This is a genomic window from Methanobrevibacter millerae, assembly GCF_900103415.1.
Classification (GTDB): Archaea; Methanobacteriota; Methanobacteria; order Methanobacteriales; family Methanobacteriaceae; genus Methanocatella; species Methanocatella millerae.
On record NZ_FMXB01000020.1, the window covers coordinates 1 to 57,671 of the forward strand.

At 37.7% G+C, this 57,671-nt stretch carries 50 protein-coding genes (1 of these 50 running past the window's edge); 35 read left to right on the top strand and 15 right to left on the bottom strand.

Features of this window, described 5'->3' with window-relative positions:
* The 5 genes from F3G70_RS09945 to F3G70_RS09965 all read left to right on the top strand — a co-directional run.
* Positions 1 to 2,370 (top strand): Ig-like domain-containing protein (locus tag F3G70_RS09945; protein ID WP_149732554.1); only part of this gene is annotated, 2,370 nt, incomplete at its 5' end.
* Positions 2,371 to 2,433: 63 nt separating this feature from the next.
* Complete coding sequence (locus F3G70_RS09950; protein WP_149732555.1) at positions 2,434 to 3,069, top strand: flavodoxin family protein; 636 nt, start codon at positions 2,434 to 2,436, stop codon at positions 3,067 to 3,069.
* Positions 3,070 to 3,074: 5 nt separating this feature from the next.
* Positions 3,075 to 3,590: a nitroreductase family protein gene (locus tag F3G70_RS09955; protein WP_149732556.1), complete on the top strand. Its 516-nt coding sequence runs from the start codon at positions 3,075 to 3,077 to the stop codon at positions 3,588 to 3,590.
* Positions 3,577 to 4,758 (top strand): MalY/PatB family protein, encoded by a 1,182-nt coding sequence (locus F3G70_RS09960; RefSeq protein ID WP_149732557.1) that lies wholly within the window; start codon positions 3,577 to 3,579, stop codon positions 4,756 to 4,758. Before F3G70_RS09955 ends, F3G70_RS09960 begins: the two co-directional genes overlap by 14 nt.
* Before the next feature lie 203 nt (positions 4,759 to 4,961).
* Positions 4,962 to 6,413 carry an ATP-binding protein gene (locus tag F3G70_RS09965; protein WP_188118154.1) on the top strand — a complete coding sequence of 484 codons (1,452 nt, stop codon included), beginning with the start codon at positions 4,962 to 4,964 and terminating at the stop codon, positions 6,411 to 6,413.
* A 71-nt stretch (positions 6,414 to 6,484) separates the two neighbouring features.
* On the opposite strand, the gene nudC is transcribed toward F3G70_RS09965, so the two are convergent.
* Positions 6,485 to 7,273, bottom strand: coding sequence for an NAD(+) diphosphatase (gene nudC / locus F3G70_RS09970; protein ID WP_188118155.1), 789 nt, complete (start codon positions 7,271 to 7,273; stop codon positions 6,485 to 6,487).
* Positions 7,274 to 7,354: 81 nt separating this feature from the next.
* Here nudC and F3G70_RS09975 point away from each other — a divergent pair, with 81 nt between their 5' ends.
* From F3G70_RS09975 to F3G70_RS09985, 3 genes are read left to right on the top strand one after another with little or no spacing between them, the layout of a single operon-like run.
* A complete protein-coding gene (locus tag F3G70_RS09975; protein WP_149732559.1) occupies positions 7,355 to 7,855 on the top strand; it encodes a ferritin in 501 nt (166 codons plus the stop codon).
* A gap of 36 nt (positions 7,856 to 7,891) precedes the next feature.
* Positions 7,892 to 8,539, top strand: coding sequence for an adhesin (locus F3G70_RS09980; RefSeq protein ID WP_149732560.1), 648 nt, complete (start codon positions 7,892 to 7,894; stop codon positions 8,537 to 8,539).
* A 12-nt stretch (positions 8,540 to 8,551) separates the two neighbouring features.
* The gene (locus tag F3G70_RS09985; protein ID WP_149732561.1) at positions 8,552 to 9,271 is read left to right on the top strand and encodes a potassium channel family protein; all 720 of its coding nucleotides are present in this window, start codon (positions 8,552 to 8,554) and stop codon (positions 9,269 to 9,271) included.
* A gap of 6 nt (positions 9,272 to 9,277) precedes the next feature.
* Here F3G70_RS09985 and F3G70_RS09990 read toward each other — a convergent pair whose 3' ends face one another.
* Both F3G70_RS09990 and F3G70_RS09995 read right to left on the bottom strand, forming a co-directional pair.
* Positions 9,278 to 9,709 carry an acetolactate synthase gene (locus F3G70_RS09990; protein ID WP_149732562.1) on the bottom strand — a complete coding sequence of 144 codons (432 nt, stop codon included), beginning with the start codon at positions 9,707 to 9,709 and terminating at the stop codon, positions 9,278 to 9,280.
* A 13-nt stretch (positions 9,710 to 9,722) separates the two neighbouring features.
* Positions 9,723 to 11,024 carry a phenylacetate--CoA ligase family protein gene (locus F3G70_RS09995; protein ID WP_149732563.1) on the bottom strand — a complete coding sequence of 434 codons (1,302 nt, stop codon included), beginning with the start codon at positions 11,022 to 11,024 and terminating at the stop codon, positions 9,723 to 9,725.
* A gap of 197 nt (positions 11,025 to 11,221) precedes the next feature.
* Here F3G70_RS09995 and F3G70_RS10000 point away from each other — a divergent pair, with 197 nt between their 5' ends.
* The 6 genes from F3G70_RS10000 (at position 11,222) to F3G70_RS10025 (ending at position 26,616) form a co-directional block, all read left to right on the top strand.
* On the top strand, positions 11,222 to 16,474 hold the full coding sequence (locus tag F3G70_RS10000) for a DUF3344 domain-containing protein (RefSeq protein WP_223166070.1): 5,253 nt from the start codon (positions 11,222 to 11,224) through the stop codon (positions 16,472 to 16,474).
* A 134-nt stretch (positions 16,475 to 16,608) separates the two neighbouring features.
* Positions 16,609 to 19,608, top strand: coding sequence for a DUF3344 domain-containing protein (locus F3G70_RS10005; protein ID WP_149732565.1), 3,000 nt, complete (start codon positions 16,609 to 16,611; stop codon positions 19,606 to 19,608).
* 219 nt (positions 19,609 to 19,827) lie between these two features.
* Positions 19,828 to 24,768, top strand: a complete 4,941-nt coding sequence (locus F3G70_RS10010) for a cobaltochelatase subunit CobN (protein ID WP_223166071.1) — start codon at positions 19,828 to 19,830, stop codon at positions 24,766 to 24,768.
* 125 nt (positions 24,769 to 24,893) lie between these two features.
* Positions 24,894 to 25,604, top strand: a complete 711-nt coding sequence (locus F3G70_RS10015; protein ID WP_149732566.1) for a DUF2162 domain-containing protein — start codon at positions 24,894 to 24,896, stop codon at positions 25,602 to 25,604.
* Positions 25,605 to 25,624: 20 nt separating this feature from the next.
* A complete protein-coding gene (locus tag F3G70_RS10020; RefSeq protein WP_149732567.1) occupies positions 25,625 to 26,272 on the top strand; it encodes a MotA/TolQ/ExbB proton channel family protein in 648 nt (215 codons plus the stop codon).
* 5 nt (positions 26,273 to 26,277) lie between these two features.
* Positions 26,278 to 26,616: a DUF2149 domain-containing protein gene (locus F3G70_RS10025; RefSeq protein WP_149732568.1), complete on the top strand. Its 339-nt coding sequence runs from the start codon at positions 26,278 to 26,280 to the stop codon at positions 26,614 to 26,616.
* A 220-nt stretch (positions 26,617 to 26,836) separates the two neighbouring features.
* Here F3G70_RS10025 and F3G70_RS10030 read toward each other — a convergent pair whose 3' ends face one another.
* Complete coding sequence (locus F3G70_RS10030) at positions 26,837 to 28,420, bottom strand: hypothetical protein (RefSeq protein WP_223166072.1); 1,584 nt, start codon at positions 28,418 to 28,420, stop codon at positions 26,837 to 26,839.
* A 105-nt stretch (positions 28,421 to 28,525) separates the two neighbouring features.
* Here F3G70_RS10030 and F3G70_RS10035 point away from each other — a divergent pair, with 105 nt between their 5' ends.
* From F3G70_RS10035 to F3G70_RS10050, 4 genes are all read left to right on the top strand, one after another.
* Positions 28,526 to 28,810, top strand: coding sequence for a hypothetical protein (locus F3G70_RS10035; protein ID WP_149732570.1), 285 nt, complete (start codon positions 28,526 to 28,528; stop codon positions 28,808 to 28,810).
* Between the two features lies 1 nt (position 28,811).
* Positions 28,812 to 29,084 carry a hypothetical protein gene (locus F3G70_RS10040; RefSeq protein WP_149732571.1) on the top strand — a complete coding sequence of 91 codons (273 nt, stop codon included), beginning with the start codon at positions 28,812 to 28,814 and terminating at the stop codon, positions 29,082 to 29,084.
* Positions 29,085 to 29,099: 15 nt separating this feature from the next.
* On the top strand, positions 29,100 to 30,953 hold the full coding sequence (locus tag F3G70_RS10045) for a YhgE/Pip domain-containing protein (RefSeq protein WP_149732572.1): 1,854 nt from the start codon (positions 29,100 to 29,102) through the stop codon (positions 30,951 to 30,953).
* Positions 30,954 to 31,054: 101 nt separating this feature from the next.
* The gene (locus F3G70_RS10050; protein ID WP_149732573.1) at positions 31,055 to 31,372 is read left to right on the top strand and encodes a transcription factor S; all 318 of its coding nucleotides are present in this window, start codon (positions 31,055 to 31,057) and stop codon (positions 31,370 to 31,372) included.
* 169 nt (positions 31,373 to 31,541) lie between these two features.
* Here F3G70_RS10050 and F3G70_RS10055 read toward each other — a convergent pair whose 3' ends face one another.
* Positions 31,542 to 32,573 (bottom strand): LytS/YhcK type 5TM receptor domain-containing protein, encoded by a 1,032-nt coding sequence (locus F3G70_RS10055; protein WP_149732574.1) that lies wholly within the window; start codon positions 32,571 to 32,573, stop codon positions 31,542 to 31,544.
* A 477-nt stretch (positions 32,574 to 33,050) separates the two neighbouring features.
* Here F3G70_RS10055 and F3G70_RS10060 point away from each other — a divergent pair, with 477 nt between their 5' ends.
* From F3G70_RS10060 to F3G70_RS10095, 7 genes are all read left to right on the top strand, one after another.
* The gene (locus F3G70_RS10060) at positions 33,051 to 33,878 is read left to right on the top strand and encodes a hypothetical protein (RefSeq protein WP_149732575.1); all 828 of its coding nucleotides are present in this window, start codon (positions 33,051 to 33,053) and stop codon (positions 33,876 to 33,878) included.
* Between the two features lie 158 nt (positions 33,879 to 34,036).
* Positions 34,037 to 34,360: a hypothetical protein gene (locus tag F3G70_RS10065; RefSeq protein ID WP_149732576.1), complete on the top strand. Its 324-nt coding sequence runs from the start codon at positions 34,037 to 34,039 to the stop codon at positions 34,358 to 34,360.
* 70 nt (positions 34,361 to 34,430) lie between these two features.
* Positions 34,431 to 35,135 carry an ABC transporter ATP-binding protein gene (locus F3G70_RS10070; protein WP_149732577.1) on the top strand — a complete coding sequence of 235 codons (705 nt, stop codon included), beginning with the start codon at positions 34,431 to 34,433 and terminating at the stop codon, positions 35,133 to 35,135.
* A gap of 4 nt (positions 35,136 to 35,139) precedes the next feature.
* Positions 35,140 to 37,410: an ABC transporter permease gene (locus tag F3G70_RS10075; RefSeq protein ID WP_149732578.1), complete on the top strand. Its 2,271-nt coding sequence runs from the start codon at positions 35,140 to 35,142 to the stop codon at positions 37,408 to 37,410.
* Positions 37,411 to 37,485: 75 nt separating this feature from the next.
* On the top strand, positions 37,486 to 38,031 hold the full coding sequence (gene rbr, locus F3G70_RS10080) for a rubrerythrin (RefSeq protein ID WP_149732579.1): 546 nt from the start codon (positions 37,486 to 37,488) through the stop codon (positions 38,029 to 38,031).
* Positions 38,032 to 38,754: 723 nt separating this feature from the next.
* A complete protein-coding gene (locus F3G70_RS10090) occupies positions 38,755 to 40,359 on the top strand; it encodes a DUF2142 domain-containing protein (protein ID WP_149732581.1) in 1,605 nt (534 codons plus the stop codon).
* Positions 40,360 to 40,409: 50 nt separating this feature from the next.
* Positions 40,410 to 41,972 carry a ClC family H(+)/Cl(-) exchange transporter gene (locus tag F3G70_RS10095; RefSeq protein WP_149732582.1) on the top strand — a complete coding sequence of 521 codons (1,563 nt, stop codon included), beginning with the start codon at positions 40,410 to 40,412 and terminating at the stop codon, positions 41,970 to 41,972.
* A gap of 7 nt (positions 41,973 to 41,979) precedes the next feature.
* Here the strand turns inward: F3G70_RS10095 and F3G70_RS12465 are convergent, their stop codons facing one another.
* The 4 genes from F3G70_RS12465 to F3G70_RS10110 form a co-directional block, all read right to left on the bottom strand.
* The gene (locus F3G70_RS12465) at positions 41,980 to 42,105 is read right to left on the bottom strand and encodes a hypothetical protein (RefSeq protein ID WP_262492229.1); all 126 of its coding nucleotides are present in this window, start codon (positions 42,103 to 42,105) and stop codon (positions 41,980 to 41,982) included.
* A gap of 261 nt (positions 42,106 to 42,366) precedes the next feature.
* A complete protein-coding gene (locus tag F3G70_RS10100) occupies positions 42,367 to 42,615 on the bottom strand; it encodes a hypothetical protein (RefSeq protein WP_188118158.1) in 249 nt (82 codons plus the stop codon).
* A 297-nt stretch (positions 42,616 to 42,912) separates the two neighbouring features.
* Positions 42,913 to 43,809, bottom strand: coding sequence for a hypothetical protein (locus F3G70_RS10105; protein ID WP_149732584.1), 897 nt, complete (start codon positions 43,807 to 43,809; stop codon positions 42,913 to 42,915).
* A gap of 14 nt (positions 43,810 to 43,823) precedes the next feature.
* Positions 43,824 to 45,176 carry an AAA family ATPase gene (locus tag F3G70_RS10110; protein WP_149732585.1) on the bottom strand — a complete coding sequence of 451 codons (1,353 nt, stop codon included), beginning with the start codon at positions 45,174 to 45,176 and terminating at the stop codon, positions 43,824 to 43,826.
* Positions 45,177 to 45,574: 398 nt separating this feature from the next.
* Here F3G70_RS10110 and F3G70_RS10115 point away from each other — a divergent pair, with 398 nt between their 5' ends.
* A complete protein-coding gene (locus F3G70_RS10115; RefSeq protein ID WP_149732586.1) occupies positions 45,575 to 46,075 on the top strand; it encodes a nitroreductase family protein in 501 nt (166 codons plus the stop codon).
* On the opposite strand, the gene F3G70_RS10120 is transcribed toward F3G70_RS10115, so the two are convergent.
* Together F3G70_RS10120 and F3G70_RS10125 are read right to left on the bottom strand one after the other, a co-directional pair.
* Positions 46,072 to 46,332, bottom strand: coding sequence for a MarR family transcriptional regulator (locus tag F3G70_RS10120; protein WP_149732587.1), 261 nt, complete (start codon positions 46,330 to 46,332; stop codon positions 46,072 to 46,074). The genes F3G70_RS10115 and F3G70_RS10120 overlap by 4 nt on opposite strands.
* Before the next feature lie 81 nt (positions 46,333 to 46,413).
* Positions 46,414 to 48,384 (bottom strand): phage holin family protein, encoded by a 1,971-nt coding sequence (locus F3G70_RS10125; protein ID WP_149732588.1) that lies wholly within the window; start codon positions 48,382 to 48,384, stop codon positions 46,414 to 46,416.
* Positions 48,385 to 48,510: 126 nt separating this feature from the next.
* On the opposite strand from F3G70_RS10125, the gene mch reads away from it, so the two are divergent.
* The 5 genes from mch (at position 48,511) to F3G70_RS10150 (ending at position 52,579) form a co-directional block, all read left to right on the top strand.
* Positions 48,511 to 49,482: a methenyltetrahydromethanopterin cyclohydrolase gene (gene mch, locus F3G70_RS10130; protein WP_149732606.1), complete on the top strand. Its 972-nt coding sequence runs from the start codon at positions 48,511 to 48,513 to the stop codon at positions 49,480 to 49,482.
* A 138-nt stretch (positions 49,483 to 49,620) separates the two neighbouring features.
* Complete coding sequence (locus F3G70_RS10135; protein WP_149732589.1) at positions 49,621 to 50,430, top strand: DUF4013 domain-containing protein; 810 nt, start codon at positions 49,621 to 49,623, stop codon at positions 50,428 to 50,430.
* 64 nt (positions 50,431 to 50,494) lie between these two features.
* Complete coding sequence (locus F3G70_RS10140) at positions 50,495 to 51,043, top strand: DUF2284 domain-containing protein (RefSeq protein ID WP_149732590.1); 549 nt, start codon at positions 50,495 to 50,497, stop codon at positions 51,041 to 51,043.
* Positions 51,044 to 51,380: 337 nt separating this feature from the next.
* A complete protein-coding gene (gene npdG, locus F3G70_RS10145; protein ID WP_149732591.1) occupies positions 51,381 to 52,061 on the top strand; it encodes an NADPH-dependent F420 reductase in 681 nt (226 codons plus the stop codon).
* 29 nt (positions 52,062 to 52,090) lie between these two features.
* On the top strand, positions 52,091 to 52,579 hold the full coding sequence (locus F3G70_RS10150) for a hypothetical protein (RefSeq protein WP_149732592.1): 489 nt from the start codon (positions 52,091 to 52,093) through the stop codon (positions 52,577 to 52,579).
* 29 nt (positions 52,580 to 52,608) lie between these two features.
* Here the strand turns inward: F3G70_RS10150 and F3G70_RS10155 are convergent, their stop codons facing one another.
* Both F3G70_RS10155 and F3G70_RS10160 read right to left on the bottom strand, forming a co-directional pair.
* Positions 52,609 to 53,127, bottom strand: coding sequence for a hypothetical protein (locus F3G70_RS10155; protein ID WP_149732593.1), 519 nt, complete (start codon positions 53,125 to 53,127; stop codon positions 52,609 to 52,611).
* Between the two features lie 65 nt (positions 53,128 to 53,192).
* Positions 53,193 to 53,819 carry a CatA-like O-acetyltransferase gene (locus tag F3G70_RS10160; RefSeq protein ID WP_149732594.1) on the bottom strand — a complete coding sequence of 209 codons (627 nt, stop codon included), beginning with the start codon at positions 53,817 to 53,819 and terminating at the stop codon, positions 53,193 to 53,195.
* A 76-nt stretch (positions 53,820 to 53,895) separates the two neighbouring features.
* Here F3G70_RS10160 and F3G70_RS10165 point away from each other — a divergent pair, with 76 nt between their 5' ends.
* Positions 53,896 to 55,227 carry an FAD-dependent oxidoreductase gene (locus F3G70_RS10165; RefSeq protein ID WP_149732595.1) on the top strand — a complete coding sequence of 444 codons (1,332 nt, stop codon included), beginning with the start codon at positions 53,896 to 53,898 and terminating at the stop codon, positions 55,225 to 55,227.
* A 23-nt stretch (positions 55,228 to 55,250) separates the two neighbouring features.
* Entirely contained in the window at positions 55,251 to 56,129 is an 879-nt protein-coding gene (locus F3G70_RS10170) for an Mrp/NBP35 family ATP-binding protein (RefSeq protein ID WP_149732596.1), read from the top strand.
* On the opposite strand, the gene F3G70_RS10175 is transcribed toward F3G70_RS10170, so the two are convergent.
* Positions 56,116 to 56,490 carry a hypothetical protein gene (locus F3G70_RS10175; RefSeq protein WP_149732597.1) on the bottom strand — a complete coding sequence of 125 codons (375 nt, stop codon included), beginning with the start codon at positions 56,488 to 56,490 and terminating at the stop codon, positions 56,116 to 56,118. The two genes, F3G70_RS10170 and F3G70_RS10175, sit on opposite strands and share 14 nt — an antisense overlap.
* Before the next feature lie 202 nt (positions 56,491 to 56,692).
* Here F3G70_RS10175 and F3G70_RS10180 point away from each other — a divergent pair, with 202 nt between their 5' ends.
* Both F3G70_RS10180 and F3G70_RS10185 read left to right on the top strand, forming a co-directional pair.
* Positions 56,693 to 57,394, top strand: a complete 702-nt coding sequence (locus tag F3G70_RS10180) for a hypothetical protein (RefSeq protein WP_149732598.1) — start codon at positions 56,693 to 56,695, stop codon at positions 57,392 to 57,394.
* 2 nt (positions 57,395 to 57,396) lie between these two features.
* Positions 57,397 to 57,666, top strand: coding sequence for a hypothetical protein (locus tag F3G70_RS10185; RefSeq protein ID WP_149732599.1), 270 nt, complete (start codon positions 57,397 to 57,399; stop codon positions 57,664 to 57,666).
* Here F3G70_RS10185 and msrA read toward each other — a convergent pair.
* Positions 57,663 to 57,671 carry the end of a peptide-methionine (S)-S-oxide reductase MsrA gene (gene msrA / locus F3G70_RS10190; RefSeq protein ID WP_149732600.1) on the bottom strand. It continues 897 nt past the right edge of the window, so 9 of the gene's 906 nt are visible here — the last part of the coding sequence; the start codon falls outside the window, past its right edge; its stop codon occupies positions 57,663 to 57,665. The genes F3G70_RS10185 and msrA overlap by 4 nt on opposite strands.

The window sequence follows — 57,671 nt, forward strand, 5'->3', positions numbered from 1 at the left end:
TTGACTGCTGGTGACAAGACTATTGTTGTTGAGTATTCTGGTGACGATAACTATGCTCCAACTCAAGTCATTTCAAACTTAACTGTCGATAAGACAAAAACAACTCCTGATTTGATTGTTGTGGATAAAGGAAACGGAACTGTCGTTGTCGTTGTAGGCGATAATGCAACAGGTAACGTAACGGTCACAGTTGACGGTGAAAACTACACTGCTGAAGTAATTGACGGCGTTGCAGTTGTAAACCTGGACAATTTAACTCCGGGAACCCATGATATACAAATCGCATACTCAGGCGATGACAACCATGCTCCAAGCACTGCAGCTTCATCAGTAAATGTTCCTAAGGCGGAAAGCCCAATAAGCGTATCTGTTGAAGACATTTACGTTGGAGATACCGCAGTCATTGAAGTTAAAGTTGCAGATAACGCAACGGGTAATGTCACGATTGAAATTGACGGTGTAAAATACTCATCTGAAATCAAAGGCGGTAAAGCAGTATTTGAAGTTCCTGATTTGGCTAAAGGAACCAAGACAATAGCTGTTGATTATGTTGGTGATGATAGCTACCTTGCAAATCACACGACTGGAACGATTACCGTATCCAAACGTCCTTCATTCGTAAACGCAACAATCACTGACATTGATGTCGGTGAAAACGTAACGATTACTGTAACTGTCCCTGAAGATGCAACCGGACAGGTATTGATTGACATTGACGGTGTCGGATATTATGTTAACGTAACCAACGGTGTTGGAGTCGCACAGATACCTCGCATGCCTAACGGAGTTTATGACGTAAACCTTACCTACACTGGTGATGACAAGTATGAATCAAGCTCAACCAAAGGCCTGTTCAATGTTTCAAAGGTTGAATCATTCGTAATTCCTGTGGCTCAAAACATTACTGTGGGCGATTTGGAAGTAATTACTTTAACTGTTCCTCAAGACGCAACGGGCATTGTAACCGTTGTAATTGATGGAGTTGAATATCACTTTGATTTGGATGAAGGAAAACTTCTTTCACCTGATGAAAGCGGAGATATCTATTCAGTTGCAATAAGTGGCGGAAATGGAATACTTGTAATATCTGGACTTCCTAAAGGCGAATATGTTGTAAGCGCAATGTATAACGGTGATGCAAAATACCTGCCGTGCACAAATACGACAATCTTTACCGTATCCGATAAGGATCCTTCAATTAAAATCATAGACCAAAACAACGGAACCGTTGTGGTTGTATTGCCTGAAGACGCAACTGGAAACGTAACAGTTACTGTTGACGGCAAGACTTTCCAGGCAGAAGTGATTAACGGTACGGCTGTTATTAATGTGGATGGTTTGGATCCTGGTGAGCATGAAATGACCATAACTTACTCCGGTGATGACCACTATGGCGAAAAGACACAGACAGGAACTGTTAATGTTCCTAAAGTCCCTGCTCCAATAAGCGTCAGCGTGGATGACATCGGCGTGGGCCAGGCTGCTGTTGTAACCGTAACTCTTCCTGATGACGCAACGGGAAATGTCACGATTGAAATAAATGCCAAAAAATACACAGCAGAAATCGTTGATGGAAAGGCAGTATTCAACGTTGACGGTTTGGCAGTCGGAAACAAGACTGTTGCCGTAACCTATCCTGGAGATGATAAATACCTTTCTAATTTCACGACAGGCCAGTTTGAAGTGTCCAAAGTCCCTGCAAATGTAACCGCAACTTCCCATGACATCATGGTTGGAGATGAGGAAACCATTAAGGCCACATTTCCACAAGACGCTACAGGCCGTGCACTATTGAGATTGGGTGGTGAGGAATACTATGCAGATATAGTTAACGGTGAAGCCATATTTAAAGTTCCTAATTTGGCCAGCGGAGAATATGAAGCCCTTTTAGGCTATCCTGGTGATGAAAACTACGAGCCAAGCAATACGACAACTAAATTCACTGTATCCAAATACAGCGAACCCGTATCTGCAAGCGGAGACAGCATTGAAATAGGTGAAAACGGAACTGTTGTTGTAAAGCTTCCGATTGACGCAACCGGAACCGTTACCATAACGGTTGACGGCAAAACCTATACTCAGGAAGTCGTTGACGGCCAGGCGGTATTTTCAATTCCTGGTTTGCAAAGCGGAGTTCATCCGGTAACTGTCTATTACTCAGGTGACGCCAAATACGAAGCCAACGTAACCACTACAGCAATCGTTGTAGCGGATAATGGCAATAATACTCCTGGAAACGGAAGCGATGTTCCTGAAAAGGCCAGTGAAGGCATAAGTCTCTCAAAATATCAAACGGGCAATCCTATATTTGTCCTCTTATTAATCCTATTGATTGGCGGAGCTGCCAGATTCAGAAAATCTGAAGAATAGCTCCCAACTTTTTTTCTATTTTTTGTAAAGCATTTATTAAACTGTTTTTATATAGATTGTATTATGAAAACGATTGTCATTAATGCAAGTCCGAGAAAGAAATGGAATACTGCCGAGGTAATGCAGGCCGCCCAGAAAGGTGCGGAATCTGTCGGAGCCGAAGTGGAATATGTCAATTTATACGATCTTGTTTTTAAAGGATGCAGAAGCTGCCTTGTCTGTAAAATGAAGGAAAAGCCAAAGTGCAAATGCTACTGGAAAGATGAGCTCTCCCCATTGATTGAAAGGATTCTGGAAGCAGATACCTTATTGATAGGTTCGCCGATTTACTTTGGAGAGCCTACAAGCGAATTCAGGGCGCTCATCGAAAGACTGATATTCTGCGTAATGTCTTATGACGACGGATCAAGCTATTACACAGGCAAGGTCAATGTAGGCATATTCTACACAATGAATGCGCCGATTGACTACTATAAGCAGTCCATGGAAGAGAGTTTATCAAGCATCGAGTTTCTCTTCTCCTTTTTAAACGGCGAGATAAGAACCTATCCGGTCTGTGATACACTTCAGGTTCATGACTATTCCAAATACAACATGGCAGGCTTTTCACAGGAAATGAAGGAAAAGCAGCTGATTTTGCAGTATCCGAAAGATATTGAAAACGCCTTTAAGATAGGAGCTGAACTCTCAAAGGAGTGATTTGAATGGCTGATTTTGAAGATGTAATCAACATGAGAAGAAGTATCCGTGAGTATACTGACGAAGAAGTAAGTGACGAGGATATATTAAGGATTTTAAAGGCAGGAATGCAGGCTCCGGGTTCCAGGTTGGGCGCCGAGCCATGGGAATTTGTCGTAATTAAAAACAGGGAAACCTTGGAAAAGCTTTCGCAAATCAAGCCAAGGGTAAAGACAGCTCCCGTTGCAATCCTTCTGGTTGCCAATATCGAAAGGGCATTCTATAAGCTCCATTGGCAGCAGGACATGTCCGCAGCGGCAGAAAACATGCTTCTTGAAGCCGTCAACTTGGGCCTGGGAGGCCTTTGGAACGGCGTTGCGCCTACCGAAGAGACGATGCAGAAAGTTGCAGATTTGTTTGGCCTTGACAATGAAAACCAGATTCCCTTCTGCATAATTACCTTAGGCTATCCTGCAGAGGGCTGGGAAAACAAATTCATGGACAAGTTCGACGAGGGAAGAATACACTATGAAAAATACTGAATACGATTTTGAAAGTGTCATTGACAGAAAGGACACCTATTGCTTGAAATGGGACTTATTCGGTGATGATTTGCCCATGTGGGTGGCTGATATGGATTTCAGGGTGGCTCCCCCAATACAAAATGCAATTCAAAAAAGGGCCGAGCATCCCGTATACGGCTATACTATTGTTCCGGATGAGCTGTTTGAAGCTTACATTAACTGGTGGGATAGAAGATACGACTTGAAGATGTCAAAGGAAGACATGCTATATTCCATCGGTGTAATGCCATCGATATCCTCAATGATTCGATGTTTAACTGATGAAAAGGATGAGATTTTAATCCAGACTCCCGTCTATCATGTATTTTTCTATGTGATTGAAGACAACAACAGAAAAGTCCTTGAAAATCAGCTGATTTATGAAAACGGCGAGTATTCAATTGATTTTGATGATCTGGATGAGAAACTCTCTAAAGTCAAATTAATGATTTTATGCAATCCACATAATCCCGTCGGAAAGATATTTTCAAAAGATGACTTGGCCCGTATTGGCGAGTTGTGCAAAAAGCATGGCGTTATTTTAATAAGTGATGAAATCCACTGTGATTTAACCGATCCGGGCATTAAATACATTCCTTTTGAAGCTGACGATTACGTGATAAGATGTCTTTCTCCATCCAAATCATTCAATATTGCGGGTTTTCAAAGCTCCATTGTCCATACGACAAACAGTGAACTTTTGGAAAAAATAAAAACTCAAATGCATGTTGACAATTCAGACTCCTGCAATGTCTTTGCTGCCTCTGCTGTAATGGCTGCCTATAATGAATCCGAAGACTGGCTGGAGCAGTTAAGGGAAACAATATTTAAAAACAAGCAGATTGTTCGTGATTACTTAAAAAGTGAGCTTCCTATTATCAAACTTGTTGAATGCGAGGCGACCTATCTTTTATGGCTTGACTGTTCGGCTTTAAACGTTTCGTCTAAAATTTTAAGCGAGTTTTTAAGGTCTAATCAGGGATTGTTCTTATCAGCGGGAATTGACTTCGGCCAATCAGGCGACACTTTCTTGAGGATGAACATAGCATGTCCCGAAGAACTGTTAATTGACGGCCTTCAGAGGCTAAAGGGCGGAATTATAGCTTTAAATAATATTAATAACCTATCAAATCATACTAGCTTTTGAAGATATTATTTTTCTGAATTCTTAATTGATTTTTAAAAAAGATAAATTATTTATATATAAAAAAATAAGGTATATATAAAGAGTTAATAGATAAAAAAATAAGGTATATATAAAAAGTTAATAGATAAAAAAATAAGGTATATATAAAGAGTTAATAGATAAAAAAATAAGCTATATATTTCAATAATATGGAGGTAAATAAAATGGTTGAAAATAAAGCTGAAATTCAAAGATTTATCCTAAATCAGGTTAATGAGACTCAATTTTTATTGAATGATGAATTATACCATCAAAATATTAAATTAACGCCTAGATTAGAATTTGAAGAAATAAAAATTTATATTGATGATTTTCTACAGGGAAATAACGTTAATCGTTTTGTTACATTGCCTGGCTTAAGAGGAGTTGGAAAAAGTACAATACTTTTAGAAGTCTATGACTATTTATTTAATGAGAAAAATATTAATCCAGAAAATATCTTGTATATCTCCTGTGAACAATTGAATTATATTCAGCAATGCGATATTTATGCTGTAATTGATGATTATATAAAAAATTTTCATCATGCAAGTATTAAAACATTAAATCATCAGATATTCCTATTAATTGACGAGTCACATTACGATAAAAATTGGTCACTTGCCGGCAAGATGATTTATGATCAAAGCAAAAAAATTTTCATGATATTTACGGGTTCATCAGCCCTTAACTTAAATTATGATGAAGAAGCTGCAAGAAGAATAATTAATTACAATATTAATCCTTTAAATTACACGCAACACTTAAATTTAAAATATAAATATAATTCAATTGATTTATCAAATGCCTTAAGAGATTTAATTTTCACAGGAAATGTGGAAGATGCAATCGAAATTGAACAAAAGGTTAATCATGATTTGTTAAATTTAAAAGGATATTCATCTACTGATTGGGACAATTATTTCAAATTTGGAGGATTTCCCCAGGTCATGTTTGACACTAGACAAAGGGATATAGTTAAAAAAATGTTTAATTCAGTGAATACGGTTATTCAAAAAGACTTGGGAACAATTAAAAATATCACTACTGACACCCAAAGTTATGCAATGAGAATATTAAAATTCTTAGCACAAAAATATCCTGGTGATGTTTCACAAAATAAATTGTCTTCAGAGCTTGGATGTCCATTCAGTACAATAAATACATTATTTTATTTATTTGAAAAAACACAATTACTCTTCCATTATGATGATTACGGTGGCATAAACCATAGAACCAAAAAAGAAAAGCAATATTATTTTGCAACCCCTAGTATTCGTCATGTAATCAATTTGACATTTGGAGTTACTAAACTCAAAGAAGAAGAATATGAGGGAATTTTATTTGAGAATTTTGTTGCATCATTGTTATTTAATCTGATACATGATGACAATTTCTTTGATTTTGAGGTCTTTTTCGAAAAAAGGAAAGGGGGTGTAGATTTTCTTTTAAGTAAGATGTTTGAAAACCCTATTCCGATTGAAGTTGGCCATAAAAATAAAGATAAGCGTCAGATTATAAATGCGATGAAGCGTTATAATTCAAATCATGGGATAATTGTTTCACAAACAACAAGAACAATTAGAAAAGATGGCGATATAATATATATTCCAATGAAGACATTTTCATTCATTTAACAAATTCGCCCGAAAAACACAAATTAAAAGCTTACATTAAAATATTCAATGATTTGTATTTTTTTAGTCAGCTATTGCGTTAAATCGATGAATCTCTGAATCAACCAGTCGGAGATGCTTATGTCGGATGAATATCTTATGATTTCATCCCTTTTAAACCATTGCGCCTTGACTATCTCATCACCGTCAACCTTTATCTCACCTGAATCATATTCGGCTTCAAAGGCAAGCATCAGTGAATTGGGAAATGGCCAGGACTGGCTTTTAAGGTAATTGACGTTTTTGATTTTGATTCCTACCTCTTCAGCGACTTCCCTGTGGACGGCTTCCTCAATGGACTCGCCAGGTTCCACAAAACCGGCAATAAGTGCAAAGCGGATATTGTCATGATAGCTGTGTTTTGCCATAAGCAATTTGTCCTCATTTCTGATGGCCACAATAATTGCAGGAGCGATTCTAGGATAGTGCACTTGACCGCATTTCATGCATTTTAACATCATGTCCTTTTCATCTAATTGAGTCTTCGTTCCGCATCGTCCGCAATACTGATGTGATATATACCAATCGTTTACTAAAACAGCTTTTGTGCCCATAAGGTACAAGTCCCTGTTGAATTCATAGACTTCACGCAGGTCATAGCCATTCTTAAAATCGGCATTTACGCAAAAGCAGTCCTTGTTTTTATATTTTCCGATATATAATGAGAAGTTAACGTCAATGTCGTCAATGCTTCTTGCCAATTCATCATTATCCAGATAGAGTTCCCTTTCGGAGTTGAAAATAAAGTAATAGGCGTCAACGCTTGTGTAGGTGTCGCTGAAATCAATTTCATAATCTTCGTAAATGGACTTTTCAATCATGGTATTACTTTGTTCTTTGATTAATTAAAATAGTTAAGGTTTATATTTAATCAATTACAAAATGTTAATCGGTGAAATAAAATGGTTTCTGAAAATATGGAAAAAGCCTTAAACGGACAACTAAACGCTGAAGTTTATTCTGGATACTTATATTTATCCATGGCAGCTTATTTTGAAGATGAAGACTTAGCAGGTTTCGCTAACTGGATGAGAGTTCAGGCAGCAGAAGAACTTGAACACGGAATGAAATTCTATGACTACATCATAAGAAGAGGAGCTTCCGTAACCTTAACTGAAATCGAAGGACCTCAAACCGAATGGGATTCTCCATTGGCTGCATTTGAACATGTCCTTGAACATGAAAAAAAGGTATCCGGTCTTATCGATGACTTAGTTAACTTAGCTATTGAAGAAAAGGACCACGCTACCAACAACTTCCTCCAATGGTTCGTTGAAGAACAGGTTGAAGAAGAGGAAAACGCAATGGAACTTGTTGCCAAAGCAAAACTGGCTGACGGCGACAAAAGATTGATATACGAATTGAATAAAGAATTGGGTGCACGCGCACCTTCCGACGACTAGATTTTTCTAGTCACCTTTCTTATTTTTTTTGATAGCATGAATGAAGAGCTTTACAAATCCCGCGTTGATTCTAAAGACTATGACGCTTCATTGATAGGTGAAAACGAATTGGGAAGCGTTTATCTGCATGGCCCAATTGGAAATGCCGAATCTGAGGTAAAAATAGCCTATCTGATAGGCATGCATCCCCTTGAAAGCAAGTCCCACAGGGCGCTTTTCGACAAGTTAATGGCCAAAAAAGATTTGAAATACTGTTATTATCTATATAACATTCACGTTAATGACGTTGAAAGCGAAAGCGAAGGCAGAATGGAAGGCCAGCTTTTGGCGCGCGAGTTTGTAACCTCAGACATTATTGATAAGAAGTATGACTTGTTTTTGGATATCCACTCCAACCGGGGAACGATCGGGCCTGGAAACTATGAGATAACTAATTTCCTTTTCGCTCCGGGCTTTGATGAGAAATCAACTGAATATGTAAATGCTTTGCTTGATTTGATTCCTGACCTGCAGTATTATGCTCCCGAACACAGGACAAGCCCTCCGTTCATAACGGAACCCACTGCCGAGGCGGGCATTCCAACTATTGTCTATGAATGCTATACCTTTGAAGAGATGGAAGTTACCTACGATTTGGCTTCAAAGTTAATCAATAGTGTTGAAAATTTAAATATTACTTCATAAATAATATTATCCATGGCAATAACTAGGAAGCGAGCATTTTATTTAATCTTAATTTTTTTAATAATTATTGACATTTGCCTTTTGGCCTATGTTACATTTTATCCTGTTGATTCATCGCTTAAAGTCGGTGCCTGGACTTTTGATCTTATTTTGTGTGTTGTTTTGTGGATTGAATTCATCTACAGCTATTATCACTGTGACGACAGAAAACAGTATATGAGGGATAACGGATTGTCTATTTTGGGAATGCTTCCTTTGAATTTCTATTTTCTCAGAGCATTAAGGCTGATTAAGCTGGTTCAGATGATTAAGCTCTACGTGCTGGCCCGTGACAGTGAAAAGGCATTTACCAGATTCCTCAAAAGAACCTATCTGGACAAGATTCTTTTTGTTGCTATACTCTTTATTTTTTTACTGACGGTTCTCATTCGAATAGTGGATTCGGATATCCATGATTTGGCTACTGCCCTCTGGTATATAGTCGTTTCCGCAACAAGTACAGGTTATGGCGATATTGTTCCAACGACAGTTTCTGGAAGGATTGTCGGTATTATTGCAATGGTCGGTGGAATACTGATTTTTTCCACATTAACGGCTGTAATCTCATCAATATACGTTTCAAGAATCAGCAGGGATACCCGTGATGATTTAGAATCAAAGATAGAAGACTTAACGCTTGAAGTCAGTAAATTAAATGAAAAGTTAGATGAATTGAAAAATGAAAAGGATTGAAGAAGTTTATAGGTTGTAAACTTCCTCTGCAGGCGTTATGGTTATGTTATTGTTATTTAAAACATCGATTAAGTTGTCGATGTCGTCAGTGTGCAATAATAGTATTGCCTTGTCTGCCTTGTCGTGTGTAAATGCGTAGAGGTATTCCAGATCTATGTTATTCTCCTTAATTACTTCTAAAACGCTTGTAAGACCTCCAGGTGTATCGTTCATTTCAACTCCGATGATTTCAGTGAGCTTGACAAGGAAATTGTTTTCTTCAAGAACCTCTTTTCCCTTTTCAGGATTGTCCACAACAAGCCTTATGATACCGAATTCGGATGTGTCCGCCATGCACATTGCCCTGATATTAATGTCGTTTTCGGACAGGACCTCCAGAGGTTTTGACAGGCTTCCCATCCTGTTTTGTAAAAATATTGATAGCTGTTTGATTTTCATAATTAATCACCTTTTAATGTAAATCCCTTTCATCTATTACTCTTTTTGCCTTTCCTTCAAATCTTGGAAGGCTTTTAGGTTCGACAAGAGTTACTTTCACTCTGATTCCGGTTTCGTTTTCGATGGATTTTCCGATCTTATCGGTAATGGCCATCATGTCTTTAACTCCGTCAAAGAAAAGGTTCTGTGAGGCTTCAACCTTGACTTCGATTTCGTCCAATGTTCCTGGTCTTGTAACGATTATTAAGTAATGAGGCTCTACATCGCCGATTCTAAGCAATGCCTTTTCTATTTGTGACGGGAAAATTGCTACTCCCTTTACCTTAATCATGTCGTCTGATCTGCCGGTAATCCTGCTCATTCTCGCATGAGTCCTTCCGCATCCGCATTTCTCATAGGTCAGTTTCGTCAGGTCTTTGGTTCTGAATCTGATTACAGGCATTCCTTCCCTTTGAAGGTTTGTAAGGACCAGTTCTCCCTTTTGATTAGGTCCCAGGTTTTCCAAGGTATTTGGGTCGATGATTTCCGGATAGTAGATGTCTTCTGCAATGTGAAGTCCTTTCTGCTCGATGCATTCGACTCCGACTCCAGGACCCATGAGTTCGGTGAGTCCGTAGATGTTGTATGCCTTTGCGCCGAAGATTTCCTCAACCCTTTGCCTAATTTCTTCGGTCCACATTTCAGCTCCAAATCCGATTGCCTTGATTCCCAAAGTCTTAGGGTCGATTCCGTCTTCAAGTGCAATTTCACCCAAGTGGATTCCATAGGATGGGGTAAAAATCAATCCTGTAGTGCCAAAGTCCTGCATGATTTCGATTTGTCTTCTTGTCTGGCCGGTTGAAATCGGGATAATGGCGGCTCCGACCTTATGGCTTCCGTAGTGAACTCCGAAACCTCCGGTAAACATCCCGTATCCGTGTGTGTTCTGGAGAATGTCGTTTTCGCCGATTCCCATCATGCTCAGTCCTCTGGCTATGGTTTCGGCCCATGTGTCAAGGTCCTTTTCGGTATAGCCTGAAACCACAGGCTTTCCGGTAGTTCCGGATGATGAGTGCAATTCCTTAATTTTGGACATGTCCACTGCGAATAATCCGAAGGGATAGCTTTCACGCAGGTCATCCTTTGTTATGAACGGCAGCTTTTGAATATCATTTAGACATTCTATGTCTTCCGGATAAACTTCAGCTTCACTGTATTTTTTATTGTAGTATGGTATTTCATTAAAAGCGCGCTTAACGGTCGCCTGAAGTTTCTTTAATTGCAATTCTTCAAGGTCTTGCCTTGGCATTGTTTCTATTTCTTCATTCCATATCATGAACTAGCCTCATTTTGTTTAATATGATTAATTGTTTGTTTCATGATTAGTTTAAATTTTGCCATTAAAAGTAATACTTTTTAGAGGTTTTTTACCTCATTAGTAATACTTTAATTAATTATATTAATAATAAAAAAATTAAATTTTATATGGCTATTCTTTATAGCTGGTTTTTTTCATATATATGGAGGTACATGATGAAATTTAAAAATAAACTTGGGTTTTTGAGTATATTTTTATTTATTTTAATTATATCTTCAGGAATTGTTTTTGCTGAGGATTCAGCTCTGCCTTCAGTTGAAAACGGAGAGGTTTCTGGTAATGTAGATATTGCCACAGTCAATCCTTTTTCTACTAAAAATACCAGTGCTGAGCTTGAATATGAAATTCCGGCAAGTGCAAGTGAGATACAATCCGCTTATGTTGTTGTCTCTACCTACTCAGGTAGTGGGAATTATACTTATGGATTAACAACCAATATTTCTTTAAGGACTGCCAGTACGACAGAAGTATTGGAATATGCGAATTTAACATTCGTAAATGACACCGCAAACGATCCGGTTGTTTATCCTATAACCGATCTTACTTCAAAACAATATTCTGATTATCAAAGTTTAATAAATATAACAGATAAGGTAAAAGGATTATCCTCCGGAGATACTGTTACGATTTCAGTAAACAATACTGAATTGGAAGGATATATCTTTGACGGAAGAATTAAATTAATAGCTTTAGTCTTTGCTTATAATGATAATGATAACGATAAGATATCCTATTGGCTGAATATAGGTCAGGCATGGACAAAAGGAACTTTGACTACGGTCTTCAAAACGAAAGATTTTGATGGTGATTATGAGGATGTTGCTCTAGAATCAGTCTCTCTTTCAAGCACGGATGCTAATTATACATTAAACGGAATTGAATTGTCAGATCCGATTCAGAGAAAAGGCAGCAACTTTATTTATGATAAATGGGATGTCACTGACATTTTTGAAATGGGCAATGACACAAGTCTGGCATGTACAAATACCGGAAAGTATTCCTATAAGGCTGTAATTCAGTTATTGACAGTATATAATCCAGAAGTACATTATATTGCTGCTGATATTAAGACGGAATATACCAGTACTCCTAGCGTTTATGCCGGCGTCAACAATACATTAACTGTTAAAGTCAACAACTATAATAAAAACTTTAACGGAAGTGTAAAATTATATATCGGCGATGAAGAACTCGATTCAGTTGACGTAGCTATCAATGCATACAATTCAACTTCAATTACTTTAGTTGATCCGACCATCAGGCCGGTTACTGCAAATACCGTTAATGGAAACAATAATGAGAAAGTTAATTATACCGTTGTTATTGAAGATGCTGACGGATTTGTGCTAAATGAAACTGATGCCAGCATTGTTTTAGTATATGACGGTTACTTAGGAAAAGATTTCGAATATCCTGGTGCTAATCCGCTTGAAAGGGAATTCTATATTACCGGTGACGTCATAGTTTTAAACACTGAAGATTATAGTGCTGCTGGTGCTACCAGCAGAAATGACACATATAATGTTGATTTGGATGGCGGCGTTGTAAATACTGCTTTGTTATATGTTTCATACAACTGGGATAAAATTGTAGGTGATGACTATAATGCATGGAACACTACATTCAACGGTGTTGCCATTGCTCCTATTGCAACTTACCGTGACCAGTCTAATTTAGGTGGACTTTATGCTAAATACGGCTATGGTTTAGTAGTTTATAACGTAACTGAGTTAGTCGTTGACGGAAACAATACATTTGCATTGGAAAAGATTTCCGGTAATGCTGCTGTTTATCCAAGCAACTTAATTGTTTTAACCGATAAGAAGGTTAGTGCTGTTGAGTCTTATGTTTATATCTGGGAAGAAGCTGACTTATTATCCAAATCATATAATAAGTTTGTTCCTGCCGGATTTAACAGTACTTTTGAAATTGTAGACGGCAATGCCACTTTATATGTATTCGCTGCAAGCGCTCAGCCAGGTGAAGGTAATATAATCGTTAACAATGAAACCTACACTAACGTTTGGAACGGAACTTCCAATTCATTCGATACATTTACTACAGAAGTGGATGCTGAAGATATCAGCGTTTACTTTGAGGCAACCGGCGCAACTATTTTAGGATTACATCAGATGGTTGTTGTTGAAAATCCTCGCATTGCAGTAGATAGTGCTTTGAAAACCGAATATACCAGTGTTCCTACAATTTACGCTGGCGTCAACAATACATTGACCGTAACTGTAACCAACAATGGTGCAGAAATTGAAAATCTCACAGTTTATGTTTTACTTGACGGTGAAGAGTTTGCCAATTACACCATTGATTCATTGGCTGCAGGTGCCAGTGATGTTAATAATGTTGTTGATTTGACCATCAGGCCAATTACTGCCAATACAGTTAACGGCAATGACAATGAGAAAGTTAATTATATCGTTGGTATTAGGGGCGCTGACGGCAAAATAATTGATCTTGCTAATTATAGCTTTGTTGTTGTATATGACGGTTACTTAGGTAAAGATTTCGAATATCCTAATGCAGAACCTTTATTAAGGGAATTCTTCATTACAGGTGACGTTATTGTTTTAAATACTAAAGATTACAGTGCAGGTGGTGCTACAAACAGAACTGATGTTTATGAAATTGATTTAAATGACGGTATTGTTAATACTGCTTTATTATACGTTTCATACAACTGGGATAAGGTTTTAGACGATGATTATAATTCATGGAACACTACATTCAACGGTGTTGCTATCGTTCCTATTGCTTCTTACCGTGACCAGTCTAATTTAGGTGGAGCTTCTGCTAAATACGGCTACGGTTTAGTTGTTTATGATGTTACTGAGTTAGTCGTTGACGGAAACAATACATTTGCATTGGAAAAGATTTCCGGCATGTCTGCTGTCTATCCAAGCAACTTAATCGTATTGACCGATAAGGATGCTAGCGCTGTTGAATCTACTGTTTATATTTGGGAAGAAGCTGATTTGTTATCTAAATCATATAATAAGTTTGTTCCTGCTGGTTTCAACTCCAATTTCACTGTGATTGACGGTAATGCTACTCTGTTTGTATTTGCTGCAAGCGCTCAAGCAGGTGAAGGTAACATAATCGTTAACAACGAAACTTATGAAAACGTCTGGAGCGGATCAAGCTATTCATTCGATATTTTCTCAACCGATGTTAACGGAACTGATATCAGTGTTTACTTTGAGGCAACCGGTTCAACCATTTTAGGCTTGCACCAGATGGTTGTTGTTGAAAATCCTCGCATTGCAATGTCTAGCGATATGAAATCCGAATATACCAGTGTTCCTAGCGTTTACGCAGGCGTTAACAATACATTTGCTTTAACCGTTAACAATGACGGCGCAGATGTTGAAAATGTTACAGTTTATGTTTTAGAAGGTCAAAATCTGGTTGGTAATTTCACAATTGATTCAATGCTTTCAGGAGATAAGGAAGTCTTTACAGTTGTAGATCCTACAATCTGGCCAATCACTGAAAATACCGTTAACGGAAATGACAATGAGATAGCTAATTATACCGTTGTCATTATGGACGCCGACGGCAATATAATTGACCTCGCTAATTACAGCTTTGTCGTTGTATACGACGGTTACTTAGGAAAAGATTTCGAATATCCTAACGCTCTATCATTATTATGGGAAATCACTTTCACTGGTGATGCTATCGTTTTAAACACTGATGCTTACAGTGCAGGTGCCGCTACAAACAGAACTGATGTATATGAAGTTGATTTGGCTAATGGAACAGTCAATAGAGCTTTATTATACGTTTCATACAACTGGGATAAGGCTTTAGACGGTGACTATAAAACCTGGAACGCTACATTCAACGGTGTCGCTATCACTCCTATTGAAGCTTTCCGTGACCAGTCCAATTTAGGTGGAGCTTCCGCTAAATACGGCTACGGTTTAGTCGTTTATGACGTATCCGAGTTAGTCGTTGACGGAAACAATACCTTTGCATTCGAGAAAATTAAAGGCAATTCCGCTGTCTATCCAAGCAACCTTATCGTATTGACAGACAAAAATAATTCCGCATACAAAACCGCTTACATCATTGAGGAAGCTGACTTGCTGTCCAAATCCTATAACAAGTATGTTCCTGCCGGTTTCGAAACTTCATTTGAAATCGTTGAAGGAAATGCAACATTATACGTATTTGCCGCAAGCGCTCAGGCCGGTGAAGGTAACATTATCGTTAACAACGAAACCTATGAAAACGTCTGGAACGGTTCAAGCTATTCATTCGACACCTTCACAGTACCTGTTAACGGAACCGACATTAACGTTTACTTCGAAGCAACCGGCTCAACCATTTTGGGCCTGCATCAAATGATTATCGTTGAACACGAAAACTATTTGGTCATTGAAGCTCCTGATGTAACCAAATACTACAAAGGATCTGAAAGATTTGTCGTAACCGTAACGGACTGTGTAGGCACACCAGTAGCTAACAAAACAGTAAGCATTACAATCAACGGAGTAACCTACAACAGAACCACTGATGAAAAAGGTATCGCAAGCATGGCTTTAGGCTTGAACAGCGGAGAATACAACGTAACCGCAGCTGTTGACAATAATACTGTTGATTCCATCGTTACCATATTGCCGACCGTCAACGGTACTGACGTCGTTAAAGTCTTTAGAAACGGAACCCAGTACTATGCAACTTTCCTTGACTCTGAAGGAAACTACCTCAAGGACGGCACAACCGTTAACTTCAACATCAACGGCGTAATGTATGAACGTAAGGTATCAGGAAATTACGGTATGGCAAGATTAAACATTAATCTGGAACAGGGAACCTATATAATCACTGCAATCAACCCGGTAACCGGAGAAAATGCAGCAAACAACATTACAGTACTTCCAAACATCGTTAACAATACAGATCTGGTAAAATACTACAGAAACGATTCCCAATACTACGTAACCATTATAGGTGACGACGGCAATCCTGTAGGCGCCAACGAAACGGTCATTTTCAACATTAACGGTGTAATGTATGAAAGAACAACCAATGAAAACGGAACGGCCAGATTAAACATTAACTTGCAGCCGGGCGACTATATCATTACTGCAATGTATAATGGATGCAATGTGGCAAACAACATTACCGTATTGCCTGTATTGTCTGCTGAAGATATTACAATGACCTACAAGGACGGAACCCAATTTAAAGCCAACCTTGTAGACGGTCAGGGCAAGCCATTAGCTGATACAAATGTTACTTTCAACATCAACGGTGTCTTCTACGATAGAGCCACCGATGCTAACGGTGTGGCCGCATTGAACATCAACCTGATGCCTGGAGAATACATTATAACCTCAAGTTATAATGGAACAAATATCGCAAATACAATTAAAATTAACGGATGATTAATTTCATCCCATTTTTATTTTTTTAGTAATACTTTTTTTAGCATTTTCACCAATTCAGTAATACTTTAACTAATTTTAAATATTATCTTCATTAAAGATTTTTAATGTATTAATTTACATTTGGTGTTAAAATGAATTTTAAAAATATTTTTTTATGTTTTACAGTTCTCTTTTTAATTTCTATAATGTCAGGCACTGTTTTTGCTGATGAAGCGCCTGCCATGAGTCTGGTTGAAGAGGGAACGGTATCTGGAGATGTAGCAGTACATGCTTCAAATCCATTTCATCCTTCAGGAAGTCTGGAATATACAATTCCCGATGACGTAAGTCAGATACGTTCAGCTAATGTGATTGTAAGCTCTTACTCTGGAAGCGGAGCTCCAACGTATGCATTATACTCCAACGTTACTTTGGATACGGGCAATGGAGTTGAAGTATTGGGTTATGAGGACTTGCGCTGTGATATTCCTATGGCCAATGATCCTACGGTTTACAGAATCAATGACCATACCACAAAGCAGTTTTCCGATTATCAGTCAAGCTATAATATCACTGATAAGGTAAAGGACCTCTCTAGTGGCGATACGATTAAGATATCAGTTCAGAATACGAGAAATCCTGATTATCAGTTCGACGGCAGAATCAAAATGATATCTCTGGTATTGGCCTATGACGACGGGGACGATGACAAGATAACCTACTGGCTTAATGTCGGACAGTCATGGACGCAAACCAGCCGTTCAAACCTGATAAAGACGAAAAATTTCAATGGAGAATATGACGAGGTGACCTTCGAGAATATCGCAACGTCATCCTATTCCGCATTGTGCAGAATCAATGGCAAGCTCATATATGACCCTCTTTATGAAAAGCAGGGAAGCTATTTCATTGATGACATATGGGATATTAAAGACAATTTCAAAGTCGGAATTGACACTAATTTCTCATATAAGGCATCAGAAAGCGGTTTCGGCTCCTTCAAATCTGTTGTTCAGCTGCTGAAGGTAAGCAAATACAACATCACTGTAAACGCCACCATAACGCCACAGTACAAGAATACTGTTTATGCGGGTGTCATCAATAATCTGACGGTGGACGTTTCATCAAACAAAAAGATTGATGTCGTTGTAAAGCTCTATGAGGGTAAAGATGTGCTTTACTCAGAAAACGTCACTTTAAGCAGAGGAAAAACTTTAATGCATTGCATTGACTCTAAAATCAGGCCGATAACAGAAAATACCGTAAACGGAAACGATAATGAGAAAGTCAATTATACTCTTGTAATCGAAGATGCAAAGGGAAATATTATAAGTGAAACTAATTCAAGTTTCGTTTTATTGTACAACGGCTATTTCGCAAAAGACCTTGAATATCCAAATGCAAATCCTCTTTTAAGGAAAATCACTGTTGTCGGTGATGTAATCGTTTTAAATGGTGATGTTTACAGTGCAGCAGGCACCACCAACAGGACAGATGTCTTTAATCTGGAATTTAACGGAACCGTCAATACCGCTTTGCTTTATGTTTCATACAACTGGGATAAAGACGTCAACGGCGACTTCAACACATGGAATGTCACGTTCAATAATGTTTCAATAGCTCCTGTCGCCTCATACCGTGACCAGTCCAATCTGGGAACATCAGGCAGATACGGATATGGATTGATAGTCTTTAATGTCACAGATCTGGCCGTTTCAGGGGAAAATGTCTTCTCATTCAACAAGACAGCAAAAATTTGCGCTGTCTATCCGAGCAGCCTTATTGTATTGACTGATAATGATGAAAGCAGCATTAAAACCGTCTACATCTTAGAGGAATCCGATTTATTGTATACCAAGTACAATATGGGATTGCCTACCGGTTTCAACACTTTATTTGAAATAACTGACGGAAACGCAACGTTGTACGTATTTGCTGCCGGCGCACAGTCCGGTGAAGGTAACATTATCGTTAACGGCGAAACCTATGAAAACGTCTGGAACGGAACCACAAATACCTTTGACATGTTCAAAACGGATGTTAACGCAACTGATGTGGAAATCTACTTTGAAGCAACCGGAGGAAGCATTTTAGGCCTTCATCAAATGATCGTCGTTGAGTATGAAAATTATCTGAGTGTTGAAGTTCCTGAAGTCGTAAAATACTTCAAGGGGTCTGAAAGACTTGTTGTTAATGTAAAGGATTACAACGGAAATCCTGTATCAAACAGGACAGTCAACATAACATTGAACGGTGTCACATACTCAAGAACGACCGATGAAAACGGAAGTGCAAGTATGGCTTTAGGTTTAAACAGCGGCAAGTATAACGTAACCGCTGATGTTGATGGATTTAAGACTGAATCAAGCGTTACGATTTTGCCTACAGTCAACGGAACTGACGTTGTAAAGGTATTCAGAAACGCCACCCAGTACTATGCCACATTCAGGGACTCCGAAGGCAATTACCTGTCTAACGGCACTGAAGTGACTTTCAACATCAACGGAGTTATGTACAAGCGTTACATTAATGGAAACGAAGGCAAAGCCAGACTAAACTTAAATCTTGAACAGGGAACCTACGTTATCACCGCAATCAATCCGGTAAATGGTGAAATGGCTGCAAACAACATTACAGTCATTCCAAGAATCGTCAACAACAACGACTTGGTAAAGTACTACAGAAATGGCTCCCAGTACTATGTAAGCATTTTGGGTGACGACGGTAAACCTGTAGGCGCCAACGAAACGGTGACTTTCAACATCAACGGCGTAATGTATGAGAGAAAAACCAACGTGTCAGGCGTTGCAAGGCTCAACATCAACCTGCAGCCTGGAGAATACGTAATAACCGCAATGTACGGCGGATGCAACGTAGCAAACAACATTACAGTATTGCCTGTATTAACGGCCGAAAACGTTACTATGAGCTACAAGGACGGAACCAAATTTAAAGCAACTTTAGTTGATGGTGAGGGAAATCCTTTAGCAAACACAAATGTCACGTTCAACATCAACGGTGTCTTTTATCAAAGAACCACAAACGCTACGGGCGTTGCCGCATTGAACATCAATCTGATGCCGGGCGAATACATCATTACCTCAAGCTATAATGATGCAAATATCGCAAACACAATAAAGATCAATGGATGATTTTTTCATCCATCATTATTTTTTAGTAATACTTTTTCCCATATTTTCACCTATTTAGTAATACTTTAATTAATTATATTAATAATAAAAAAATGATATTAATAGTGAAAAGGATTAAACAAAGTTCTTTTCGAAGGGGGTTTTAATATAATTAAGAGTAAATTTGTTGCTTTTAATTTTAAAAATATAGCAATATTAATTATTTTAATTGTTTTATTTTTGAGTTGTATTAATGCAACATTTGCTTTGGAAGACAATGGAACTGTTATTGCAGACAGCGTAAGCTCTCAAAATCAGGCTTACAACAAGACAATGCTTCTTGTAAGCGATAACAGTGGAACAAACATCCTTGATTCTGCCGCAAATGAAGTGCTAAACAATTATTCTGACGTTAACATACAGGTCAGAAGTTCAGCTCAAATCTCCACTATGAAGGAGGAGGAACTTTTCAATCTGGTTGAGAAAAGCGATATCGTACTCATCAACTGGCTTACCACCGATGCCGATTCCGTTTTTACAAACCTTTTGATTAAGCATCCTGACCTTTCAAACAAGGAAATGTTTCTTGTACTTGAAAGCTCCTCATCTTCACAGCTTAAAACATTTAATCTGGTTAAGAATTCTACTATAAATTATCATAAAATCTTCTCAGACGGAATATTCACTGCAGATTATCTGAATGAATATTTCCAAACAACAAAAAGAGGCCAATCATTTAATACCGTTAGCGATTATCTGACCAACGGCAACGGAAATAAGGCAAATCCTCTGTTTAACCAGGCGGTCTTATATAAAGACTGCAACGATAAGGAAAATGCGATAAACGAGATATTGTGGGCATTGAATGCATGCGGATACAACTGCCAGTATCTTGCCCCTAATTTCCACGAATCCTATCAGTACGGCTTATACAGGGACAGATACATGACTCTTGAAGAATACATGAAACTATACTTCAATTCATCAAACGCCTACACCGTAGGTCTACTTGAAAGTAACATGTATGTATCAAGCGCATCTCTGGAACCTTATTATTCATTGATTAATGCTTTGGAAGCCAAAGGAGTTAACGTCATTCCTGTCGTGGCGGCAGGAGGGTCAGACGATCAGCTGAAGGTTATGGTTGAGTACTTTACCAATGCTCCTGATTATGAATCATTTTTAGAAAATTCATCAAATTACGAAAGCTATGTTGATGCGATAATCTCAATGCCTGCATACGGTATTGGGGGAACACTCTTTGATAAGGTCACCGAGTTCTTTGAAACCGCAGGCGTTCCGGTATTCAGGGCAGTGCACTCCGATTACGTAAGCAATGAGGAATGGGAGTTAAGCACTACCGGACTTCCGGGCAACAGAAGTGACAAATGGTGGCACGTAGCTATCGGCGAAGCGCAGGGCATCATAGAGGCTACCTTCGTAGGCGGAGTTACCAATGAGATATCCGCCACTACAGGCGCCAAATTAACCGGATACAAGTCTCACGAGACCAACATTGACTTGTTTACCGACAGAATCATTTCCTGGATTGATTTGCAGTATGAGGAAAATCAAAACAAGAAGATTTCTCTTCTCTATTACAACTATCCTCCGGGAAAGCAGAACATCGGTTCAAGCTATTTGGACTCAATGACCAGTATCTACAACCTTTTGCAGACATTAAAGGCGGAAGGCTATGATGTCGGCCAGTTGCCGGATAACGTAAGCCAGCTGGAAGACATGATTATCAAGTCAGGTATTAACGTAGCTACATGGGCTCCGGGTGAACTGGAAAAGCTGGCAAACAGATCCAATGTGGTTCTTCTTCCTGTCAGCGAATATGTGGAATGGTTTGAAAGTCTCGAACCGATTTCCAAACTCCAGGTAACCGAAGGGCCTGTTGCATACATTGGCGAGCTTTCAAGAAACGCAATAGCCATTGATTATACCGATCCGATGGATGAGAGACTCACCGACTGGTACGGTGAAATCATAGCGCTCTTGCCTGACAACTACACTTCAAGGGCAATTCCTATTTTGGATAACATTGTTTCAGCCCTCAGAAAGTATCTCTCAACGGGCCTGGAATCCGACTATGAGATATTTTTAAAATACAAGCAGGAATGGGCTGATTTGGACGTGCCTGGTTTGAACGGATGGGGAGAGGCTCCCGGAAACATAATGACCGTTTGGAGAAACGGAACTCAATACTTCGTTATTCCCGGTCTTACTTTCGGAAACGTCTTCGTTGCCCCTGAACCTCAAAGGGGATGGGAAGCCGATTCAGATGCACTCTATCACAGCACTGCAGTCGCTCCGACCCATCAGTATCTTGCGGCATTCTACTATTTCCAGGAATACTATTCATCAGCAATGGTATTTGTCGGAAGGCACGCAACCCACGAATGGCTGCCTGGAAAGGAAGTTCTGTTGTCAACGACTGATTACGGTTCCATTATGGTTGGAGACGTACCTCAAATCTATTTCTACATCTCTGACGGTTTAGGTGAAGGTATTCAGGCAAAAAGAAGAGGTTTTGCAGTAATGATTTCTCATCTGACTTCCCCTCTTGCCTACACTCAGCTTTACGGAAACTTAACCGTCCTTGCCGGTCTGGTTAACGAGTATGAAAACGCAATGGATCAAAGCGCAAAGGACGCACTCCTGTCCGAAATCAGATACATTGTCGATACCAACAACTATGTTGGCTCAATGGGCATAAGCAATGAAACATTCAACGGCTATACTGCCGACGAGTTAGTTTCCGCAGTCGACTCTTTCATCAAATCAGTTCAAAATGAGATATACACGTGGGGTCTGCACGCTCTGGGACAAAACTGGACGGATAAGGATATAGGCCTTTCCGTTTCGACGGCATTGTCACAGCAGTTCACCTATAATGGAGTCACAACCTCATTGTATGATGAAATAGCTAAAATCAAATACTCCAAAAACTACAATGAGCTCAATTCCCTTGAAAGAGGCGTAGTGATGAATTATTCAGCAGATGTCGTAATAGCATTAATCTATTATTCAAGCGAGGAAGTGTGCCAGGTGATTGGCGTTAATTCAACTTCACTGCTTGCGGCATTCGATTATGCGAAATTGTACATTTCCCTAATCAAGCTGTCTGTTCAAAAGGAAATCGATTCATTCATTGATGCTTTAAACGGAAAATACATTGCTCCAGGTCCTGCAGGAGACGTGCTTGACATCAATTCACTTCCTACAGGAGGCAATTTCTTCCACGACCAGTCCCAGGAACTTCCAACAGAAGAGGCTTTCAAATACGGAAGGACACTAACATTACTGGCGTTAGAAGGCCTGACGGACGACACCGAAAAGCTTGTAATGGGAATCTGGTGTGTTGAAACCGCAAGAGATGACGGAGCATTAATTTCAGTTGTATTATACTTATTGGGAATGGAACCTGTATACTCCTCCTCACCTAGTGCCGGGGGATACGTGCAGGTAGGAAATGATGAAGACCGTGACGACCATGAGCATGACGAGGAAGTTGCAGTAGGTGTTAAAACCAACATCATGCCTTCTTATGTTAAATTAAATGATTTGGTCCGTCCTGACGGCTGGGAAAAGAAAAGGATTGACGTTACCGTAATCACGAGCGGTAACTTCAGGGACTTGTATTCCACCCAGGCAATGCTTATGGATAACGCATTCAGGATTTCCCTGGCCAGGTCATACATGTACATCCTGGACAATGATGATTTGATGTCTGGCCCTTGGGGAAAGGACATTCAGGAAGGTCTCGATGAGGTAATGGCCTCAATCAACTACTACGGCGTCGGCGGCGAATCATTTGAGGAAAACAGTGTCGCAAAACACTGGGTAAGCGACTTCATATACTACAAGGAACTGGGCTATGATACCACTCATGCGGCCGAATACGCAATAACCCGTATCTTTGCGCCTCCGAACGGTGATTACGGTGCAGGAATTGCAAAGTCTGTTTCCATGAGCTGGACCTGGAACGATACCGACGAGCTGTCCGAGTTCTATCTGGGCAGGATGGGTAACATGTACTCCAAGTTCTACTGGGGCGAAACCAATCCTCTGGTATTTGCAAGGGCTTTAAACAACACAAATGATTTGATTGTAAGCCGTAACACCAACGTTTACGGTGTTCTGGACAACGATGATTTCTTCGATTACTGGGGCGGACTTTCAATGACGATGGCTTTCGTTAACGGAAACACTCCGAAAATGAACGTATTGATGTATGGAAACAGGAACACTCCATATACTACGTCAATCGAACAGGCCATTTCAAAGGAAATCCTTACCAGATATTCCAATCCTGACTGGATTAGCGGAATGATGCAGGAAGGATACAGCGGTGCCAGATACATTTCAAACAAGTTCCTCACGGACTTGCTCGGATGGTCAGTGACAAGGCCTGAAGCCGTTTCAAACTACATGTGGGATGACGCATACGATGTCTATTTCAATGACAAGTACGGCATCGGCGTTACCGACTGGCTTAAAACGGGAAACAACAACTATGCGTTCATTTCCTCAGCAGGTACATTACTCACAGCAGCTTATGAAGGCTACTGGAAAACCGATTCTGCAACATTATCCAGCCTTGCCAACCAGTGGGCTCAGGCAGTAATTGCAAACGGAGTGGCCTGCTGTGACTGCAGTTGCGGTAACATTGCTATGATGCAGTGGGCGGTTGACTTTATCAATCCGGATCTGCTTGCCAAGTTCGCAGACCAGATTTTCCAGGCAACGAATCACAATTTTTTCAATCCTGCCAATTTCCAGAACAATCCTAATGCCGATGAGGCGGACAGTAATATGGATGACAATACAGGCGTTAATACCAACAACGGTGACGTCCTGTCAAATTCAACTTCATCAACCTTAAAGTCAGACAGCGCAACATCCGGATTTACCGGCAAGACTGCTGTCGGTGTTGGAGATTCCTCTTCACAGCCTGCTACAGCTTCAAGCTCATCTGAAATCTATGACTCAGAAAATGTGGGTGAAACCGGTGGAGACTCAGCATCCAAAAGCTATGAGGTTGAAAAGTCCGTTTCAAGTAGCAGTACGACAACCGAGAAATCAATGTCAATACAGCTGATAATATGTGTAATAATTTTAGTGGGAATTTTTGCTATAGGCTACTTTAGAAATAAACAAAAAGATGATTTTTGAATAACATTCGTTATTCTTTATTTTCTTTTTTTTTGGATATGAATTAAAATTTATATAGTAAAAAAACGAAATATTAAAATGTAATTGATTTTTATTAATTAATTATTTTTAGAGAGGAATTAAATATGGATATGATGAGTGTTTTATGGCAATTTGGTATCATTGCAGCTATTCTTGTCTTTGGTATTAAAGTGGGTTTAGCTTCAGGACTGGCCAATCTGTCAAAGAAATTATTAGCGTTGATCTGTATAGGATATGGTGGTGGAGTACTTATTATTTCCGCTATAGCATCTTTATATGCAGAACAAATCACTCAAGCTATTTATAGTTATAATTCTATATTCTATATGATTATGGCCCTTATCATGATTATAGCTGGTCTGATCACTATACGGGAATATAAGGTCCATGATCACAATACGAGTACTGCAACGTCGCTGGCGGTAATTGCACCTTGTCCGTGCTGTTTCGGTTCAATCGTTGCAAGTATCTTAATTGTCGCTCCAACCATTGGAGTCGGCGCTTTTTATTTAAGCTGGTTTGCTGCTGCAACTTTGGTGGCTGTTATTATAATAACATACTTCGCATCAAACATCATAGTCAAGCATATAAGCAAGCCTTATCCGATTATCCTGGGAAACTTCATGCTTCTTTTAGGTGCTTATTTCCTGCTTTCTGCAATTGTAATTCCTAATATTGCAGGTTCACTAAGCAAGGATTTCGGCAACCTCACGATGAGCTCTCCCGAATCCATTATCGCTATCGTTGTTATGCTGGTGATTCTGGTGATAATTGGAGTATTTTTAAATAAGAAAAGTAAACGTCTTTTAGAATGATAATTATTAGGTGATATATAATGAGTGTAAGTATACCTGGTGGAGAATTTTTAACCGGTTCTTTGGATGTTATTTCACAGAGTCTGACCATTCCTGTATTGGTTATTCTTTTGATTATTGTGATTATTTCCATAATCTCATTGGGTGGATTAATATCTGAATATACTTCAAGAAAGAAAGTTCCAGTCGGAACTATAAGGGATTTGATTTATCAAATCAACTCTGCCGCTTCCGTTGATGCACTTATAGGCATTATCGAAGGTGCGGAAATCCCAAAATCCCAGAAAAAAGTTTTAACTGAAATCGCTAGCTCTTCAGCATTGGATGTAAATTCCAGAGAAGCTTTAGCACGTAAATTAGTCGAATATGAAGAAGAAAAAATCGATAATACATTAAGAAAAACCGATATCATTACAAAAGTGGGTCCTACCTTAGGGTTAATGGGTACTTTAATTCCTATGGGTCCGGGTCTTGCTGCATTAGGCGCAGGTGACGTAAATACCCTTGCGGAATCATTGACGCTTGCGTTCAACACAACAATTGTAGGTATCGGTTCCGGTGCTTTATGTTATTTCATCGGTAAAATCAGATCCGGCTGGTATGACCGTTACTTATCCGATTTGGATGCTTTATCTGATGCTGTTTTGGATTACATGAATAAACAGTGATTGTTATGGTTCGAAAAAAACAAAGAAGACGATCTAATCGTGTTGAAGAAGACCCTATGGCTGGTACGGCTAACCTTGTGGATGCAATGCTTGTTATTGCAGTTGGTTTTCTTGTCTTTGTAATCATCAGTTGGAACATGCAATCAATTGTCTTTAATGATGACATGACGCAAGAACAAAAGCAACAGGTTATGGAGACTATCAGCAGTGTTTCTGAAGTTACTCAGGGTCAGGAACTGAATGAGACTCCAGACACTTCAAACAGCTCAGGTCAGGGTTATACTGAAATGGGTAAGGTTTATAAAGATCCATCGACAGGTAAGCTGATTATGGTAGAGGGTTGAGCCTCTACTTAAAACTTTTTTTTTATTTTTCGCTTAAAATTTTAACTTATTTTCCTTTGATTCAGCTATCATTAAAATCATGTTTATGTTATTGAAATTGATTATTCTGATGTCTGTTTTCAATATTTATTGATGATGATATTTTTTTCAAGGATTTCCTTTGCAGTATGTAGATGTTCTTAGATAAAAAATTAAAAAAAGAAGGGTTAATGTAAAACCCTTATGATAGGAAATTTGCCATTGAGTTTTTAATGGCGTCGGCAACGGCGCTTTCGATTGAACTGCGAATAGCATTAGATATGGTGTCAGACAATGCATTAGCTATGCCATTTTGTACTGCATCAGCTATTGCAGTTTTTAAGGTGTTTTCTAAAGAGTTATATATTGCATTTTCAATTGTAGCTCTTAAAGCGCTTGGAATGCTTGAAGGTATTGCATCGGATATTGTGCTTCTGATGCTGCTTTCAATGGCATCGGTGAGTCCGCTGGGAATTGAACTTCCCATGGCGTTTTCAAGAGTGTTCTTAATGGTCTGTTCAAGTGTGTCTATTATCATAGGAGATAATGTGTTGTTGTTCAGGTCAGTTAACGGAATGCTCCATTTGAAGTTTCCTATATATGAAGGCATGCATACGCTTAAATTGACGTCGTTAAGCATTTCATATGCCATGCGCTTGATGTCTGCTGCGGAATAGTTTCCAATGCTGTCAAAAATGCCGCCAATAAATTCACTTACGATAACGCTGTTTGCTGCGGAGTATCCGTTGTATGTTGAAGTAATGATGTATAATCCCACAGGCAGGTTGATGTTAAGTCTGGCTATTCCCAGAGCATCAGTAGTCTTGTGGTAGATTATGCCGTTTATGTTGAATTCCACTTCAGCTCCCTTAAGCCTTTTTCCCTGACCGTCAAGCACTTCAGCCAAAAACTGTGAACCGTCCTTATAGAAGAGCTTAAGGTCATTGGTTTTAAGGGTTCTCAATACTGAAACGATGTTGGATTGTCTGCATCCGTTGTATTCGGTCGTTATGACATAATCGTAAGGGGCAAGGTTGATGTTTAAAGTGGCCTCGCCGTTTGAATTAATCGGACGGGTGTAGAATACTCCGTTGATGTTGAATTGAACCTCTCCGCTTTTGGCGCCATGGATTTTAACGACGAACTGTGAATCGTTTTTGTAATACTTGGTCAAGTCATGACTTTCAATAAGTGATAAGACCTCGACGCTGTTGGACTTCTTTTCACCGGTTACCGGGTTTGTTGTCGTTATTGTGTATTTTCCCTGATCGAGGTTAATGTTTAAGTGAGCGACACCGTTTGCATCGGTCTGTCTTGTGTAGAATACTCCGTTGATATTGAATACGACGTTCTCATTTGCGCCGACAGCTTTTCCCTGGCTGTCTAAAATTTTAGCTTCAAACTGACTGGCATTTCTGAAGTATTTGGTCAAATCATCAGCTATTATTGTTGGATTAACGGTAATCTTGTTTTTCACGGATTCACCGGCTTCAGGACATGTTGTGGTAATGTCATAGACTCCGGAATCCAGGTTAACTGCTATTGAAGCGGTTGAGTTCACAACTGCTCTTGTGTAGTCGATGTTGTTAATGTTGAAGACAACGCTGTCATAAGTCACGTTGTCATAAAGTTTCACTTCAAAGCGTTCGGAACCTCCATAATACTTTTCCAAATCATCATGAGTTTCAAATACTGATTGGGAAGCCCCGATATTGGAATCATCACCAATCAGTGCCGTATCGTTCAAATCACTTGCACCGACTGCAGTGATTGAAAACAACAGCACAATAAATAAAATTAGCACTTTTACTTTAATAATAACCACCTACGAGTTTCGTTTGTTAATAGTATATATATGGCTTTCAATATAAATTAATATGGTGAATTTATTATGTTGGAACAATATTTGCCATTTATGTGGTTAATTATTTTTGGAAATATTGAAAACCTGATTCTTGCTTCACAGGGTGTTGTCGAAGGTGTGAATCCAAAAGTTTTAGGTTTGTTAAGTATAATTATTGTAATCCTCTGGTTTATTTTGGGAACTGTAGCGACCGACGCTGCAATGCAGTACTCCAATATCATCAACTTTATTGGTGGTCTTGCAATATTCATTTTGGGTATTCAGGCCGTTGTGGGAGCCGTTAAAAATTTAAGATCAAAAGGAGATGCTTAAGATGGTAAATTGGAAAGATTATGCTCCTTTTTCAGGTTTGCTTATTTTTGGAAACATCGAAAACCTTATTCTGGCTTCCCAGGGTGCTGTAGCACATGTAAATCCGATTATACTGTGTGTATTAAGTCTGATTGCAGTTATCATTTGGCTGTTACTGGGAACTTACGCCACTAAAATAGCTATAAAATATGCAGATTACATTGAAATAATCGGTGGAATTGCCATTATTCTTTTAGGTATTGAGGCAATGCTTGAAGGAGTCGGAATATTATAATTATGTGTGATTTAAATGGGATTTCAGGACTTATTGAAGTTTAGAAAGGATACGAGAAACAACATTTTTGAAATAATAAGAAAGGATGCCAAATCCGCAGTTTCAAATCCGATTGTTATACTGGTTTTAATAGCAATCATAATATTGCCTTCTCTCTACGGGCTGATAAATATTTATGCCTGCTGGGATCCATATGAAAACACCAATCACGTTCAGTTTGCCATTGCAAATGACGATTTGGGCGCCTCATATCAGGGTGTTGATATTCATGCAGGTTACGATCTGGTGGAGATGCTCAAGAATAATACCAAGTTCGAGTGGGTTTTTGTAACTTCCGATGAACTGCGGGAAGGGATCCATAACGGAACCTATTATGCGGGCATTATCGTTCCCGCCAATTTCAGTGAATCGATAGTCTCGATTACAACCGATGATCCTCATTCGGCCGTATTGGAATATAGGGTTAATGAAAAAACCAATCCCGTTGCAGCCAAGCTGACCGATGCCGCTGCAAAGGAGGTATACAATAACATCAATGCCGAAATCGTTACTTTCATTAATCTGGCTGCATATAATAAACTGGGCGAACTTCAGTCAGGTCTGGCTTCAGGAGCAAGTCAGCTGGCTTCAGGAGGAGTTCTATTGTCCAATGGTGCTGGTCAGGTCGGAAGCGGTGCAAGCCAGCTTGTAAGCGGAGCGAATCAGCTGTCAAGCGGAGCGAATCAGTTGTCAAGCGGCGCCAATGATTTGGCTACAGGCGCCAGTCAGGTTGCAGACGGTGCAGGTCAGGTCGCAGGAGGAACCGGTCAGGCCGCTTCAACGGTCAATCAGGTCACGGGTGAGATTTCACAGGTTACTGAATACATTAAGGACGGTTCATCTTCCCAAGCTGTAAAGGATGAAATGGACAAAATCAATGAAAAATCCCAGAATGTCTCCCAAAAAGTCAATCAGCTTAATGACGGCGCTCACCAGGTTGCAGATGGAGCCGGTGCCGTTTCAAGTGGTGCAATGTCATTATCAGGCGGTGCAAGTCAGCTTTCAGGCGGTGTCGATCAATTGAGTCAGGGTTCAGTAAGCCTTGCTGCCGGAGCTCAGTTATTGGCCAATTCAGCTGCTACTGCATTATTTACGGCATCAAGCTCATTGTCCGGTGCTGCAAGCGGATTGGATGCAGTAACCGGTTTGAACGAATCTCAAGTCGGAGATTATTTCTACGCTCCGGTCAAATTGGACAGGCATGAGGAGTTCTCAACAAGCAATTACGGTTCACAGGTGTCTCCGTTTTATCTGGCGCTATGTATGTGGGTCGGTGCGCTGATTACCTGCGTAATGCTTAAGACTGGTTCAAGCGTAGGTACCAGATACAGGCCTCATGAAGTATATCTGGGCAAGCTGGTTTTATTCAATACATTGGCCATTCTGCAGACAACCGTTACGTTAATAGGATGCTTTATTTTGGGAATTGACATATCAAATCCATTGATGTTTATCTTTTCCTGTTATTTCGTAGCATTGGCATTCATGATGTTGATATATTCGCTGATTTCCGTTTTCGGAGACGTCGGAAAGGGAATAGTCATTATTCTTCTCGTGTTCCAGATATCCGGTACCGGAGGTATTTATCCTGTTGAAATCATGAACGAGATTTTCGGAATTATATATCCTTACCTGCCGATGACCCATGCAATCAACCTTATACGTGAATCACAGCTCGGACTGATATGGGCCAATTACATTCCGTCATTTTTAGTCTTGCTGGCCTTGGGTCTGGTTATCCCGATAATTGCGTTTGTTTTAAAGAGAAGCTTTGATAAGCACACTAAATATTTCGAGGACAAACTGGAAGAAGCTGATCTTTTCAATTAATTTCAGATTTTTCCATTTTCATTTTATTTTTTCAAAACCGATTATTTTATAAATCATTTTTTCTAAATTAATACTTACGAATTTTTAATGGTGTTTGTGATATGGAATTCTGTCCTAACTGCGGTTCGATGCTGATGCCCGAGAATGGCGTAATCAAATGTGCATGCGGCTATGAAAAATCCCTTAGTGAAAACGATTTGGATGAGCAGTACAGGTTCGAAGGCGAAAAGAATAAGGATTTGGAAGTCATCGTAACCGACAATAATAACGTTGCCCTTCCGACGACAAGGATAACCTGCTACAGATGCGGAGGGACAAAGGGATACTGGTGGACGGTGCAGACGCGCTCCGCCGATGAGGCCCCGACCAATTTCATAAGATGCGCCAAGTGCGGAAACACCTGGAGAAGCTCAAACTAAACAATTTCTTTTTTTTTAAATGAGTTTTTCTTTTCATTAAATTAATACTTCACATAATAAGTGTATTTTTTAAACGGGTTTTCTTGCATTTAACGTGTTCATTAATTTATTCTTTAGCATGGTGATGTATGCATGCATACCGTGAAAGATAAAAATAGTAAAGTATTGATTATTCCTTTTTAAGATTTTCAATATCCTTTTTAAGCGTTCTGATTTCATCTTTAAGGGCTTTGATTTCATCGCTTGAATCCAGATTGTCTTTTAGTTCCTCGATAATACTTTCTTTTTCACCATTTGAAGACTCCATATCTTCTTTCCTGGTTTTGATGGCTAAAGAGAACAGTATTATTCCGACAACTGATGCGAAAAGCATTTCCGGATAAAGGTTATGAATGAAAGGGAATGAAATGTCTGACGGTGTCATTACAACAACCATAAGCATTTCAAAGCCGGTAAAGAGAAACATTATTATAATGGCTTCAAGAGGCCTTGGGAATTTTTTATCGTTTAAAATGAAAAACAGGCTTCCTACAATTCCGCTTATCACCGTTGAAACGGCGCATGGAAGTGCAGTGACTCCGCCCATGGAGAATCTGTATGCTGCGGATATGATTCCTACTGGTATTCCAACAAAAGGACCTCCAAACAGGCCGCTGATCATAACCACCATGCATCTGACATTTGCCGGAGCGCCGTCAACGTCTATGGTGAAGTATGTGGCGTAAAGAGCCAGTAAGGCAAATATGATGAAACATACGAAAATATTCCTTTTGGTGAATTTGCCGCGTATAATCTCCTTGAAGGGCTTTAGCATGGTCGCCAAAAGAATGAAAATCAGGGTTATTGACAAGATTCTGAACATTTCCAGATATGGGCCGAAAAGTTCTGCGGTATTTGCCTTTTCGCCGAAATAGGAAGTCATGATGCTTATTATGGTTATCATGATTAATGCGCCTAATTCATATAGCAATCCGCCTTTTTCCCTTAATCCGGATAATTTTGCCGTAATGAATCCTATGATTATAACGGTAGGTACAACGCTTGAAAAATACTCATAAGTCTGCAATTGGACGTTTATTCCGGTTTTTGAATAATAACCGATTAATCCTATAAAAAGAATGATGTTTGAAATGATTAATATGAGATAAATGGCGTTCATCATCTGCTTCTTGTTTGTTGATTTGAGTTTGTCTTTTGCCATATTAATCAATCTTTAAAAAATGTTCACTGAAACTATCTATATTGATGATTGTATTAATATTTTTTCAAATATTTCATTTTATTTAAGGTTTGCACACTTTTTTTTTTGAAAATACCAAAACATATATAAAAATGATATTATCCTTTAATAAATTCAAAAGTATTAAAATTTCGTTTTTAAATTAGGGACTGTCAATTTGTTAGGTCTTAAGTGATTGATTTATGTGTATTTCCCATTTTATTATTTTTTTAGTCTATTTTTTCTTTTTTCAACTAAAGATTTAAATATGATGGTTGTTTTTGATTCTTTGATTTTAATTTTTTGCACATTTTTGATTTTTTATTTTTGTTAATATGTTTCTAATTTGTATTTTAATAACTATATATTACTTAATTAACTTATAATTATTTTTTTGTTTTTAATTTTAAATTTTAAGTGTAATAAACTATATATAGGTTGGAAGACAAATTATTATATATGTACAGCGAAAATAATTGTCTTCCATTTGTTATATTGGAAAATGGTCAATATATATTTGTCGGTGATTTTGTTGATCCGATTAGGCATGATAATAGACGCGAGATTTTAGATAATTCTTTTCAAATTATTCTTCCAATTAAGAGCATTCTTGATGATACGTTCTTTGTTAACTCAGATGGGGTTATAGAATATCGTGAACGTCATTGTTGTAAATGTGGATCTAAACACATTATTAAAAAAGATTATAATTGGAGAACATTATATTTAGAAAAGGGAATACCAATTAAAGTCAAAATAAAACGATATTTATGTCGTAAATGTGGAAAAAAATCTCAAACAGAGTTTTTAGGATTTTATGCTAAATACTCCAATTTTTCAAATATTATTAAAAATAAGATTGTTAATGCTCGTGAAAATAGTTGGATTTCATTAAGAACTATTAAAAGATTAATTAAAGACTGGTTGGGTATTAATATATCTCATGAAACGATAAGAAAAACTTTATTAGTTGAAGGTAAATTTTATTATTTCAATGATGAAATAAAACTGTCAGGATATTACGCATATGACGAACAGTGGGAGAAAGTTAACGGAAAATGGGTTTACTATCTTGTCCTATTTGATTTAGTCAATAACGTTCCTGTGGCATCTATGTTGACCAAAAAACTAAAGCATAATCTCATTAAAGATTTTATTGATATGAGTATTCCGTTTAAAGACCGTATTGCCATAGTAACTGATTTAAAACCAGAATATGACCAAATTATGAACAAATTAGGATTTGTTCATCAACACTGCACATTTCACTTAGAAAAAAAAACATAAAATCCAACATGGAAAAGAAAATAAATGAAGACATGGCAGATTATCGTTTAGAATTAAAAAATACACATCAAAAATACTCAAAAGATGAAATCAATGAAATCATAAAATAGAAAAAAGAAGAAGTAAAATCAGAAATTTGGGAATATATAAAAGAATTCATGGAATTATTCAAAAAACCAACATTCAATGAAGCAATAGATTATGTAAACAAATTAAAAAAAGAAATAAACGATTATCCAAAACATTTAGCAAATTATTTGAAAAAAAATTTTTTCACAGAATACAGAAAATTCTTAAGATTCATGGAAAATGACTATAAAAGACATTTGGACAGCACCAATAATAAATTAGAAAATTTCAATGGAAATACAATGCCAAAATATGAAAAAAGAAGTTATAGAACAATGCAAGGATTATGGAGTGCACTAATGCACAAAAAAGATGGATGGATAAAAAGACGAAAAGAAGACCTAACAAATTGACAGTCCCTGAAAATTTCATAACAGTCTAATTAATATATTGAAAAATCATAAATATATATGAGGTTAATCAATGACTACGATTATCGAATTCAAGAATGTGAACAAAGAGTACAAATCAGGGGATCATGTTTTAAAAGCGATGGATGACGTGAATTTCTCAATTGATGAAGGGGAATTTGTAGTAATCCTTGGACCTTCCGGTGCGGGCAAATCAACACTTTTAAACCTTTTAGGGGGTCTTGATTCCGTAACGTCCGGCCAGATTATCGTCAACGGCGAGCATGTAGAATCATTTGACGACAATCAGTTGACGAGCTACAGGGCAAAAAACGTCGGTTTCATTTTCCAGTTCTACAATCTGATTCCAAATCTTACTTCTCTTGAAAATGTCGAGCTTATGAAGGATATTGTGGACGTTGACATCGATGGATTGAGCGTACTGGATTCAGTCGGTCTTAAGGAACATGCAAATCAGTTCCCTGCACAGCTGTCCGGAGGGGAGCAGCAGAGGGTATCCATTGCAAGGGCAGTGGCCAAGCAGCCTACCATGCTTTTATGTGATGAGCCGACTGGAGCTCTTGACTCAAATACGGGTGTTCTGATTTTGAATCTGCTTCAGGATATGAGCAACAACAAAAATACCACAGTTATTATCGTAACTCACAATGCGATTTTGGCGGAAGCCGCAGACAAGGTAATCAGAATTAAAAACGGCCAGATAGAAAGTATTGTTATCAACGACAATCCGAAAAGAGTATCTGATTTGGAATGGTGAGTATATGCTTGCAAAAAAGATGATGCGAGACATATGGAACAATAAGGCCCAATTCATATCCATCTTTTTAATGGCATTTTTAGGTGTTTTCGTTTTTGTCGGCATCAGTGCCGAATCTGCCGGACTTGAGGCTAATTCGGCAGAATTTTATGAGGAAACCAACTTTGCTGACGGATGGATTTATTCGCCTTACCTGAATGACCTTTTTCTGAATCAGGTATGGTATTTAGGCGCAACCACACAAATGGAACGGCAGCTGGTAGTTGATTCGGTGGCGGACTTTGACAATGACCCCGAGATAAAGCTGCACTTCGTTGAAAACAATACGATATCCAAATTCTATCCTGTTGAAGGATCAGAAGTGGATATTAATGACAGCGATGGTGTGTGGCTGGATAAGTATTTTGCAGATGCAAAGGGTCTTAAGGTCGGTGACAACATCAGTTTTGATGCTGAAGGTTACCATATAGAAAAGCAGATCAGAGGTATTGGCTATTCGCCTGAATACATTTATCATACTCCATCCTATTCAACGAGGTTGGATTTCAGCAAGATGGGCTTTGCCTACCTGTCACATAATGCATTTCCCGAAGACAATATCACATATAATGTTTTGAATGTTAAATTTGACGGTAAAAGCAGCACATTTGAAAAGTTGCTGGATTATCGTCTGAACGGTTATTACAGCACCTTTCTTGACAGGTCTTCACATCCTAGTCATAATCACTTTTCACATGAAATCTCTCAGCACAAAATGATGGCGGACATTTTCCCTGTTGTGTTCATTCTAATTACAATGCTTATTCTTGCAACTACAATGACAAGGATAATTGCACATCAGAGAACTCAAATAGGTACGTTAAAGGCGGTTGGATTTAAGAGCATTACAATTACCCTACATTATATATCGTATGGATTCTTTCTGGTTCTGATTGGATCCATTTTGGGGCTGATTTTAGGTCCGATGATAGTGCCTTCAATCTTTCTTGAGCCAATGACTGAAGTATATGCGATGCCGTCATGGAAACCTATCTGGACTTTGAATTTCGTACTGGTAGTTGCATTGATGGTCTTGTCTTCGGTTGCGGTTTCATATTATGCCGTCAAAAACATTTCAAACGAAAAGCCTTCTCAGACCATAAAGCCTAAGCCTCCCAAGGCGTCAACTTCCGGATTACTTGAAAGGTCAAGAATCTGGAATCGATTGTCATTCAATTTTCGCTGGAATTACAGAGATGCTAAAAGAAATAAATTAAGAGGATTAATGACTATTATAGGTGTTATGGGTTGCTGTGCACTTTTAGTTGGTGCATTTGGAATGTATGATGGGGTCAACGATGCAAAAAATTGGGAGTACAGTCAGATACTACATTATGACTCAAAACTGATTATAGATGATAACGCATCTGATGTTCAAATCGATGAGGTGGCAGGCAAAGTAAACGGGCAAAAGATAATGGAAGAACCGGTTGAAATGGAATCCGGTGACATTAAGAAATCGGGACTCCTTCAGGTTTTAAACAACACTGATTTGATAACGCCAACGGATAAGGATAAGAATAGGATAGAAATTGCATCTGATGAGTTTTCAATTTCACAAAAGATGGCAGATTTATTGGGAGTAGGCATTGGAGATACTGTCAAATGGCATATTATGGGATCAAATGATTGGGTTAATGCGACTATCGATAAAATCCATGCGGACCCTTCCTCCCAGGGCCTAATCATGTCTCCGGAAAAACTGGAGGATTTGGGATTAAACTACACTGTTACCAGTATTATAACGTCAGATTATGTGAATGAATCATATGATGGCATTAAAACATCTGTTTCCATTAGTGAAATCCTTGATAACTGGGATGAGTCAACCAAGAGCATGTGGCTTCTGATTTACATATTGACATTTTTTGCCTGCATTCTGGCTGTTGTCGTATTATATAATCTGGGGCTTTTGTCATTCACTGAAATCGAAAGGGAAATTGCAACTCTTAAGGTGTTGGGATTCAAAAGCAGGGATTTGAGAAGATTTCTGTTAACACAAAACCTGATTTTCACGTTCATAGGATATCTATTGGGTGTTCCTTTAGGATTCTATATTCTAAAAGTAATTTGGCGGGGATCAGGTGATAATTTATATATGGTGCCTTCTTTAACTCTTAATAATCTGTTGTTGACTGCAGCAATAACCTTTTCACTGTCAATAATTATAAATCTGTTGTTTTCAGGCAAAATCAAGAACCTTGACATGGTAGAATCCCTTAAGGGTCAAGAATAGATTAAAGGTTTTTTTGTAAAAGTTAATATGATATTAAATCAAAATATTTAACTATATAATTTTTGAGGTTATATTATGGCAGATTTAAAAGGTACAAAAACTGAAGAAAACTTAAAAGCTGCACTTGCAGGTGAATCTCAGGCTCGTGTAAAATATGAATTTTACGCATCCCAGGCCAAAAAAGACGGATATGTTGAAATCAAGGAAATTTTCCAGGAATCCTCCGACAATGAAAAGGAACATGCAAAAGTCTGGTTTAAATTGTTGAATGGTGGAAAAGTACCTCCTACAACCGACAATCTCGCTGATGCTGCTGCAGGAGAACATGAGGAATGGACAGAAATGTATAAGAACTTCGCAGCTGAAGCACGTGAAGAAGGCTTTGAAGATATTGCAGCCTTGTTTGACGCTGCTGCAGCTACCGAAAAGGCTCACGAAGAAAGGTACAATGCCCTATCCGACAAGATTGCTGCAGATAAGGTGTTCAAAAAAGATGAAGAGATTGCATGGAAATGTAACAACTGCGGATACATACATTACGGAAAGGAAGCTCCTGAAGTATGTCCTCTATGCGACCATCCGCAAGCTCACTTCAGAAAAAAGGATGAAAGTTATATCTAGACTGTCTTTTTTTAACGTGGAAGGAATTTCATTTTTTCCACTTTTCCATTTATTTTTTTATATCATTATATTAGCTTTGAGGCATCACCAAAATGTGGGTTAATACTAAAACCTTGTTTTTAATTAAACGATAAATTAAATATTTTATTCTAAATTAATCGTTTTCAAATTTTGTTAACTACATCTACCATTAATTACAAATATTCTGCTTAAAAAAGTGGGGTTGGTAATTCAGAAATCAAATCAATTAAAAAAAAGGAAAATGGGTTGAGAAATTAGTCTCAACTTTGAACAGTAATTTTGTTTGCAATGTTTGTTCCATTATAGCTTGAAGTTATAATGTATTCGCCAGGCATCAGGATAATGTTTAACTTGGCCTGACCATTCCCGTCAGTTACTTTGCTGTATAAATATATATAAAAAAATTCTTTATATATGATATAAACTTTGTATTTAATGCTTAATAAAAATAACACATTCGGTTGTGGCGGCGGCTAAAAATGATTAATGATTTTAGCACTAAATACAAGAATATACTTATTTAATGAACAATTTAAATGATAATTATTTAAATTCTTGCTAAATGAGTGGAGAATTACAAAGCGTCTGAAAGATTAAGTTTAGAGTTTTATTTATTTTTGCTCCCCAATATGTAGTTGCAATGCAGGCAATTCAATATAAGATTTTAAATAATATTAGGCATAAAGTATTATTGGGGGAGTTATGTCGCAGGATAGCTATTTTTCAAATGATTTCACGAAAACGTTAATGGATTGCAAAAAGTATTGGATAATCTATCTTATTTTTATTGCGGTTACCTGCGCATCCACTATAACATCCAAAAACTTTGCACATCCCCAATTTCCAATATGCGTATTCATAATCGCTGCGATTCTTGGAATACTGTGCATAACCTATTATTTCATGCACGATTCTGAAGACGAGCTATACAAGGTCGCATTCGTCATAATAATATGTTTTGGGCTGATTACCGCTTTAATTGTTCCGATTGTAGATGTAAGCGATGAGCTGGAACACCTTACGCGGGCTGAAATCACCTCGAGAGGGATTATAGTTCCCCATTGGGAAAGCGGAGAACATAATCTGGACAGGCTCTACAATCATACCGAAGGAAGATACAGCAAGGCTTTAAATACGGACGTGGGATTTGAGACGGTTCAAAGCCACATGTTCTTTTTGCACAACCGGGAAAATACGGTTTTTGACACGCCCGGAGATACGGACAAGATTAACTATACAATGATTCTTGACGGCTCTGCATTTGAGCAAAATCCCTTTTACGGATACCTGCCTCAGGCGATAGGGGTTTTTCTAGCCAAGTTCTTTGATATGAACGTCATATGGATGCTCTGGCTTCCGAGAATGTTCAATTTAATATTTTATGCGGGAGTGATATCCCTTGCGGTTAAAAAGACTCCGGCATTGAAGATTCCTCTTCTTGCGGTTGCCTGCATACCGATTTCGATTTATCAGGCGGCTTCGGTAAGTATAGATTCGATGGTGATTGGTCTTGGACTCCTTACGATAGCATATTTCATATATCTCTACAAAGCGGAAACGGAAAGCCTTGACACAAAGGAAATCGCAATATTCTGCGCTCTTTCGCTTCTTTTGGGATTATGCAAGCTGCCGTATCTGGCGTTCGTTTTTCTCATATTGCTTGTTCCTAAGTCAAACTTTAAAAACGAGAAGGCTTTAACCTACATGATACTCGGTATACTTGCCGTAAGTGCGATTGGAGTCTTGTGGAGTACGTATTCGACACCGGCACTTATGCATTCATGGAGATCAAAGCTCAACTACATGAATCCTTCACTGCAGATGCAATATCTGATAAATCATCCTGTAAGCATCCTGTACTTCCTAAAACAGATTTTCACGTTCAACCTTGGAGCGATTCTTAAAGGATTCTTTAATTTCTTTGGCGCCAACAATCCGAACCACTATTCGGACAACTATAAGCTAATCACAATCCTGATTTGGATATTTCTGGCTGCAACGCTTTTATTCTATCCGAAAAAGACCAGATTCAGCCGTAAAGCAAGATTTGGAACACTTATGGTACTTCTGATAATATATGTGGGAACGTGCTTTGTTCAGCTTTTGACATGGGCCGATGTTGGCCAAAGGGCGCTTGGAGTAAGCACGAGATATTTCTTACCTCTCTTTGCTCTGCTTCCGATTATCGTTTCAGACAGAATAAGACTTCCCGACAGGTTTAAGGACAGCTATGACTCCTATGCAATGATTTTCATAATAGGCTTTTTGGCAACGCTGGTAATAGCCTTTGCAACGAAATACTACTGATTAACTTTCAGATAAAATTATTTAATTTATGAGAGCAAATAGTTAATATTATGAAGCAGGTACAGGACACTCTAAAATCTATTGTAGAAAATCCGAGGCATATTTTCAAGCTGACCGTACAGGGAGTGCTGGTCGGTATATTTGCCGGATTGATGGTATCACTGTACAGGTATCTTTTATACGCATCTGAAGACGTTTTAAGAAGCTATTTGGATATAATTAATGGAAATCTCATATATATTATAGTCTTTTTTGTAGGTTTAATCATTTTGGGATTGCTGACGGCATGGCTTATGCGATGGGAAAGGGACGCCATGGGAAGCGGAATACCTCAGGTTAATGCGGAAACCAAGGGATTTCTCGATGTTAACTGGTATAAGACATTGTTTGCAAAGATTGTCGGCGGAGTATTCACTGCTTTAGGCGGGCTCTCGCTGGGTCCTGAAGGCCCGTCAGTCCAGATTGGCGCAATGGCCGGCAAAGGGGTTTCAAAGATTTTTAAAGAATCAAAAACAGATGAGCTGAGGCTTATTTTGGTAGGTTCTGCTGTCGGTATCACTGCAGCATTCAACGCTCCTTTGGCAGGTGTTATTTTCATTTTGGAAGAGATCAATCACGGCTTTGATAAAACATTGGTTTTCATTGCATTGGTATCAGCTATCGTGTCCGATTTCATTTCAAACCTGATTTTCGGCCAGTCAACGATTCTCTCATTCCCGATATCCAACATTCCCTTATCCTCATACTGGCTTTTGATATTGCTTGGTCTTGTTCTGGGACTTCTCGGATACCTGTATAACGTCGCAATGATAAAGGCCGAGGACCTGTGGGCCAAAATACCTAACTTAAGCCTTGAAGTCAAGTTCGTGGCTGTATTTATTGTTTCAGGCGTAATTGCGTTAACCTTGCCTCAGGTAAGCTGCGGAGGCCATTTCATGATGGATCTGCTCGGAGTTGCAATGCCTTCGTTAACGTTGCTTTTAATCTATTTTGTTGCAAAAGCATTATTTTCAGTATTTTCCTTTTCTTCAGGAGCTCCAGGAGGAATATTCTTGCCTATACTTGTTTTGGGAGCATATATCGGAGCCATTTTCGCATCTGTTTTCATACCTATCTGCGGGCTTGAAAGCGTTTTAATTTACAAGTTCATCATAATCTCCATGGCAGGATTTTTCACGGCAACCGTCAGATCACCTATAACTGGAATCGTTCTCCTTTCGGAAATGTCAGGCTCAACAGAAGCCCTTGTTGCAATGCTTCTTGTCTGCCTTATAGCATACATCGTTCCGACGCTTCTTGGAAACGAGCCGATTTATGAAGCATTGCTTGAGAGATTGTTAAATAAACGCCAGGAAAAGTTCACTCCCGAACCTTCCAGACATGTCCTCTCAGAGTATATGGTTCCTCTGGACTGCAAATACATTGGCGTTGAAATCCAGAATATTCCATTTCCGAAAAATTCAATCGTCGTTTCCGTCATAAGAAACGGAAGCTATGTCATTGCCCGCGAGGACTTCAAGATTAATTACGGCGACCAGATTCATATATTGACTGACGTTAATGATTTTCCATATGCAAACCGTGAGATAGAAGAGATTATTAATGGGAAATGATAATTTTTTAGTTCATATTAAATTTAGCAGTAATTGTCGTAATCATTTTAATCGTTTTTTCATTAAATGTAGCATGCCCATTTTCATCAATATTTTTAGAAACTACATCTAAAACATCTTTCATTTCATCCATTTCTTTTTTTTGCTTGATTTCTTTCTTGTTCTGCTTTTTCAGCAGCTTTTTTAATTAATCGTTTTTCGAGTCTTTCTAGTCTTGAATATGGCATGGTTATCGTCTCCGTTAATCTATCAAATCAATTAGAAGAAAAAAATAATATTATTTAATAAACATTTGTGGGTTGTGAACAGCAATAATAGAAAAAACCACTATTTTTTCTGTTTTTTGTGAATTAAAGCAAAAAATAATGGGGAAAGATAATTTTTCCATCAAATATTAAAGTTTAGTGGTAATTGATAACAGCTTATCAAACGTGGCTTTGTTTAATGTAACACGCCCTTCATCATCCCGATTACTTTTGGCTTCTTCTAAAATATCATTTATTTCCTTTTTTTCTAGTTCTGCTTTTTCTATTGCTTGGTCTCTTTCTTGTTCTGCTTTTTTAACAGCATCTTTGAATCGTTTTTCGCGTCTTTCGAGTCTTGAATATGACATAGTTATCGTCTCCATTAATTCTTCAGCCAAATCTTCATCATCAACAATCAAATCGACTAAAATCAGTTGACATAACCAGATTCTACTCCTATCATTTTCAGAGATATTTAATCGAGGAGTTAATTGGCATAACTCTTTAATTAATTGGTCTTCATCTTCATAGCCATGATTGGTTAATGGTAAGATGGAGAAAACGTATTTCTCATCTTTTTCTAATTCTGAGTTGCTTTCAACTTTGTTATTAATAGTATTTAATACTTAATATATAAAATAAAACAAAAAAGGTAATAAAAACATAAAAATATGAAAAAATGATATATTAGGTTTTTATGAATTTTGTATGTAATATTTAATTGTTTTTATTAGCTTTACTTTTTGTTGTTCCTTGATTTTTATTTTATTTTTAGAAAGATAATTGTTTAATATGTTTGAAGTATCATCCATAGATAAATTATTTTCATTTATTTGATCTACAATGGAGATAATGATATCTATAAAGCTTATTGGGAATAAATCGATTTTTGGAATGAAATTTTCCTTATAATCTTCAACATTAAAAGTTTGATATTCAAAGAATTTTCTATTTACATATAGAGAATATTTATCTTTTACTTCTTTTTTACTTGTTAAATGACTATTTGATTTATTTTTACTAGAATCTGAAGAAATAATGTGTATTTTACATTTAATGTAATTAGAAATTATATCAATTTTTTCGAATTTCTCATTAGCATAATTTTCAAATAGTTGAGGTAATCCAATTAAAATTGATTCAATTGGTTTTATATGTAACTGATGTATTATTTCATCATTATAATGCTCATATAGTGTTTTTAATTGATTATATTCTAAATTTTTAATAGGACAATTTACATTTTGATTTTTGCAAGCATTTGCTGGAAGTGATAAAATATTATCTTTGAAAAAGGATTTCCAACTTTTTCGAGTTAAATCATCTCCTTTAAATTCGATGAAAAATAATGTTAATTTATTATTTTTATTAAAATTAAAGTATAATCCATCGACTGTTGCTGGTGAACTTTGATTTTGAAATGCTTCTTCAATAATCTTTTCGAAGTTTAAAATTTTAGTGTTTGACTTAACTAAACTTTTTTTATTTTCTTTATCTATTGAAACTTTACTTATTGTTTGTGAATATTTATCGTTATCTAAATGAACTAGATTATTTAAAAATCTAAGAAAATTGAATTCATTTGAATACAAAGAAAATCCCTCCTTTATTCAAATTCTTCATTCCAATCATTATCAAATCTAACTTTATTAATAATATGGTATGGCTCAGCAAGGTTATCGTATAAAATTTCTAAATTTTCACATTTAATTTCATTAATATTAAATTTTTGATGTGTTTCATCAATTGATTCACATAAAAAGAAGCTAGTTTTATCATTAATGTTATATTTTTTACAATAAACTTCAAAAGCTTCTATAATATATGGGCTATGTGAATTTATGTATATACTAATATCCAATTCAACAGCCATTTTTACTAAAAGTTCTGCTAATTGAATTTGTATGCCTGGATGTAAGTTAATTTCCGGTTCATCAAAAATTATCCAATCTCCAGGTGATATGCATTTATTTGTTAATAATAATTGCAATATGCCTAATTGTTTATATCCTGATGCAATATTCTTAATATCATATTCGTTTTCGTTTGTTTTAAAAATGAACTTTGATGATTCTTCATCAAATTCAAAACATCCACCAATTAAGTTTATAAATTTTGATTCTAAATTTTTACTATTTTGGTAATATAATTCTTCTAATGCTATGGAGTTATTATCTCTTTTTGATATTAATCCTCGTAATAAATTATAATAATGAAATTGTCCAGTATTTCCATTAATTTTAAGCCCATTATCATTCTTTATATAGAAATTTAATAATGATGGGGAATCAATATAAATAATATTTTTGAAATCAAATTTATTTAGGCTCATTTGATTGTTAAATGAGATATTTAATGAATTATCCTTAAAATCTAATTTATAATTGAATAAATTATCAAATTCATCTCCAAATTCAATTAAAGCATTTTTAAAGAATTTCATTTGGGATTGTCCGAATTCAACAAATAATAAATAATTTATTACTCTTGTTATGTATCCATATTCATTTTTATTAATATCAATAGTTTCTTTAATTAAATCTAAATCATTTTTACATGATTCATTTTTAAGCAGTTCATATTTATCAATGATATTTTTAAATTTTAAGAAGAAATCTTCTAAATATTCGTAACTGATATTATTTTCTTTCCAATTTAACATTAATGAATTAATTTCTTCGGATAATTCACCAAAATCGTATTCTATAGAATCCTGATTTGATCTTGAAAAATTATTTATCCATCTATTAATGAAGGAATCATAAGATGAGAATATTCCTTGATTTTCGATTATTTTTCCTTGATTAGATATGGAAGTTAAAAAACAAAATAATAATTTGCTGGAAAATGATTTACCACTTCCATTTATTCCTCCAAGAATATTGATTTGGTTAATATCAATATTAGCCTCATTAATTGGTCCAAAATTATTAATTTTAAAATTTATTTTATTTTGCATGTTAACATTCCTTAAGTCTATAAATTAATTATATCATTTTATCTATAAGAAATTTTTTTCTTGTGATGGAAATATTGAATATTATTTTATTGTTAATTGCATATAATAATTTTGATTTTTCAATAATTTCAAATTCATGATTATAAATACTAAAGTTAATTCATTGCAAAAACAATAAATTTCCACCGCCAAATCTACATCAACAATTAATGAAAGATAAAAAAACATTAACACTAGCCATTAAATTAATCACTACATCAATTAAATTAACACCTGAAAGTAAAAGCATTAATTTGTGAAGCCATTATTTTAATTTAATCGAATAGTTTTCAGCTTCGCTAGAGATAAATATCATAACCGCAAAAAATATAGTATAATTAACGTGAGGAAGTATTGTCATGAACCCGATTTTTGAAAGGCAAAGCATTAGGAAATATGCAGATGAGGAAGTAAGTGAAAAACAGTTGAAGGAACTTTTAAAGGCAGGAATGCAGGCGCCGTCCGCCTGTAACCAGCAGGCATGGGAATTTATAGTAATCTCTGATGAAAATGACAAGATTGCCATATCAGAGATGCACCGCTTTGCAAAACCTGCGCGAAACGCATCAAAGCTGATTGTGGTTTTGGGAAATCTCGAAAAGGCTAAAATAAAGTCAATGATTGAGCAGGATTTAGGTGCGTGCTGTGAAAACATCCTTCTTCAGGCAACCTATGAAGGCTTGGGTGCGGTCTGGCTTGGCTTTCATCCGATTGAAGACAGGAGCCAGAAAATTAAAGACTATTTAAACATTCCAGATTGCTGCATTCCCTTTGCGGTCATCTGCGTCGGCGTTCCCGCTCATGAAGGCAGCGTAAAAATAAGGTATGACGAATCCAAAATTCATTATGATAGATATTAAAGGTACTTGAGGACTTCAAGACCCATCTGCGTGCACTTGTAAAGGCGGCCCTTTCTCATTTCCTCGTTAACGCAGACCACAAGCTTTTCCTGTTTCAGGTCTGAAAGCGCCGCTGAAACCTGGCTGGTTCTAACGTCCAGTTCCTTTCCTATTTCTGAAGGCATCTTGATTTCATTGCCTATGCTTTTCAGGGTGTTTGTCCTGTATGGTGAAACCTTGACAAATCCAAGTTTCCGGTATAGCTCTTTTTCGTCCATGATATTACTTTGTTATACCATTAAAAATCATTATATAAGGTTTAAATCGTTTTGGATTTATTTGAATATAAGTTATATACATCATTGATTTTTGAGTTTTTTGGTGTTTTCCTTTATGATGCGATAGATGCTTTCGGCTCCGATAATCTCGTCTGAGGAAACGTCCCAGCTTGACGGATATAAAATAAACGGCTTTGACTGGTCTCCTCCGATTCCACCGTGGCTTCCAACAAGCTCTTCGAATGCGCAGACTTCATCGGCCTCGGCATCATAGAAGCTGTTTACCAGAATGTCAGGGGTGTGCTCAAAGGAGCTGTTTCTTCTAAGGTGCCTTGCGGCATTCTTTCCGAAGCCTTCAAGAGGATTTTCGCCTTCGATCTCATCAGTATCTAAATAATAGATTCCGTTCTTTCCTATTGCCATGTCGCCGTTTTCGCTTGAACGCACAAGAATAAAGCCGACGTATTCGTTTTCGATGATTCCTGGTATCAATTCAGGAAACAGCGCATTAATCTCTTCGTAGGTCAGCCTTTTGGTCCATCTGGTCAAATAAATCATTCCCAGGTTTCCTGAAGCAAGAACGATAACGTCTGAATCGGTCAGTTCTCCCTCTGCATCATCATCGTTCGCATCTCTCAAGTTGCTTATGGTTTTAATCAATGGAACGAAGTTCTGAGCCTGTTTCTCGTCGGATGAGAGGTTTGCGTAAATTGACATGTCATTCGGAAGCAGTGACTTTACAAGCTCCTCAAGGGATTCGCCGTTTCTCTGGGTGAAGGTTGCCCCGTTTGTCTGTCCGTGGTCTGACTGGATTACGAACTGGTACGGCCTTGGGGAATATACGCTTGCGCCGATGAGGCGTTTAATCTGTCTGTCCATGTCCTTAAGGGCATTGAATGCGTCGCTGTCACGGACTCCTGAGTGGTGGGCAATCTCGTCATATCCGAGGTATGTTGAATATGCGATGTCGACCTCTCCGACCATCATATCCCCGATTAGGGTTGAAGTGTTTATCTCACGCATGTAAACGTTGGTTCCGGCCCTTGTCGGGATATACAGAATTCCCCTTTTGATTCTCGGGCGGATATCGCGCACTTTGTGCATTATCTGGGAATATATTTCATGTCCCATGTCGGCAAATAGCAGGAAAACGATATATGCGAAATAGCTCGGATTTGAAAATACGGAATACCATGACTTGTTGAAGAGCTTTCTGACTTGTGTGATTTTACTGAATGTGAATATGACGTTGTCGGTATCTCCTGAAAAGAGATTTGATCTGCTTGCGCCGTTATCCACAAGAAGTCCGTCCCCGTTTGAAATTCTCTCTTCAAGAACCTTGACTTTGCTTACTCCTGAGCACTGCATCATCTGGTTGTCGTTTGACTTTTCAATCCATCTGAAAGCAGTGATGCCCTCGTTGTTTCCGTGAAGTATTCCTGCCTGGCTTGCGCCGGTCTGTGATGAGAGGTCGGTTTCCCACTCCCTTAACGTGTGGGATTTTGAATCGATGAGCTCTTTCGTGGCAGGCATCAATCCCTTTTCAAGGGCTTCATTTAAAACGCTGTGTGCAAGACCGTCGATTTCAATGACAATCACGCCAGGATATTTCTTGGCATCTTTCGGCCTTTTTCTTAATGCGTCCCTTATTACGGACCTGTAATATGATGAATCGTCATCTATGGTTACGATTGCAGAAAGAATAGTGGTTACGGCAGCCATGAATATCGGAACTATTATCAATCCCCAATCAGTTATTTCAAAGCCGAAAATCGGTGCGAAAAGACTCATTATCAGCCCGTTCAATATTAATGATCCTATTCCGAAGGTAATAACCAGAAACGGCATGAATACCCTTGTCAGTATGGGCCATAATAGGGCATTTATTATACTGATGAAAATTACAAAAAGGGCAATATCGTCAAAATAGCTCACTTTTACTCCTATTCCAAAATAGCATAGGATATAGAGGGCTATTACTTCTCCTACAAAAATCAGCAAACTTCTCTTTAGGGGTCTTTTCGGCTTGGGGATTTCTCTTTCTTCGGTCATGATAATTATTTATAATCAATTTTAATAATATTCTTTTGTATTAATTAGGCAAATATAAATAATATTGGAACATAATTTTAATTAATAACTTACTTTGTAAGTTTAATATTTATTCGAGGTTAAATGATGGTAAGTGTAAACTTAGAAGCTAAAAAAACCGTAGATGTAATGATTGAAAAAGCAGATGCATTAAACATCGCAGTATCAACTTTAGAAAACGGCGCTACCGTTTTGGATTGTGGTGTAAATGTAGATGGAAGTTTTAAGGCAGGCGAACTTTATACTAAAGTCTGTCTGGGTGGACTCGCAGACGTCGGAATCTCAATTCCTGGCGACTTGTCTGAAAAATTCGCTCTTCCTTCCGTAAAAATCAAAACGGACTCACCTTCCATTTCAACATTAGGTTCACAAAAGGCCGGATGGTCTGTAAGCGTAGGAGATTTCTTTGCATTGGGTTCAGGTCCTGCACGTGCAATCGCACTCAAGCCTGCAGAAACCTATGAGGAAATCGGATACGAAGACAAGGATGCCGATTTGGCCATTTTAACATTGGAAGCTGACGTACTTCCTGGCGAAGACGTGGCACAATACATTGCCGATGAATGTGACGTTGACGTTAAAAACGTTTATCTTTTAGTTGCTCCAACTTCCTCCCTTGTAGGATCCATCCAGATTTCAGGAAGGGTTGTTGAAAACGGTACCTACAAGATGCTTGAAGCAATCAAGTTTGACGTAACCAAGGTAAAACACGCTGCAGGTATCGCTCCTATCGCACCGGTAGACCCTGACGGACTCAAGGCAATGGGAAAAACCAACGACGCCGTTTTATTCGGTGGAAGAACCTACTACTATGTTGAATCCGATGAAAACGACGATGTCGCTGATGTGGCTGCAAAATTACCATCTTCAGCTGCTGACGGATATGGAAAACCATTCTTCGACGTATTTAAGGAAGCTGAATTTGACTTCTACAAAATCGATAAGGGAATGTTCGCTCCAGCAGAAGTCGTCATCAACGATTTGACAACCGGTAAGATTTACAAGGAAGGATTCGTAAACGCAGACCTTCTTAAAAAATCCTTCGGCGTAGACGAATAGATTTAAAAGGCTATCTTTCATGATAGCTACTTTTTTTACTTTTTTTCATTTGAATTTTGCTTAATTTTATATACCATTAACTTAATATATTATATAATCTCTTTTTGAGAGTGTATAATTTAGAAAGGTGTATAAAATATGCAATTAGGTGAAATTTTTACAGACGCATTAAAATATCCGCTTTCCGACTATAAGAACTGGATGATTGTGGGTGTAGTGGCAGTATGCTGCGGTCTTCAGGCAGTATTTGCCCAGCTGGGAATATATAACCAGACATTGTATACGGCATTGAGTGCCATTTCACTTGTATTAATCATTGTATTAATGGGATACGGCCTAAGCGTAATCAAGGAAGCGATAGATTTTGAAGATGAAATCCCTGCCTTTGACTGGGTAAAGAACTTCGTTGACGGCATCAAGTATATTGTCGTGGCTTTTGTATACTTCATCATTCCGATGATTATCGTTTCAATAATAGGCATTTTGATTTGCGGAGTTCCGCTTTCACAGATTTTAACTGAAAGCAACATTCAGAAATTCGCTGCCTTAAACGGCACCGTAACCCAGGCGGACGTCCTAAGCATTGCTCCTCAGGGCCTATGGAACTCACTATTTGCGGCCATTGCAGTTACCGCAATCATTGCAATCGTATTCTTTATCGCATTTGCAATTTTCGAATACATTGCAGTCTGCAGGCTGGCCAAATATGACAGTTTGGGAGAAGCCTTCAGGGTCAGGGAAATCTATTCAGACATAAGAGAAATAGGCATTTTAAAAATCATAGCATATCTTATCATTGCAATCTTAATCTCAAGCATTGCAGGAATGATCTGCGCATTCATAACCGCCATACCTTATGTGGGAATAATCATAGCCGCTCTGGTCGGATATTCATTCATTTTCCTGTTCAACAACAGGGCATTAGGTTTACTCTACTCAGATGTATAAACCTAATTCTTTTTTTTTTATTTTTTAGAAATCTTTATTTACTTTTTTTGTGAAATATCTATATATGAAGGGGATTGAAAAGCTCACTGCCGACGTTGACGTCGGGGAGTTTATTGAAAGCTATGTGGATATTGAAAGGTTTGAGGGCCTTTGTGAGGAATGTGACAATTACGGCAAAAACTGGAACTGTCCTCCTTTTGACTTTGACGTTATGGACGTGTGGAATTCATATGATAAACTGAAGGTAATTGCCTTCAAGATGATTTTTGACGATGAGGAAATCGCAAACGAATTTTCCGACAAGGAGCTTGAATTCGTTTTAAAGCGCCTTGAGCGTATGAAGGTCAAGCTGATGAACGACATTTACGTTTTGGAGAATGAGGACTCTATGGGATTGTTTTTGGGAAACTGCAATCTGTGCATGAAATGCACCCGAGAGTTCGGCATGCCATGCAAGATGCCGTTCAAGATGAGATACTCCATAGAATCCCTTGGCGGAAACGTGGACAAGCTAATTGAGGATGTCTTCGGCTTGAAAATACTTTACGCTGAAAACGGTCATCTTCCGGAGTACATGATATTTGTCGGCGGACTGCTGTACGGGAAAAAATAATATCTTTTCCTTAATTTTTATTAACATTCTAATTTATGGAAATTTTCTTATTTAACTGTATCAGATATCTACTTTTTTGCTTTAAAAAATCAATAATATCGGTTAAAATCTTATCATTTTTGATATTTTTTAAAATCCATGTGGGGAATTGCTAATTATTTATTCAAATGTGATTTATTTTTGAAGTGATTATTTCGATTTGATTCTATGATTTTAATTTTTGCTAATCAAAAATCGTTTTAAATGTGAAATTAATGTATGATTTTCAGTTTTATCGGATTTTTTCTAGTCAAAAATCTTTTTATATAGGATTTACATATATAATAATGGTGATAAAATGATAGTTAGTATTATTGGCGGAACCGGACCTCAGGGTCTTGGAATTGGTGAAAGATTAGCAATTGCAGGTGTTGACGTCATTATAGGTTCCAGAAAAGAAGAAAAAGCATTAGATGTTGTAGAACAAGCTAAAAAAGATTTAGCTGACTATGATTTATCCAACATGAAAGGAATGGCAAACGAAGATGCGGCAAAAGAAGGTGACGTATTGATTATCACCGTGCCGCTGGCTGCACAGAAACCAACAGTTGAAGGTATCAAGGAATTCTGTAAGGATAAAATCGTTATGGATGCAACCGTACCTTTAGAAACAGCTATTGGCGGAAAACCATTCAGGTTCATCGATTTGATGGAAGGATCAGCTGCCGAAAGAACCGCTTCAATCCTTGACGGAACAGGCGCCAAAGTAATCTGCGCATTCTGTAACATTTCAAACTCTCACCTGTCAAACATCCCTGAAGACATTGACTGTGACTGTCTGATTGCAGGTGACGACAAGCAGTCCAAGGAAGTTGCAGCCGAAATCATCAACAAGATTCCTGGAGTCAAGACAATTGACTGCGGTATCCTTGAAAAGGCACGCATCATCGAAAAGATCACTCCACTGCTTATCGGATTGAACATCAAATACAAATCCCATTACGGCGGATTAAGAATTACTGGAATTAACTTTGAATAATTCTACTCTTTTTTTATTTTTTAGATAAAATGGATGAACTGGAAGCTTTAATTGGCAAATCCGTTAATGACATTGATTCGGATATATTGAAAGCCCTTGAAAACGTAGGCTTTAAAGTCGGCGTTCTGGAATATAAGTATAAGAACTGCGGCGTTCGCTATCCGGTTGAATCATTCATATTAGCCAGCATTGATTTTAATGATTTGATATCCTTTGATGATTTGTTTGGCTTTGAGAAATTATTTATTTTCTGGCATTTCAATGAAGTAATTACTGATTTTGAGATTTATGACATTACCTCTGAAATTGATGTTTTGAAAAGGGATTACGGGCTGATTGAAATGAAGATTTTAAATGACGAGGCTCACAATATCCGCTCCGGTGACACTGAATTTCTGGGTGCAAAAAGATTGAATGAAACGGTTCTGATTAATGGCAGAAAAGCCAATAAGCGAGAATTCGTTTTGAAAAAGAAGTACCTGCAGAAGATACTTAATCAAATAGCATATTTTTATTAAAAATAATTAAAAAAAGATAAAAAGGGAAATCATCCAAAATGGAATGCAATGTTTCCCATTAATGCCTGTATAGGTATCTGTAATATATTCATTTGGCTGTTGCTCATTGCAGTGCTTACGGCATCGCCTCTTGACATTGTTCCCTGAACGTTTGCGCTGCCGGCATATCCGTTATACGCATCGTTTGAACGGATTTTATCAACAATTCCATCGCCGTATATCGCATTTGCGGCCTCATTGTTGATTCCGACAATCAGATGAGGTCTGAAATGGTATGTATATTCCATAATGTCACGGGCAGCTCCATAAGGGTCATCCGGATGGTCGTCATGAATGTTGTGCAGTGTTTCGCCCTGAGCATTGACTGAACTTCCAGGATAAATCCATTCGAATCCTGTCATTGAGAACTTTGCGGCCATGTCAACGCCTCCGGCACCGCCTTCGTCAACGTCCTCTGCAATAACCAGGATAGGGCTTGCAAGTGTTGAAACCATAAATCCTGCAATCAGGACTATTATTATCAAAAGAATTAAGGTTATTTTTCTCATGGTTAACCTTTATAAGATTTTTATATATTAATAGTTATCTGTTTTTTAGAAATATTCTTTACACATTATTTAAAGGAATCAAATTCTTTTTGTGCGTTTTCAAAAAAGTATGCCAGATCACGTCCGTGAACGAAGATGTGGCTTACGGTGATTGACACGCTCATCTTAAAGTCTTCATTAACCTTTCCCCAGGTAATCAGTGGCTGAATCTGGTCCGGATTAAGAACGCAGGTAGTTATTGACTCAAAGTCAACCCACGGTATGCAGGAATAGTTTGCGATATTGGTAAAGTCCCTTTTTTCCATTTCAAGATGAAATCTTTCCATTTTGCCATTCAAAATGTCTTGTGAAATCTCGCGAACGTAATCGTGCCATTCGAATATGTCTGAAAAGCACTGTGGTGTTTTAACCCTCATTTCCTTATACTCCTCTGAGCCTTCAGCCATTATCGGACTTACCGCTTCAAGATAGTCGTATTCAACGGCTTCATCATTGATTATTCTTCTTTTCAGGTTGGAAACTTTGTTCAGGGCGTTTGAAAGGCATCCCAAAGATAAAATGAAAAATGAATAGTCATTTTCTTTACACAGTTTCCATAGCTTTTCAACGTCAATTCGTGCAGACATCGTGTATCTTGCGGATTGAAAGTTTTTAAATGGGTTGTTTTCCAGGTCAAAATCAATCTTTTTCATAATAAATACCTTAATTATTTATATGTTCAACTGATATATTATATATTGTTTATTTATTTAATAGGATCATGTTAATATGAAAGTAGTAATTGTCGGTGGAGGAGCTGGAGGAATCTCCACAGCTTCAAATATTCGTAAGATTGATAAAGATTGTGAAATCGTTGTATTGACAAGAGATGATAAGGTCGCATACTCTCCATGCGCCATTCCGTACGTCCTGTCCGGAACAATCAAATCTTTTGATGATATTATAATGAGAACTCCTGAAGACTATAAGGCCAAAAACATTGATGTCATAACCGAAGTGGAAGTTACGGCAGTTGACAGTGACGAAAAGACCGTAACCTATGAAGGTAAATCAGAATCAAAAACCATTAATTATGACAAGCTTGTTTTGGCTACCGGTGGTAAACCGTTCGTTCCTCCAATGGACGGAGTTGAACTGGACGGCGTCTATCAAATCAGAAACATTGAAGACGGTAAAAGGGTTCAAAATGCAATGAAAGATGCCAAAAGTGCAATTGTAACCGGTGCAGGTTTAATCGGTATTGAAATCGCATTCGCATTGATGAAACAAGGCCTGAACGTTACCCTAAGTGAAATGATGCCTCAAATCGTGCCTAGGTCTCTGGACAAGGACATGTCCGACATTTTAGTGAAATACCTTGAAATGGAAGGCATCAACGTCGTTTTGGGAAAACCAATCACCAAATTAATCGGTGAAGGCAAAGTCGAAAAGGCATGCTTCGGAGACGAGGAGCTAATCGACGCAGACATGGTCATTCTCGCTACCGGTGTAAGAGCAGAGCTTGAGCTTGCAAGAATGGCAGGATGCGAAATCGGAAGATGGGCAATACTTGTAAACGACAGGATGGAAACCTCAGTTGAAGATGTCTATGCCGTCGGAGACTGCGTAGAGTCAAAAGACCTCATCTTAGGTTCAAACACCATTTCCCAGTTAGGTACCACTGCAGTCAGGGAATCAAAGACATTGGCCCGTACGATATGCGACAAGAAATCAAAATTCAATCCTGTACTCAACTCCATGGTTTCCAAGGTAGGAAAACTGGAATTCGGTGCGGTCGGATACACCACCAGCTTTGCCCAGCAGAACAGAATCAGGCCTGTTGTGCAGAAGGTCGAGGCCCTTACGAGGGCACGCTACTATCCTAACGCAAAACCAATGGACATCAAGGTTATCTGTGACGGAAACGGAACCATCATAGGTTGTCAGATAATAGCTGAAGAAAGGGTAGCCGAAAGAATCGATACCATGACTTTAGCCATTACGGAAGGCCTTACATGCTTTGACCTGTCAAACATGGAATTCGCCTACGCACCGCCTGTATCAATGGTTACCGATCCTTTAATCCTTGCAGTTGAAGAGGTAAGCAAAAAATTCAATTAAATATTATATGGGAGATGAGAAAAATGGCAGAAAATCAACATCATGGTCATCACGGTCACGGGGGCGAAATGACTCCCGAACAGCAAAAGCAGATGATTGAACAGGAAATCAAATTGGCAAGAAACTTAGGCCAAATCAAGTATAAAATAGCCGTTATGAGCGGAAAGGGCGGTGTCGGAAAATCCACTGTTGCTGCAAACCTTGCCGAAACCTTCCAGAAACTGGGTTATTCCGTAGGAATATTGGATGCGGACATTCACGGACCTAACATTCCTAAAATGCTTGGTCTTGAAGGAGAACAGCTATATGTCAACCAGAACCACAATATGATTCCTGTAGAGGCTCCAAGCGGACTTAAGGTAATGTCAATGGCGTTCATGCTCGACAGCATCGACACTCCAATCATCTGGAGAGGACCTCAAAAGTCAGGATCCATCAAGCAGTTAATCGCTGAAGTCGAATGGGGACCTTTAGACTTTTTATTTATCGATAACCCGCCTGGAACAGGAGACGAGCCTTTAACTGTGCTTCAGACCATTCCTAATATCGATGCGGTAATAATGGTAACCACTCCAAACGTCGTTTCACAGGAAGACGTATTGAAATGCGTCAAGATGGTCAATATGCTCAACGTTGAAAACATAGGCCTTATCGAGAACATGGCATACTACATATGTCCTCACTGCGGCGAAAAGCTCAACGTATTCGGTGAAGGTGACGGAGAATCATTTTCCAAAGAAATGGAAATCAATTATTTCGGTGACTTGCCGTTAACTGAAAAGGTAAGTGACTCACCAAACCAAGACGGAGTCGTTTCAACCCTCGACCCGGACGGAGAAGTCTCAAAAAGATTCGTTGAAATTGCAAACGCCATAAAGGAAGCTTTCCTTAAAGAAGAGTAATGTAGCTCACGCTTGCAATGTTAATAAGATATCCCAGAAAATCGGGATCATCTACTTTTTTTATTTTTTCTATCGCATAATCCTTGTTTTCATCCATCTCATTTAATTCGTAATATTCCATTCCACGATTGTACTCGCCCAAATCCGTAAAGATCGGAATGACATAGTTCCCGTCATTTCCATAGGGGATGGTAACCGCTTCATCGTTTTCCGTTGATATGATGAACGTATTGTCTTTAAGATACTCTTTAATTTCAGCTTTTGTTTTTTCAATCATTTCCTGATTGTTGTTTTCCTCATGCAGATAAATCATAGTGATTAGCCGCTTGAGTTCCGGGTGCTTAACTTCTTCGATTTTCATTGTAGTTATCTTTGATTTTAATCTTATTTAATTTTTAATTCATTGAAATTTTACTTATGAGTGAAGACAATTCTTAGGAGTAAGGACAATTCTTAGGAGTAAGGACAATTCTTAGGAGTAAGGACAATTCTTAGGACTTATTTCAACAAACTATTTATTTTAAGAAGTTCAATGATAATTTACAAATTAATACGGTGATTTTATGGAAATGTGTCTGTTGAAAGATTTTGAAAAGTATTTGAAAAATGAAACAAATTCATCTGTTATGGCATTGGCAAATTTGTGTAGCAAATATGATTTTAATTCAAACTCTATTAAAAATAAATTAAAAAATTTAGATGATTCATTTATTTTTAATGAAATAAATTCTAAACAAGATAATTCTAGTAAAATAATCAATGATTACTTCTCCAAATTTAATGTTAAAAATAAAAATGTATTGAGATTTATTTTACATGAAGTTATTGACAATATGTATGATCATTCAAAGTTTAAAAATGCATATTCTTTGGCGAAAAATAATGGGGGTTTTGTAGATTTTTGTTTAATTGATGATGGTATTTCTATTTATAAATCATTTGAAAATAATAAAATTGATTTTATGGATGATTGTACTTCTATTTTAATGGCAATAAATGGAAAATCAACAAAACAAATTAATGGATATGTTTCAAGAGGTTATGGGTTAAATAATATTGTTTCTTTAATTAATGATTCAAATGGCTCTATTTTAATAGTGTCTGGATGTGGATTAATTTATATAAATAATAATAATGTATTTAAGAAATCAATTAGAAATAAATGCATTGAAGGTACATTGATTGCATTTAGATTAGATTTAACTTATGATTTTGAAAATTTTTATGATATAATTGATGGTCATCAAAATTTTAAGGAGGATTAATTATGGTATTAATAAAGCTTAAAGAAGAATTTGGGGTTGATTTGGGCTCACGTTCATATGCTGTTAAATTATTTGAAAATTTAAAAAACTCATCATCCAAAACAACAATCGATTTTGAGGGTATTGAATTTGTAAGCCGCAGTTTTTCACAGGAATATCTGAATTCCAGATTAATGGCTGATTTTGAAATGGAAGAAATCAATGTGCCGGATGCCGTTAGAAAGATGTTCAATGTTGTATTAAAGAATAATGATATTGATATGAGATACTAGTCAAA

Excerpts from the sequence above, each read along its gene's own strand:
- F3G70_RS09950 (WP_149732555.1), top strand. The coding sequence starts at position 2,434 with ATGAAAACGATTGTCATTAATGCAAGTCCGAGAAAGAAATGGAATACT.
- F3G70_RS09955 (WP_149732556.1), top strand. The coding sequence starts at position 3,075 with ATGGCTGATTTTGAAGATGTAATCAACATGAGAAGAAGTATCCGTGAG.
- F3G70_RS09960 (WP_149732557.1), top strand. The coding sequence starts at position 3,577 with ATGAAAAATACTGAATACGATTTTGAAAGTGTCATTGACAGAAAGGAC.
- F3G70_RS09965 (WP_188118154.1), top strand. The coding sequence starts at position 4,962 with ATGGTTGAAAATAAAGCTGAAATTCAAAGATTTATCCTAAATCAGGTT.
- nudC (WP_188118155.1), bottom strand. The coding sequence starts at position 7,273 with ATGATTGAAAAGTCCATTTACGAAGATTATGAAATTGATTTCAGCGAC.
- F3G70_RS09975 (WP_149732559.1), top strand. The coding sequence starts at position 7,355 with ATGGTTTCTGAAAATATGGAAAAAGCCTTAAACGGACAACTAAACGCT.
- F3G70_RS09980 (WP_149732560.1), top strand. The coding sequence starts at position 7,892 with ATGAATGAAGAGCTTTACAAATCCCGCGTTGATTCTAAAGACTATGAC.
- F3G70_RS09985 (WP_149732561.1), top strand. The coding sequence starts at position 8,552 with ATGGCAATAACTAGGAAGCGAGCATTTTATTTAATCTTAATTTTTTTA.
- F3G70_RS09990 (WP_149732562.1), bottom strand. The coding sequence starts at position 9,709 with ATGAAAATCAAACAGCTATCAATATTTTTACAAAACAGGATGGGAAGC.
- F3G70_RS09995 (WP_149732563.1), bottom strand. The coding sequence starts at position 11,024 with ATGATATGGAATGAAGAAATAGAAACAATGCCAAGGCAAGACCTTGAA.
- F3G70_RS10000 (WP_223166070.1), top strand. The coding sequence starts at position 11,222 with ATGAAATTTAAAAATAAACTTGGGTTTTTGAGTATATTTTTATTTATT.
- F3G70_RS10005 (WP_149732565.1), top strand. The coding sequence starts at position 16,609 with ATGAATTTTAAAAATATTTTTTTATGTTTTACAGTTCTCTTTTTAATT.
- F3G70_RS10015 (WP_149732566.1), top strand. The coding sequence starts at position 24,894 with ATGGATATGATGAGTGTTTTATGGCAATTTGGTATCATTGCAGCTATT.
- F3G70_RS10020 (WP_149732567.1), top strand. The coding sequence starts at position 25,625 with ATGAGTGTAAGTATACCTGGTGGAGAATTTTTAACCGGTTCTTTGGAT.
- F3G70_RS10025 (WP_149732568.1), top strand. The coding sequence starts at position 26,278 with ATGGTTCGAAAAAAACAAAGAAGACGATCTAATCGTGTTGAAGAAGAC.
- F3G70_RS10035 (WP_149732570.1), top strand. The coding sequence starts at position 28,526 with ATGTTGGAACAATATTTGCCATTTATGTGGTTAATTATTTTTGGAAAT.
- F3G70_RS10040 (WP_149732571.1), top strand. The coding sequence starts at position 28,812 with ATGGTAAATTGGAAAGATTATGCTCCTTTTTCAGGTTTGCTTATTTTT.
- F3G70_RS10045 (WP_149732572.1), top strand. The coding sequence starts at position 29,100 with ATGGGATTTCAGGACTTATTGAAGTTTAGAAAGGATACGAGAAACAAC.
- F3G70_RS10050 (WP_149732573.1), top strand. The coding sequence starts at position 31,055 with ATGGAATTCTGTCCTAACTGCGGTTCGATGCTGATGCCCGAGAATGGC.
- F3G70_RS10055 (WP_149732574.1), bottom strand. The coding sequence starts at position 32,573 with ATGGCAAAAGACAAACTCAAATCAACAAACAAGAAGCAGATGATGAAC.
- F3G70_RS10060 (WP_149732575.1), top strand. The coding sequence starts at position 33,051 with ATGTACAGCGAAAATAATTGTCTTCCATTTGTTATATTGGAAAATGGT.
- F3G70_RS10065 (WP_149732576.1), top strand. The coding sequence starts at position 34,037 with ATGGAATTATTCAAAAAACCAACATTCAATGAAGCAATAGATTATGTA.
- F3G70_RS10070 (WP_149732577.1), top strand. The coding sequence starts at position 34,431 with ATGACTACGATTATCGAATTCAAGAATGTGAACAAAGAGTACAAATCA.
- F3G70_RS10075 (WP_149732578.1), top strand. The coding sequence starts at position 35,140 with ATGCTTGCAAAAAAGATGATGCGAGACATATGGAACAATAAGGCCCAA.
- rbr (WP_149732579.1), top strand. The coding sequence starts at position 37,486 with ATGGCAGATTTAAAAGGTACAAAAACTGAAGAAAACTTAAAAGCTGCA.
- F3G70_RS10090 (WP_149732581.1), top strand. The coding sequence starts at position 38,755 with ATGTCGCAGGATAGCTATTTTTCAAATGATTTCACGAAAACGTTAATG.
- F3G70_RS10095 (WP_149732582.1), top strand. The coding sequence starts at position 40,410 with ATGAAGCAGGTACAGGACACTCTAAAATCTATTGTAGAAAATCCGAGG.
- F3G70_RS12465 (WP_262492229.1), bottom strand. The coding sequence starts at position 42,105 with ATGGATGAAATGAAAGATGTTTTAGATGTAGTTTCTAAAAATATTGAT.
- F3G70_RS10110 (WP_149732585.1), bottom strand. The coding sequence starts at position 45,176 with ATGCAAAATAAAATAAATTTTAAAATTAATAATTTTGGACCAATTAAT.
- F3G70_RS10115 (WP_149732586.1), top strand. The coding sequence starts at position 45,575 with ATGAACCCGATTTTTGAAAGGCAAAGCATTAGGAAATATGCAGATGAG.
- F3G70_RS10120 (WP_149732587.1), bottom strand. The coding sequence starts at position 46,332 with ATGGACGAAAAAGAGCTATACCGGAAACTTGGATTTGTCAAGGTTTCA.
- F3G70_RS10125 (WP_149732588.1), bottom strand. The coding sequence starts at position 48,384 with ATGACCGAAGAAAGAGAAATCCCCAAGCCGAAAAGACCCCTAAAGAGA.
- mch (WP_149732606.1), top strand. The coding sequence starts at position 48,511 with ATGGTAAGTGTAAACTTAGAAGCTAAAAAAACCGTAGATGTAATGATT.
- F3G70_RS10135 (WP_149732589.1), top strand. The coding sequence starts at position 49,621 with ATGCAATTAGGTGAAATTTTTACAGACGCATTAAAATATCCGCTTTCC.
- F3G70_RS10140 (WP_149732590.1), top strand. The coding sequence starts at position 50,495 with ATGAAGGGGATTGAAAAGCTCACTGCCGACGTTGACGTCGGGGAGTTT.
- npdG (WP_149732591.1), top strand. The coding sequence starts at position 51,381 with ATGATAGTTAGTATTATTGGCGGAACCGGACCTCAGGGTCTTGGAATT.
- F3G70_RS10150 (WP_149732592.1), top strand. The coding sequence starts at position 52,091 with ATGGATGAACTGGAAGCTTTAATTGGCAAATCCGTTAATGACATTGAT.
- F3G70_RS10155 (WP_149732593.1), bottom strand. The coding sequence starts at position 53,127 with ATGAGAAAAATAACCTTAATTCTTTTGATAATAATAGTCCTGATTGCA.
- F3G70_RS10160 (WP_149732594.1), bottom strand. The coding sequence starts at position 53,819 with ATGAAAAAGATTGATTTTGACCTGGAAAACAACCCATTTAAAAACTTT.
- F3G70_RS10165 (WP_149732595.1), top strand. The coding sequence starts at position 53,896 with ATGAAAGTAGTAATTGTCGGTGGAGGAGCTGGAGGAATCTCCACAGCT.
- F3G70_RS10170 (WP_149732596.1), top strand. The coding sequence starts at position 55,251 with ATGGCAGAAAATCAACATCATGGTCATCACGGTCACGGGGGCGAAATG.
- F3G70_RS10175 (WP_149732597.1), bottom strand. The coding sequence starts at position 56,490 with ATGAAAATCGAAGAAGTTAAGCACCCGGAACTCAAGCGGCTAATCACT.
- F3G70_RS10180 (WP_149732598.1), top strand. The coding sequence starts at position 56,693 with ATGGAAATGTGTCTGTTGAAAGATTTTGAAAAGTATTTGAAAAATGAA.
- F3G70_RS10185 (WP_149732599.1), top strand. The coding sequence starts at position 57,397 with ATGGTATTAATAAAGCTTAAAGAAGAATTTGGGGTTGATTTGGGCTCA.